The sequence below is a fragment of the Gelidibacter sp. genome (assembly GCF_053579655.1).
Genome location: NZ_JBMDWE010000009.1, coordinates 1 through 57,671, shown reverse-complemented (window position 1 = coordinate 57,671; position 57,671 = coordinate 1). Strand labels below are relative to the sequence as shown.

The window sequence follows — 57,671 nt, the reverse complement described above, 5'->3', positions numbered from 1 at the left end:
ATCAAAACGAATCATACTTATAACCAACAACAAATTGATTGGTATAATGAAGGTTCTGCTTTAAACTTGATTAAAAAACAAAACGCGTCCTAAGATTAGAATGTCTATATTTTAATAAAAACTCCTGATATCTATTGGGAGTTTTTTTTTAGTGAGACCCGCAATTCAATCTCCGCTATCGGCGGAGTTTGAAATGCTATGGTCGAACTAACCCCGCTTTTTCAGCGGGGTCTTTAATTCAACACCTCGACTTGCCTAGGCTTAGTCCGAGTGTTTTAATTATAAACCTATGAAAATCTCAAAAAGCCAGCGTAATAATATCATTTTTTTGGTGTTTATTTTGTTGTTGATCATTCCGCAAACGCGCCAACCTATTCAAGTTTTTCTGCAGAAAGGTTTGGCCATGATCAGTCCATCGGTCATTAATGAAGAAAAGCGAATTACTTTAACTGATTATGACTGGCAACTGGTAGATGAAAATGGAAGATCTTACAATTTTAATGAGGCCAAAGGAAAAGTCGTGTTGATTAATTTCTGGGCGACGTGGTGTCCACCTTGTATCGCTGAAATGCCAAGTATGGAAAAACTATATAAGGATTATAAAGACGAGGTCGTTTTCCTTTTTGTCTCCAATGAAAGCCAGGAGGTCATTTCACAGTTTAAACAAAAGAATGACTATGATTTTTTGGTCTATTCTGCAATTACGGCCAATCCAAAACTTTTGGAAGCCTCTTCCATTCCTAGGACTTTCGTTTTAGATAGAAAAGGTCATATCGTGATTGACAAAACAGGTGCCGCCGATTGGAATAGCGATAAAGTAAGGAAACTACTGGATGATTTGCTAAAACTTAAATAGCACTTTAAAAAAGGCCTTGATGAATGCCATGGAAAAGAGCGATTTCATGATGCTTACATCTTCTGAAAAACTGGTTTCTTCATCCAAAAATCGGAACATCGTCCGGATGGAATTCTTGGAATAGAAACTTTCAAAAATCCAAACCCCTTTTTCATTGTCGTCATACAGTACTTTCAGAAAAATCTTATCGTAAAACTTGAATTTCTTTTGAAATAGATCTTCAGATGGACTTTTCCCTGCTTTGATATTGGCAATCAATTTGGACACATTCTTTTCCGTATGTTTAAAGGAATAGCCTGTAGAACCTTTTACCCAACCTGCACCTGTGCCGATTTTCGTCACATTTTTACTGTGGAAATTCCAAAATGGAAAATCAGTCATCGGAATATTGCCAATTTCAGTTTCCATAATTTTATAATTCTCTATTTTGAGTTGCTTTTTGATATAGTTTTCAATGGCATCGTCATAAACCTTTGTTTCCACAGTAAACGGGGTGAAAAACGTATATTCAATGAGCGCTTTGTTTTCAGAGAACGGCAACACATAAATAAAGCTTGTAGAATTCTTGTATTGAAAACGATAATCCATCATCGTAAAGGAGTCCGGCTGAAAACAAGGCGTTTCAGTTTCAATGGTCCAGCCTTTAAAATGCTGATGGATAAGCGTGTAATGTGACTGCTGCGTATAAAACTCTTTAGGCACTCTGCTGTCGAATATGTGTTTTGCCGTGTAGTTATGATGCGCGCCAATAACTTTCAAACCATCTATTTCGTCAATCGATTGAACAGAATCTAAAATGAATTTGAAATTATCCTTTGAGGAAAGCTGATTTTTTGCCCAAGTATAAAAATCAATCGACCTAATGGTTTTATAATGGTATGCTTCAAGCGGAAGCTTTAAAGAAACTGCGGGAGATTCAAATTTTGCCGTATGCCAGACCTTTTCTACGATGGCGTCAAATTTCCCTTCGCCTTGTTCCCAAAAACTCCAGGTTTTGTCGTTTTCCGTTTTATCTGACGGATCAATAAGACCTATGGTGTATTCCTTAAAAAAGGGATCTTTTGATAACTCTAGAGCCAACTGTAAACCGGCAAGACCATTTCCAATAATGAGATAATCAAAATGGGTTACATATTGCATAATGACTGTCGACCTAAGCGATTATTTTTTGAAGTATTTAAAAGGAACGACGAGCATGCCAAAGCATTCGCCATCTTCTTTGCCTATATGCTTGTGGTGCATTTTATGGGCACGTCGAACTCCTTTGGCGTACCAATTGTTGGCGTTTCTAAAGATCTTAAAGCGTTGGTGGATAAATATGTCATGAACCGTAAAGTAAGCAATGCCATAGGCTAAAATACCGAGGGCAATGGGAAGGCAATACCAGACATTTTCATAACTCCACAAGTAAAAACAAGTCATGCTTACAATGGCATAAAAGATAAAAAAGGCATCATTGCGTTCAAACCAACTTTTATGGTCTTTATGATGATGGTCGGCGTGCAGTTTCCATAAAAAACCGTGCATCACATATTTGTGAGTGAACCATGCCATAAATTCCATGATGGAAAATATGCCTAAGAAAATAAGTATACCAAGAAAAATTTGCATGTTCAAAATTATAATAAATTGAGTTGATACTTCACGTAGCTTCGTGTTAAAAGTTCTATTTTCTTATAGTTAGGAACTCTTATTCGAGTGGATTTGATGTCTGGGGCAGGCGTGTTTTTTAATTTTTTCAGCAGTTGGTAGTAATAGCGATAGGCCATAAAAACACCGAATTTCGCTTCAATTGGCAATTCTTTTATGCCCTTAAGTCCCTGTGCGAAATCATTTTCAATATCATCAATTATGCTTTGTTTAGAGTTTTCATCCAATTGATTTAAATTGGTGTTGGGAAAATAAGTTCTGCTTAAATCCTCGTAATCTGCTTTTAAATCCCTTAAAAAGTTCACTTTTTGAAATGCAGAACCTAAGCTCATGGCACTTTTTTTCAGGCTTTCGTATTTTTCAGAATCCCCTTTAACAAAGACTTTCAGGCACATCAAGCCTACAACATCTGCTGATCCATAAATGTACATTTTATAATCCGTTTCCGTCAGATAGTCACTTTTATGCAAATCTAAGCGCATGCTTTTCATAAATGCGTCCACCAGATGCTTGTCAATATTGTATTTATGATAGGTTTCCTGAAATGCGTTCAGAATTGGATTCAAACTTATTTTATCCTGAAGTGCAAATTCCAGATCCGCTTCAAAACGATTGAAAAGTACTTCCTTATCGTAATCGTGAAACGAATCGACGATTTCATCTGCAAACCGAACAAATCCATAGATATTGTAAATATCCTGCCGGATGCTATTGGCCAACATTTTGGTAGCAAGAGAAAATGAAGTGCTGTAAGTGTTGGTTACGGCTTTACTGCATTGATGTGAGACGAGGTCAAATAGCGCTTTCATGAGCTTTAGCAGTATGATGTTTTTTTATAAGTTCTGCAACCAATTTTCCGGATATCAAAGAGGGCGGTACTCCTGGGCCTGGTACTGTCAATTGCCCAGTGAAATACAAGTTATTTACTTTTTTACTCTTTAATTTGGGTCTTAAAAAGGCAGTTTGCATAAGGGTGTTGGCCATTCCATAAGCATTTCCTTTATAAGAGTTATAATCTTCAATAAAATCATTGACACAAAAGGACTCCTTAAATATAATATTATTTTTGACGCTTTGCGAGGTTAAATTCTCAAAACGATCCATGATTTTGTTAAAATATAGGGTTCTTAATGCTTCCGTGTCCTCCAGACCAGGTGCTAAAGGAATTAAGAAAATGCCCGCTTCCTGACCTTCAGGTGCGACACTTTCGTCTGTTAGTGACGGAAAACTCGCGTAGAACAAAGGATTTTCGGGCCATTTAGGAGTGTCATAAATTTCTTTGGCATGCGCTTCAAAATCAACGTCAAAAAATAAAGTATGATGGTTGACGTTTTTTAACTTTTTATCGAATCCTACATAAAATAGGAGTGAAGAGGGTGCGAAAACTTTTTTCTCCCAATACGCTTCAGAGTACTGACGGTCTTTTTTATCCAATAGCGTTTCAGAATGGTGATAATCGCCACCGCTTAATACTATATCAGCAGGATACGTTTTTCCGTTGGCAATGATTCCGTTGGCTTGGCTATCTGTTACGGTGATTTTCTCTACGGAATTTTCAGTTTTGATCTTTACGCCTAAACTCTTAGCGAGTTGTTCCATCGCCAAAATAACTTCATACATGCCTTTTTTTGGATGAAAGGTGCCAATACCAAAATCGGCATAATTCATAAAACTATAAAAGGACGGCGTGTTATCAGGTTTTGCTCCTAGAAATAAAACTGGAAACTCCAAGATTTTGGCGAGACGATCGTTTTTAAATTCCTTGCGGACGTCTTTCTTGATCGTGCTGAAAAATTGGTCGATTTTTTTCATCGTAACCGGCGTCATCAACTCAAAAGGGGAAACTCCTGGCCGATATACAAGATCTTTAATGGCAACCTCATAATTGTGCTGCGCATTGGCGATGAATTTTTTGAGTTTTTGAGAGCTTCCTGGTTCTTCTTTTTCAAAGGTTTCGCAAATTTTCTCCAAAGTATCTTCAATCGTGATATAATCGTCTTTTGCAAAATAGACACTGTAGGCCGGATTCAGTTTTTCCAATTCATAGTAATCAGACGGCAGTTTCTCAAAGTCAGAGAAAAACCGTTCGAAAACATCGGGCATCCAATACCAAGTTGGTCCGATATCAAAAGTAAAACCGTCTTTTTTAAGCTGTCGTGCCCTCCCGCCGATGGTTTTATTTTTTTCAAAGATGGTCACGTCATGGCCATCTTTTGCAAGATAGCATGCTGCAGATAATGCAGAAAAACCTGATCCGATAATAACAATGCGTAAATTCATTATTTAAATTGTTTAACAAAAATAGGTAAGAGTTAAACAAAAAACAATTTTAAAGCGTTAAATTGTTGCAATTAAACTATCGATTGTTTTAAATGTTTTAATGTTATTTGGAAGTGCATTGATGTCAATGTATTGCGTCATTTGGCCGAGGATCCAGAAGTCGTGATTATTATCTTTTAAAAGCTGTGACTTAAAATCAACTAGATAATTGGAAAGGTCATCTTTTAAAGGCTTGACGGTAAAGTAGGAAATAAAAGTGACTTTTTCATAATAGGCCAGGACATCGGTTAGACTCTGAATTGGAACACTTGATCCTAGGAAAATTGAACGTTGTCCTTTGGCATTGAGTTCATAGTTAATAAACATGAGTCCAATTTCATGGATTTCATTTTCTGGTAAAAAAAGAACGAAGGCGTTATTGTGGTCTATTTTGTGCTGTGCCTGTACAAGTTCGGTGTGGACCAATATTTTTTGTCGGATAAGCAAGGTAATAAAATGCTCGTGCGCGGGAGTGATCGTATCCGTTTGCCATAACATGCCCACTTCAGAAAGAAATGGTAAAAACACCTCATAGAAAATGTCAGTAAACGATTTGGTTTTAATGAGGCCATTAAAAGTTTCGTAAAAAAGGTCCTGGTTAAAATCCAACATGGCCAATTTAAAGGCGTTGATCGCATGGTTTTTAACGTGGCTACTACTGGCTAGTTCCTTGACCTGCTGTTGAATTTCCTGCTTATTTAATGAAGCGATCTTTGATATTTTAATGCCGTTATTATTCAGGAAGCTAATGTTCAGGAGCTTTTGGAGATGGCTTAAATTGTAAAATCTAATATTGGTACCGGTACGTTCTGGCTCAAGCAGTTCATAGCGTTTTTCCCAAATTCGGATGGTATGTGCTTTTATGCCTGTAAGGTTTTCGAGGTCCTTAATGCTGAAAACGGATTTAATATTGTTCATTGTTTAGCGGAAAATCTAAAACAAAATTACGTTAATTTAGGATAGGTTTAAAAAGGAATATAATTTATAAGTGAAAATTTACAGGAATGGGAGCTAATGAATGAAATACCTCCTTAATAGGTCATTTTAGATGGAAAGTAATTATTCGTTACTAAAACGATAATGGAAATGATTTATCTAAAAAAATGTGCGCACGAGAAGACTCGAACTTCCACGACCTAATGGTCACCAGCCCCTCAAGCTGGCACGTCTACCAATTCCGCCACGTGCGCATTAAATTGTAATTTTTAGATATTAAAAATAAGCACTTGCTTAATTTTTTTGCTTTGGTTGGTATCCAAAACTTAGTCTAAAAAATCTTTTGCGGTGCAAATATAAAAAATCAATTATTTTAATTCGGGTATTTTCGATTTAGTTTTTAAAAGCATCCTGTTTTAATCTTATCTGAAGCAAATAATGGCGCAAAATGTACTTTTTTGCAACACTCTTCTATGCTATAAACTGAAAATTTATGCTGATGAAGGTTTAAGCATTTCCTAATATTTTTTTACGGTTACAAAAAATAGGGTTTGAAGCCATATTTCCTATGGTATTGTAGTAATTTTTGAAGACCTAAGTTTTTGCGTTAAAATTAGTAACTACTTCTCCAATGATGCAAAGAGGCTTCATTGGTCGTACTTTAAAAATATCTTATGAAATCAATTTGGAATGGCACCTTGAGTTTTGGGCTTGTATCGATTCCCATAAAAATGTACTCTGCATCTGAAGATCGAAATTTGGACTTGGATATGCTCGATAAGCATGATCAAGCGCGCATCCGCTATAAACGCGTCAATGAAAACACCGGCGAAGAGGTAGAATGGAAAGACATTGTAAAGGGCTTTAAAAAAGATGAGCGTTATATTATTCTGGAAAAGGAGGATTTTGAAAATGCCAACGTCAAAAAAAGCAAGACGATTGATATCGAGGAATTTGTTGAAGAAACTGAGGTGGCCGATATGCTTTTTAAAAGTCCTTATTATCTCGAGCCACAAAAAGAAGGCGGCAAGGCCTATAATCTATTGCGTGATGCCCTGAAAAAAACGGGTAAGTTAGGTGTGGCTACTTTCGTGATGCGTCAAAAAGAAAACCTTTCGCTTATCGGCGTATATCAAAATGTGATTGTACTGCATGTGATTCGCTTTGCGGAAGAAATCCGTGATGCCAAAGAATTGAAGATTCCCACCATCAAAACTTCAGAAAAGGAAATTGCAATGGCCGAAAATTTAATCGAAAATTACACTGAGAAATTCGATTTTAAAAAATACAAGGACGTTTATAATAAACAGTTATTGGCGATTATAGACTCTAAAGCATCTGGAAAAGAAATTAAGGTTGAAAAAACCAAGAGCGAACCGACCGCGGCCAAAGATTTAATGGCCAAATTAAAAGCAAGCTTAGAGCAACATAAAAAGAAAGCGTCTTAAAATGAGTCTGGAAGAGTACCGCAAAAAACGTAGTTTTAAGGATACGCCCGAACCTAAGGATCGCGTTGATGCTACTGATCAATTTCGTTTTGTCATCCAAAGGCATCGTGCTAGTCATTTGCATTACGACTTGCGTTTAGAAATGGACGGCGTTCTTAAAAGCTGGGCGATACCAAAAGGGCCGTCCATGAACACTCAGGACAAACGTTTGGCAGTACATACCGAAGACCATCCCGTAGCTTATCTTACTTTTGAAGGCGTAATTCCCAAAGGAAATTATGGTGCAGGAAAAATGACCATTTGGGATAAAGGCTATTATTCTAATTTATACCCACATCAAAACTTAGTGACTGATTATGCCGATGGCAAATTGAAATTGGTTTTTCACGGTGAAAAAATCAAAGGGATCTTTACCTTGGTTCGTTCATCTTCCATGAATAAAAAGGACCAATGGCTGTTCATAAAACACGACGATCAGTTTGCGACCCATCTCAATTATGACGCCGAGGATTTTAATCCGGAAGCTTTTTCCGATCACGAGTCTATAAGTGCTGTACAACTTAATTTGAAATCGTTTGTTAAACCCATGCTGGCCTCACCAGGCATAAAGATTTTTAATGATAAGAACTGGATTTATGAATTAAAATACGATGGTTATCGTGCTTTGGCCAATATAGATTCGGGAACGGTGGAGCTTTATTCCAGAAATGGAATTTCACTCAATGAGAAATTCAAGAGTATTCATGATGAACTGACGGAAATAGAACATTCAGCTATTTTAGACGGAGAAATCGTAGTGCTGGACCACAAAGGATTACCTCAATTTAATGCCTTGCAAAACTATAATCCCGACCTAACCAAAGGCGCCTTGATCTATTATATTTTTGATTTGTTGCACCTTAACGGTCATGATATTTTAGAGCTGCCTCTGTTGAGCAGGAAGGAATTACTGAAAGCCTTGATTCCAGACGCACCACATCTTCAGTATTGTGATCATGTAGAAGCCATGGGAATAACCGTGTATGACAAAGCCATTAGCATGGGAATGGAAGGTGTCATCGCTAAAAAAGCCAATTCCAAATATGAAACGAATGTGCGTTCTACCAATTGGTTGAAATTCAAGAAAATTGAAAACACCGAAACGCTTATCTGCGGGTATACGCTTTCCAAAACCAAATCCCGAAAATTCGCTTCCTTAATTTTAGGAATGGTCCAAGACGGCGCTTTGGTGTACGTGGGCACTTGTGGCTCGGGATTTTCAGAACAACAAATTATCGAGCTTTATCACAAGTTTGAAGTTTTGGAAACAGAACATGCTAATTTTGAAATCCGTCAACATCTCAAGGGAAGGGAAGCGGTTTGGCTTCTCCCAAAATTGGTTTGCGAAGTCAAGTTTTCCGAATGGACTGCTGCCAATGTAATGAGACATCCAGTTTTTTTGAGACTGCGAGAGGACAAAAATATGGAGTTTGATGAATCTTCAGAAAAGCAACATCTACCCAAAACTCACAAATCAATAGATTCGGAATTTTCTCTGGAAGTGGATCATATTAAAGTTCAAATCACAAATCCGGATAAAATGTATTGGCCAAATGCCAAATTGACCAAATATGATCTCTTGGATTATTACATAAAAATATCGGACTATATCCTGCCGTATTTAAAAGATCGTCCCGAAAGTTTACACCGACATCCCAATGGGATTACCGGCGAATCATTTTACCAAAAGGACAATGAAAATCTGCCGGAATGGATGGAGACCGTGGCTATAAAGTCAAAATCGTCCGAAAAGGAAATCAATTATCTGTTATGTCAAAATCAAGCCAGCTTGCTTTATATGAATAATTTAGGATGTATAGAACTGCATCCATGGCATTCCACCATCTATCAATTGGACAACCCAGATTATGGTATTATTGATTTGGATCCTTCGCCAGAAAATTCTTTTGAGGAAGTCATCGAAACTGCTCAAACAGTAAAAAAAGTGCTGGATAGGGCAAAAATAAATGGATTTTGTAAAACCTCTGGGGCCTCAGGAATTCATGTTTACATTCCCATGGGCGGTTTGTATGCTTATGAACAAGCAAGGGATTTCACTAAATTATTATGTGTTTATGTGAATGAACAGCTGCCTGATTTAACGACGTTAGAGCGCTCACTCAAAAAAAGAGGTCCAAAAATCTATCTGGATTATTTGCAAAATAGAAAAGGACAGACCATTGTTTCGGCGTATAGTGTAAGACCCGAAAAGCAAGCCACCGTTTCTACACCTTTGGATTGGTCTGAAGTGAATAGAGGTTTGCAAATGTCTAATTTCACTATTAAAACTGTGCCATCCCGCATTTTGGATAGCGGAGATGTTTTTAAGGGAGTTTTTGGAAAAGGTATCGATATTAACAATGCCATTGATCATTTAATGGGTTCATAAAACTTTTCGATATAATTAAATCTATTAATTGATTTTAAAATTTCAGGAATTAAATTCTTCAGGTCAAAATTTTAATTGAATGAGCATAATCTTTGATTATGAGAGTTTTAAATTTATAGAGGTAGTGGATTATTTTACCTTCAATTATAAACTAATTTAATTCTATAGTCATGGCACAGATTAACAATGAAAAGAAAAAACCGAATTGGGCGATGATATCGCTGATTTTGGTCGTTTTGTTTATAGTCGGTTATATTATTTATGTATACCAAGGAGACAATAAAGACATTAACGATACTAATGAGTTTGCAAATGAAAAGATCATTGAATCTACAAACAGCCAAACGAGTGCCAATGATAGTGGTAATGCACGTGATTCTTTTGGAGGCACCTATAACGCCTTCAAAGCCTTTGATGAATCCATAAGAGATTCCACTAGGATTGCAGTGGATTCCTCATATACGAAAAAAGCATTTTCAAACTTGACGAAATTGGTGGTTAAAAAAGCTGATGAAAGCAGTGTGGCAGATTCAAAGGCTTTAGATGATTTGAGAAACTATTCGGTTCTCATTACGACAATCGCCAAAACATCGAGCAATAAGGAGAACTTCAAAAACTTTAAAACCGCTTGTGACAAGATCGCTTCCGTGTTAGGGGATATTCAAGCTAAAAGTTATCCGTCGTTGGTGCAAGATGTTACGAGTCTTAAGCAAATTGCATCAAAAATCAGTGCGTCCATTCCGATGGACAAACAGCAAGCTTATATTACTGCTTTTTTGAAAAAGAGTAGGGACATCTTAAGATCCATGAATCCATAAAACAAGAAACATTGCGAAAGAGGTTGAACATCACTTAAATAGAGTTTTATAAGTACAAAAAAATGTGTTCTCGAGGGAGAACCCTTATCAGTGTCTTTAATAGTATAGCCTGAGGCGCATCATATTATTAATTTGATTGTCGCTGACGGGACACTCTCAGTAACTAATAATTTAAATGAAAAAATCTCGATTATTTCAAATCCAACTCAAGGCATTCTGAATTTAAGATTTCCCTCTCTTATTGTCGTATTGAAAGTTTAAATGTTCGATGTTTGGGTAAGAACATTAAGTTCTCATATCAGAATAAAACGTTGAACACGGCAAGTTTACCACAAGGAGTTTATATGTTAAAAGTGAAAACTTCTCAAGGCAATCTTACAAAAAAGATTGTGAAGCAGCAACACGGCTCTTTTTATTTTAAACCCATGCAAAGGCACGGGTTTTTTTATTGGACTCAATGCTTTCCGGTTTTGCACCTATATAAATTGCCAAAGGTTTTACGGGATTCTCGATCGCATTAAATATCCGTTTTTTTATTATAGAGGATTTAAGTAAGGGAGATTCTCAGCGTCAAAGTCGTGTTTTAAGCGATTGATTTACCTGAAATTTAAGACGATATAAACGTTGAATAATGATCAGATTCCCAATAAGGCCAGATGACGGATGGAATAAGACTATTGTTGATTGATCAACTTAAAAATACAAATAAGGTATGAAATGAATTGATTTTTTAAATACTGAGTAAAAATCACTTAGTATTTTTATAAAATCCGTATTCTTGTATAGCGAAAGCATTTTGTTGAAGCAGAGGTTGTTGAGGTGTTTTCGGAGGTCTTAATTAATACGTTTTAATTTTGAAAACTCGCCTACTGCTCATAGCAATTGTTTTTTTTACAACCATTGGTTGTAGTAATAAACATGAGCCCTCTTCTCAAAACAATTCTCCTGAACCTATAAAAAACCAAGGAGCTTCTCAAGAATTCCCGATTGACAAACTCTCCGCTGTTGGCACTAAGTATTCTACTGAACAATTAGATAATACCAATGGTCTTTCAAACAGTTCGGTCAATACCATTTTTCAGGATTCTGAAGATTTATTATGGATTGGCACTTGGGACGGCTTAAATAGATACGATGGCAATAATTTCAAGATTTTTAGACCAGAGTTAAATAACGACAATAGCTTAACCAATCAGGTCGTTCTTAAAATTGACGAAGATAGCGCGGGGCAAATATGGGTGTTGACCATGCACGGATTAAATCGGTACGACAAAAAATCAAACACGTTTAAAACCTATTATTTTTCGAGAAAAGATAAACCTCCTTTTTCAGAATCTGAATTTAATATGGCACTTGACGGTTCAAAAAATGTCTTTTGTGCAGTTAAAGACTGGGGCATTGGTTATTTTGATGGTAATGATTTTCAACCCTTGCAAATTAAAAAGCTACCAAGTAATGCCGTCAAAAAGATGGCGTTTATGCCAAATAACCAATTGCTATTACTACTGGATAATAATGAACTTTATTCCATGAAAATAGCATCACATTCGGCAGTCGAAAAAATGGCTTCTCACCCAGAGCTCATTTCAAATAATGTGGCGGATTTTGAAATCGTGTCGTCGCATCAAATATGTTTTATTAAAAATTCTGGCAGTGCCGTTTTATATTCTTTTCAAGATAGAACGGCACTGCAAATTGAAACGGATGCCGTCCATGCTATAATTCATAAAACTAAAGCGGGTGTCTTATTAAATACGGCTTCAGGGTATTTTATCATTGATAGTTTAGGGAAAAAGACTACTAATTCATGGGTTAAAAGTTTAAAGAATCAAAAAATAACAACCTTACTGGAAGGCACTGAAAATGTTATTTGGACAGGAACTGATGGCGATGGACTTTTTAAGATGTATCCGCTAAAAAAGACTTTTAATTTAGTCTCTAAAACACAGATTCCAGAAATTGATGGTAGTATTGTGAGGGCTTTTTTGGAAGTAGAAGAAAATTCCTTTTGGGTGGGAACCAAGGGGAGTGGCTTATTCAAACTTCCTTCTGATTTCTACAAGAATGTCAACAAACCTATAAAATACCAAAACTTTAATCAAACGAATAGCAGCATTAACAATGCCGTATTCTCGCTTTGTAAAGGAAACGACGACCTTATTTTTATAGGTACAGATGGCAATGGCATTAGTGTTTATGACTTAAAAAATTCAAAGCTTTTTGATTGGTCGGAAATTATTGGCCATGAATTATGCTCCTATTTTAAGTCCACTTATGCTATTTATCAAGATGACGACGGATTTATTTGGGTTGGAACTAACGGCTACGGCATGATTGCTTTTAAAATCTCACGATCGGGAGAAACCTTAAAAGTAACAGACTTTAAGCAATATTTGGCGGCAAATAAAGCATTGCGATCCTTGAGCAGCAACATCGTTTTTTCAATAATCCCCAGAAACCAACAAGAACTGTGGATTGGCACCCGATTGGGAGGATTAAATCTTTTTAATAAGAAAACCAATGCCTTTAAATCCTTCAAACACATCAAATACGATTCGCAAAGTTTATCAAATAATGATATTTTATCCCTGCATACAGATTCAGAAAAAAGACTTTGGGTAGGCACGAGTTTGGGACTTAATTTGTTAAAGGAGTTTCATGGGGATACCGTTCCCGTTTTTCAAAATTTCACGGTAAAAGAAGGACTGCCCAATAATACGATTCATGGTATTGTTTCTGATAAAAACGCTAATCTTTGGATCAGTACAAATCTCGGGCTATCCAATTACATCATTAATGATTCAAAGTTCATTAATTATACAAAAAACGAAGGATTACAGGGGAATGAGTTTTCAGATGGTGCTATTTATCAAAGTCCTGATTCCGATTATATTTTTGCAGGTGGTGTTAAAGGATTCAATTACTTTATTTCGTCACGGGTGGAAGAATCTGACATTATTCCGAATATTTTTATTGCTGAAATTAGCGGGCAGAATGCCGAAACCCCTTATTATCAAGGTCTTGTCATAGCGCCAAATTCGAACCGCAATCCGTCTATTGTTTTAAAGCACGATCAAAACTTTTTTGATATAGAATTGTCTGCTTTAACCTACATCAATAGTGAAAAGTGCCAATACGCTTATAAGCTGGATAATTTTGACCAAGATTGGAATGTCATAAATAATCGTAGAACTTTTTCTTTTACGAATGTTCCCAAAGGTGATTATGCCTTATGGCTCAAATGGACCAATAGTGATGGTGTTTGGGGGCCACCAGTTCGCGCTATTAACATTCAAATCAAACCCATCTTTTGGCAATCAAATGTGGCCATGGCCGTTTACCTTATCTTTTTGTTGCTATTGCTTCTTTTGGTGTGGAGCTATTTTAATAAGCAAGTTAAATTAAGGCAAAACATTCTTTTTCAGAGGAAAGAAGAGGAAATACATCAAAATCGGCTTAATTTTTTCACTAATGTTGCCCATGAATTTCAAACGCCTTTAACCTTAATTCTCGGACCAATTCATAAACTTTCAAAATCGACAAATATGATCGCTACCGATCAAAAGTTTGTCAGTATGATTGAAAGAAACTCATCGCGGTTACTTTTTTTAACGCAACAACTCTTAGAATTTAGAAAGGCAGAACATGGGCATTTGGGAGTGTTTCTGAAACAATTTGACCTTGTTAATTTGGTGGAGCAAATTGCCGAACTCTTTGATGAATGGGCATTACAAAATAATATTGATTATAAATTGGAAATCACTTCCGATTTATCGGGATGGTTTGATAAGGATAAAATTGAAATCATACTATTCAATCTGTTGTCCAATGCGTTTAAATATACACCTGACCATGGAAAAATAACCTTGACCTTAGGAATTCAACAGCATGATTTAAAATCTTTAGACATTGAGGTAACCAATTCAGGAAAGGGGATTCCTAAAGAAAAATTGGATTTGGTATTTGACCGCTTTTTCTTGAACGATAACAAAATGGATAATGAGAAGTTTAGAACCGGGATTGGGTTGGCCTATATCAAAAAAATGGCGACGCTCCTGGGAGGCGATGTTTTTGTTTCGAGCGAAGAAAATAAGGTCACCACTTTCAAGGTTTTACTGCCTTGTGGTAAGACTGATTTAAATGACCAAGAATTGGAGGATGAGGAAAGCCAGATTTTTATTTCCGATCATCTTCAAAATATTATGGACGATGTATTTGGGAAATCTCACAAAACTCCTAATAAAATAACCGCTCTTGAAAATCTTTTAAATAGAAAAAAATCGATTCTAATTGTTGAGGATGAAAAAGAAATTCATGGTTTTTTAAATGAATTACTCCACGAAAAATACAGGATACTTATAGCGTTTAACGGCGAAGAAGCGTTGGCAATTATTGAAAATGAGGAGCCAGACCTCATTATTAGTGATGTCATGATGCCTAAAATGGATGGTATTGAATTGTGCTATAAAATTAAAAGTACGATCAAAACCTGCCATATTCCTTTTGTTATGCTGACGGCCAAAAACACCGATATGTATCGCATCCAAGGTTTGGAAAGTGGTGCCAATGCCTATATTCCAAAGCCGTTTCATCCCGATCATTTGTTGGTTAGAATTGAAAAACTTCTTGAGGAAAAGGAATTGATCTTAAAACACTTTACGCAAGATTCCATCGTAGAAAATATCACCAAGCTGCCTGTAAATAATGATGACAAAGAGTTTTTAAGACAGGTTGTTGAAATTGTCCGCGATAATATCGAGAACGAAAATCTTCAAAGCTCATTTATTGAAGAAAAATTAGCCGTTAGCAGTTCGCAATTGTATAGAAAGATCAAACAAACATTTGGCTTTTCGCCAGGCGATTTAATTAGGACTATTCGCTTAAAACATGCGGCAGAACTTCTTATAAAAAGTAATCTTACCGTGTCTGAAGTGTGTTATCAATCTGGCTTTAACAACCGATCTTACTTCTACCGCGAGTTTAAAAAAATGTACCACAGTACACCCAAAGAATATCAACTTCGCAATAGTTACATCAGTGCAAAGTAGTCAGAGTGCAGTTTGATAGTTGTTTAGATACACTTTTGGTCAAATAGTGTACATTATTTGTTAAGTGCTCATATAACTTTATGCAGTGGTTTGTTCCGTTATTTCTTAATTGAAACTATTGACCAATCTCACTTCACTAAATAGCTGTTATCATGAAAACTTCTACTCAAATTATTAACCGATTTAATTCACTCTTATTATGAAAAAGCAAATTACGTATTGCATATCTATAGTAGTGGCCCTGTTTTTCGGAAGTGCTATATATGCACAAACTGTTAAAGGTGTTGTATTGGATGTTAACGGTACATTGCTTGGCGTAAATGTTGTTGAAAAAGGAACTACTAATGGTACCGCCACTGACTTTGATGGGAAATATACCATTACTGTCCTGGATCCAAAGGCGGTTTTGATCTTTAGCACCATAGGGTATGTGACCAAAGAGATCGCTGTTAATGGTCAAACCCAAATTAACGTTGTTTTATCTCAAGACTTGCAAACCTTGGATGAGGTGGTTCTGGTGGGCTATTCTTCTCGAAAAAAATCAACTTTAACAGGAGCGGTTTCTGTGGTGGACATGGTTGATCTTGAAAAGACAAGGGTGGTCAATGTTACACAGGCGTTACAGGGCCAAGTAGCCGGAGTTCAGGTAACGGCGAGTACGGGCGCTCCTGGAGATCCTATTCAAGTACGTATTAGAGGTGAAGGCACTATTGGCAATAATGATCCTTTATATGTCGTAGATGGTGTGCCTACACGGGATATTAGTTTTTTAAACCAGGCAGATATTAAAAGCATGTCCATTTTGAAAGATGCGTCGGCGGCGGCTATTTATGGATCGAGAGCTTCTGGCGGTGTGGTATTAATTACCACTAAAACCGGACAAGTTGGTAAAGTCACTTTTGATGTCAACTATTACGCGGGCATTCATTATGCTTCCAATCTTCCAAAAATGCTGAATGCCGAACAGTATATGAATACGGTTGAAAAGGCCTGGAATAACTCCAGTAGAACGGGCACAAACCCTTATACTGCGGATAAAGGCCGTGCTGATTTTTCAGATACCAATTGGCTTGATCAGTTATTTGAAACCGGACACTCACAAAATTTTCAGTTTACGGCAAGCGGCGGCAGTGATAAAATCCAATTTTTAATGTCCTTAGGCTATTATGATCAAGATGGTATTGTCGTATTTGATCATGATAAATACAAACGATTAAATTATAGGACTAATCTTAATGTGAATCTGACCGAACGTTTAAAAATTGGAACAAATCTGCAATTGACCTATGCTACACAAGATGCTTTGTCGTCTAGAGGCGATGAGCCAGGTATTATTAGGCATGCCTTATTAAGACCGCCAGTTCTTGGAGTTTATAAAAATCCTAATGACCCGACCTATTCTGTAAAGGATCCTTTTACTGATTTGCCTTTTTATAAAAACAGAAATACTGGTGGCTGGGAAAGCAATAAATACGAATGGTCTCAAAACCCAATTGCCTTGGCCTATTTTACAGATGATGTGCGGAAGAGTTATGGAACCTTCGGAAATATATATGCTGAATATGCATTTTTAAAAGATAAGTCACTCACTTTTAGAACCAGTCTCGGTCTTGATTTGACCTTTTTCCACAATAAAGTGTTCAATGAGAATTTTGGTGATGACGATGGTGGCGGCAATGAAAAAGATCAAGGATTGGGAAGACAGAACCGTCCGAATAATTTAAATGAAGATCGTGGCGAATCGCGCACCGTTACCTTTAATAATACGCTTAATTATGCAAAAACGATTCATGAGAAGCACGACATTAGCGCAGTGATCGGTACTGAATTTATTGATAATTATGATTCATCCATTGGGGTAAGCAGGATGCGTTTTGGTATCACTGATAAAACCTTTAGATATATCGATTATGGCAGCACTGAAGTCGATTTGTGGAATGGTGGTAGTGCCTCCGAATGGGCATTGTTCTCATTTTTTGGTTCAGCAACTTATGTGTATGATACCAAATATATGATCACTTCCAACTTTCGAGCGGATGCGTCTTCACGTTTTTCTGAAAAACACCGTTGGGGATATTTTCCTTCAGTATCCGCAGGTTGGAAAATTTCTGATGAAAACTTTTTAAAAGATGTGTCCTGGTTATCCAACTTAAAGTTGAGAGCGGGCTGGGGTAAATTAGGAAATCAAGAGATTGATAACTATGCCTATTTAACTTTAATAAGTCAAATAGATGGCAAGGTCGTGGTAACCCGTTATGGGAATTCAGATTTAAAATGGGAAACTTCTGAATCGGTCAACTATGGTATTGACTTTGGGTTTTTTGAGAACAAATTATCAATATCTACCGATTATTTCGTAAAAAGAACCACCGATATTTTATTGCCAGTAGGGTTGCCAAGTATTGTTGGAGACGTTTCACCTACCATCGTCAACGCCGGTGAAGTCGTCAACAAAGGATTGGAGGTGACTTTGAACTATAGAAACTCAAGCAGAGAATTTAAATATGGAATAAATGCCAACATCGCCACCTTGATTAATAGTGTGGAACGCTTACAAACCAAACAGGTGGGACAATCCTTAAATTCATTTTTTGGCTACAAAATGATTGGTATTTACCAAAATCAGGCGGAAATTAATAGCTATTTAAGTGGCACTTTTAACCCAACTGCAAAACCTGGTGATATTAAGTTTGCCGATTTAAATAAGGATGGCATTATCGATTCGAATGACCGAACCTTTACAGGAGACGCTATTCCTGATCTTACCTATGGCATTACTTTGTCGGCAAATTATAAACGCTTTGATTTTTCTTGTCTATTTCAGGGCGTAGAAGGCGTTGATAAATTCAACGATGCTAAAAAAATAATCGATTTTGATACGAGGCCATTTAATTATACAACTAATATTTTAGGCGCTTGGGATGGCGAAGGCACCAGTAATACCATTCCACGAGTAACCTTTGAAGATAACGGAAGTAGCAAGGAATCCAGTCTTTATGTTGAGGATGCTTCCTATTTTAGGCTCAAAAACGTGGAAATTGGCTACACCATAAATGCAATCCAAGGATTGCAAGATGTGCGAGTTTATCTGTCTGGTCTAAATTTATTTACCGCTACAAAGTATACAGGTTTGGATCCAGAATCTACAGATACCACCGATAAGGGGACGTATCCACTATCAGCATCGATTTTGTTGGGCATAAATGTTAAGTTTTAATATTTAAAAATACGAGATATGAAAACACTATATAAAAATTTAATTGCAATCGCCGTGCTTCTAACATTTACAGGCTGTAATAATGAGCTCACCAAGGATCCCATAGGTTTGTTGACCATGGATCAAGTGGATGCGACTCCTACTATAACCACGCTTGAATCATCGGTAAGCTCGTCTTATCAATTGCTGTCAAGTACTTTAAACCTTGTGGGTGATTGGCAGTGGGATGACGGAACCGTCACGAGAAACGATTTTATTTTAAAAGATATCGCATCAAGCGACATGAATAAAAAATGGAATCCAGATGGAGATCAAGCTTGGATGGATGAGCTCAGTGCGTTCAGTTTTACTTCGGAAAATGGAGCTTTTAATGGGATTTGGCTTTATGATTATGAGGGTATTAATAGGATCAATCTTGCCCTGAGTTATTTGACCAATACAGAAGTAACCCAATCCGTCGGTATCAGTGATGCACGTAAGGATCAATTGATGGGCGAATGCTATTTTTTAAGAGCGTTTTACTATTTCGATTTGGTGAATAATTTTGGCGATGTCCCTCTTTTAACTAAGCCACTAAAGTCATTTGCCGAAGCTTTTGAAGTTGCGGTGCGCATTCCTGAAGCTGAAATTTGGACACAAATAAATACAGATTTAGCACTGGCAAAAGAATTGTTGCCAAATTCTAAATATCCATCGCCTGGTGAACCTTGGCGCGTTTCAAAAGGCGCGGTTATAGCCTTGCAAGCTAAGTCGGCGTTATATAATAAAGATTGGCCCAACGTCATTGCTCTGGTGGACGAATTAAGTGGTCTTGGTTTTTATAGTTTAAATGCCAACTATTTTGACAGTTTTGCTGTGGATAGGGAGTTTGATGAAGATGAGGTGATTTTCGCCTATGATCATATTTCCGATCAGAATCCAAGAAAAGGAAACGGTTTATGCGCCTTATTAGGTTGGGGGTTTGTGGCTCCTACTGATGATTTTATAAATGCCTTTGAACCAAACGATCCACGATTATTATACACGGTGGATGTGCCTAATGAGAATGTTTCAAAGTTATTGGGCAATACTGTGGGTGATGACAAAGGTAATGATGACTCGCCAAGTAATAAAATTTATATCCGTTATGCCGATGTTTTACTTTGGAAAGCAGAAGCTTTGATTGAAACTGGCGCCTATAACGACGCCATTGCCATAATTAATCAAGTGAGAGAACGGGCCAGAACAACACCAACTGCAGATGGCTCTGCCATACCTTCCGGAACCTTAGCCGCAAGACCAAACTCAACCGATCCAGTTCAAGTGAAAAATTGGTTAATGCATGAACGACGTGTAGAATTAGGTTTTGAATCGCAAAGATTCAATGATTTAAAACGATGGGGCATTGCAAAATCGTTTCTAACAGGGCTTGGTAAAAATTTTCAGGATAAAAATTATTTATACCCAATTCCGCAAGGTGAAGTTGACAAATCTGCCGGTACGATTACTCAGAATCCAGGGTACTAAATTAATAAAGATTGAAAATCATTATTTGAGTTAGTCATTTTTAATCTTAGAGAAGTAGTTTTTCTCAGAGACTCTACTTCTCTTTTTTATTTTAAATAATCAAAAACCACTATGACAGATATAGCTAAAAGATATAAGCAAAATCCAATATTATCCCCTTCAGACTTAAGACCGAGCAATGCACAGATGATTATTGAATGCTTGCTGAATCCGGGAGCATTTACCTTTAATGGAAAAATTGGACTTTTGGTTAGGGTTGCTGAAAGAACGGTTCAAAAAGACGGATTTTTGTCAGTACCCATATATAACGCTGTGGGTAAAGTAGAAATTTTAGACATTAAACTTGACGATCCAAAATTGAATGCATCTGACGCGCGCGTCATTAAATATGATGTCACTGATTATTTAACCACCATTTCCCATTTGCGAATCCTGTTTAGCGACGATGGTATTAAGTTTTCTGAAGATGTTTACTATCCGCCACTCTTCGGAGAAGGCGCATACGAATCTTACGGCATTGAAGATTGTAGAGTTTCGGAAATTGAAGACACTTATTATTTAACCTATACAATGGTATCGCCCAATGGTGTCGGCGTGGGGCTTCGGACAACTAAAGACTGGAAAAATTTTGAAAAGAAAGGCATGATCTTAAGTCCGCACAATAAGGATTGCGCCATTTTCGAAGAAAAGATAAACGGCAAGTATTATGCATTGCATCGGCCTAGCAGTCCTGAATTAGGCGGGAATTATATTTGGTTGGCTGAATCGCCCGATGCTGTGCATTGGGGAAATCATAAATGCATTGCAAAAACACGTGAAGGCAAATTTGACAGCAAACGTCTTGGGGCAGGAGCAGCACCAATAAAAACAGATCAAGGTTGGTTGGAAATTTACCACGGCGCCACCGAAAAGAACCGCTATTGTTTAGGTGCCATTTTATTGGATTTAAAAGATCCTTCAAAAGTTATTGCCCGTTCGAGCTCACCACTTATGGAGCCAAAAGAAGAATTTGAACGCAAAGGTTTTTTTGGAGAGGTCATTTTTACAAATGGTCATATTGTGGAAGGCGATACTATTAAAATGTATTACGGCGCAGCAGATGAATTTGTCGCGATCGCAACATTTTCAATTCAAGAGATTTTAAAAACACTAGAACATTAATCATGGATTTAGCAAAAGTAGGATTAAAGGATTTTTCAAGAAGCGCCATCATATTAATCATCACCAATGCAATTTATGCTTTTGTAATGCCGGTCATCGACATTTTTGTGGCCTCGTATATTATGCGAAATTCTAACGATCCCTCTAAAGTGATTTTGTATCAATTGGCCATTTATGTCGGCATTCCGATTACATTTTTGTTAAATGGCTATTTGTTGAATAAAGTGAATATCAAAAGCCTGTTTTCCTTAGGAATGTTGCTTAGTGGCGTTTCCATGGTTTTTATGATGTCCTTGGATCAAATCGATTATTTCGGATTAATGGTGGCCGGCTTAATTATGGGCATGTCCTTTGGATTGTATTGGGCCAATCGGGATTATCTCGTTTTATCCACAACAAAAGACCGCGTCCGAAATTTTTATTACGGGCTGGAAACCTTTATTTATACCATTATCGCCTCAACAGTGCCCGTGATTATTGGTTGGTATTTAATGACAGGACACAGCAGCGGCGGTGTTGGCTCCAATGAAGCGGTCAATTCGAGTTATCGCGTCATCACCACGGTGGTTTTTATTATTACCATAATTGCCTCCATAGTGTTTCATTTTGGGAAATATGAAAAACCTAAAAGCGAGAAATTTCTCTACTTTAAATTTCACAAACTCTGGAGGAAGATGATTCAGCTCTCCATATTAAAAGGATTGGCGCAAGGTTTTATAGTCACAGCGCCGGCCATGCTCATGATGAAATTCTTTCATTCAGAAGGGGCATTAGGTTCTGCGATTTCTATAGGTGCTTTGATCGCGGCTGTAATTATGCTGCTTTTGGGTAAGTATTCGAAGCCTAAACACCGATTAATCATTTTCAGTTTTGGATTGACCTGTTTCTTTTTGGCTTCTTTTTTTAACGGATTATTGTTCAATGAATTTGGCGTCATTCTATTTATGTTTTTGTTATTGATCGCCCGACCGGTTTTGGATATTGCTTATTTCCCAATTCAGTTAAAAGTCATCGATGTGCTGTCATCACTCGAAAATAGAAATGAATTTTCCTATATTTTGAATCATGAATTTGGATTGTTTGTTGGGCGTTTTATCGGTGCCAGCACGTTTTTAGTTCTTGCATTTTTTGTGAATACAGATATCGCTTTACGATATGCCCTATTGATTATAGGGTCACTGCAATTGCTTTCTATTGTGATTGCAAAGCAACTTTTAAAACAACAGGCAACTTTAGAAAATGAACTGTTAGAAAAAGAACAGTTAGAAGAGGACACTTTAGCCACTAAAAATTTAAACTCATTTACAAATGCGTAAAACAAATTACATACTCCTTCTATATATAGGTTTGGTCTGTTATGGGTGTAAAACGCATCCGTCTAAATTTATTGTAGAAAACCCGATACACCAACTTCAATTGGGGCGTATTGACTCCATGCCTAATTTTCCAGAGCCATTTAAAATAATTGATTTTAAAAATTTAGCAAAAGGATTTGATTCCTTGGTTTATGATGCTTCTCAAACCGGAGAGTATTGGCCATTAATTTGGAAAGATGATACGCGTAAAAATTTTGATCAAGAAACCTTCGGCATTTATACGGCCATGGGCGATTTAAGACAAGGACCAAAACATAACGATGGTATTTTTCATGAATCCTTAGCTACGGTTGGTTCTGTATTGGGAGCGACTTTAGTGGGCATTAATAAATCCAACCAAAAAGGGAAAAATTATGTTTCCATGTTGAAAAATTATTTTAATTCAGATACGGGATGGGATATTGTCATGAATAATACCTGTCCTGAAGTGGCCTTACTCGGTGGCGGTTATGGTAGAGATTGGTGGTATGATGTGTATCCCAATGTGTTGTTTTATGGCGTTGCAAATTTTTATCCAGAAGAAAAGGATTATTCAGACATCATGCGTTCAGTGGCCGACAAGTTTCAAAAAGCTGATTCTGTTTTAGCAGGAAACTATGCACATTCTTTTTTTGACTACGCCACTTTAGAACCAAAAGATAACTGGATTTGCAAACAGGAAGATGCCGCTGCTGGTCATGCTTATGTATTGTACTCAGCGTATCAGAAATTTGAGGATCCGAAATATCTCAAAGGCGCAAAATCGTCGTTGGAAGCGCTATTGGCACAAAATGACAATCGATTTTATGAAGTTTTAATGCCTTTTGGAGCTTATGTCGCGGCGCGTTTAAATGCCGAAGAAGGCACCAATTACGACTATTCTAAAATTCTTGAATGGACATTTAACGGCACCTCGGTTTGTAGAGAAGGATGGGGCGTGTTGCTTGGTAATTGGAATGGTTATGATGTTTCGGGAATCATAGGAAGCACCGTGGATCATGGCGGCTTTGGCTTTTTGATGAATACGTATGACACCATGTTGCCGTTAGTCCCGATGGTGAGATACGATCAGCGCTATGCCAATGTGATTGGCAAATGGATGTTGAATGCCAGCAATGCGATGAAGTTTTTCTATCCTTATGAAATGCCAGATGCGCATCAATCCATTCCAGAACTCAAACAACATACTAAAGGCGTGATCGCTTATGAAGGACTGATTAAAAAAGCGCATTTTGATGACTATTTGCATATTAAGGCACCCATCGCCCTTGGTGATGGTCCACATTGGGTAAAGGGTAATCCGGAGGTCTCTCAGTTTAGTGTTTATGGCAGTGGCCATGTTGGTATTGCGGGTTCTATAATTTCAAAAACCAATGTTGAAAACATATTGCAACTCGATTTGCTGGCGACTGATTTTTTCAGAAAAGATGCTTTTCCATCCTTTTTATATTATAATCCCAATGACGTGGCAAAAGAAGTTTTTATCAATCTAGGCGAAAAACCGATGAAAATCTATGATGCGATACAAAGAGCATTTATAAATGAAAATGCAAAAGGGAATTTCAATTTCGTCATCCCTAAAGAGCATTCTGCATTATTAGTACTGGTTCCAAAAGACGCTGTTATATCCGAAAAGAATGGCAAATTGTATGCGAACGATGTTGTCATTGATTATAAATATACCGCTAATAATTAACCATTAAAAAATGACTCAATTATATCATAAAATGAGGATCCTGTTTTTGCTATTTTGCTTTGCAACAACTATTGCATATGGTCAAAATATCAATCTTAAAGTGGTTGGAAATGCGAAGGAAGGTTTTAATGTCGCTATTTATAATGGTGAGCAATTGTTGCTTCAAAATACCGAAGAATTTAAGCTTAAAGTGGCCAATTTGGATTTAAGTGAAACCACTGAACTTAATAATTGGAAAGGTTCAGAATGGACAGGTAACGATTCGCTTATAAAACTCACAAGAGCGACGTACTTATCCGATTTTGATTTGGATGTATTAATTATGGTGACTTATGAAATCATCAATTCAAATATTGTAAAAAAGAGCATTGATTTATTTCAGTCTGGCATGCCTTTGCTTTATTATATTTTGGAGGAAAATTTTAAACCTGCAGAAACACCTTCTCAATATGTCACTTTTGAGTATGATGATTTTCCTGGCGGATTTGCGCATGAAATGTTTCCTTCCGCGGGATTTGTTACGCCCGATAACCAATTGGTGGGGATTTTAATGGATGCTGGTTATAAAAATCACTATACACGGTCCACACGCCGACGGTTTAATGGCCATGGTGGTGGATTTGTTGGTATGCGAAAATTACCCGATACTGAATTGCTGTCTGTGGCAACCTTAGATGAACGCTCACATGGCAATCATTATATCCAACAGCGGTTTGGAGAAATGTGCAATTTGGATGCTGGCAAAGAAGTGAAATTAAAAATTGTTGGGAAACTCGATAAAGTTGGAAGCGCTGCGATTAAAACCAATAAAACCGATGTCATAACGCTCAAGGGTAAGTCGGCAGGACGGTCTGGTTTTGAAGTCATCGTGCCTTTTAAAGATCAAAAAATCTATACGGTTTCTTTCCTATCAAAAGGAAACTCCCCAATCGCACTAAAACTATTCAGAATAAAAAACGGAAAAAAAACGGTCGAATTAGAGCACGGCATTAAATATATTGACCAATTTCCGATCAAAGAAAATGAATACACACTATTTAAAGGAAGCATCTTAGTGCCTTATATCGAAAATGATAGTGTCTCGATGTTTATCGGTACCCAGTCCGAAAAAGAGGTTAACGTCCAAATTAAAGATTTACAAATAGTAGAAAAAATCCCGCAAAAAGAACCCTATAATAGGATGAAAATGGGCGAAATAAGTACCAAAACAAGTTATGTGTTTGTGGAGCCTTGGACCAATCATCATGATTTTGTGGTTTCGTCACAATCGCGACTTGCCGAAGGAAAAGGGTTTAAAGGCTCTTTAATTGAAAAAATGTTATATGCAAATTCCAATATGTTGACATGGATTACCTCTATTGATGATTTTAATCCGTCGAATGTTCCCAATATGAATTATGCGCCTGACATGTATAATCGGGATTCTTTTTTCTCAATAGTATCCAGTTATAATGAAGAATTAAACGTGAGTGTTTGGAATCAATGGGCGAACACTCAAAATTCTAAAGGCGCGGTGGCTACAATTATTACACCGTATATGGGAACTATCGAAGCAAAGGACAACGAAGCAACCATTCAATTTTTAATCTGGGCCATGCTCAACAAACGGCGTTTTGGTGTGACCTTGCCTAAAGAAAAGATAGATAAAGCCGTAAATTATGTTTTAAACGAATTTGACGAAAACAGAGATGGCATCGCTGAGTCACATTTCACTTTAAGTCAGATTGATATTAATAAATACGAACCCAAAACAGATAAATTGGCGGTCAATCAAGGCATTTTTGCCATTGCCCTAAAAACCATTAAGGAATTGGGATATGATATATCCGATGCCTATATCCAAAAAGCGGTGGCAGGTTATCTTGATTTTTATGATGTCAAAAGAAAACATTTATTATTTGATCGGGATTTCCCGGATGTGATAACCATGACCGATTTGGAACCTGAATTTTTCTCCTTATGGTTGTTTAAAGAGCCTATGTTAACGGACGAGATGGTCATCAATCATTTAGAGCAGATGCCGATATTAAATAAAGTGACAAATTCACCACATCCCGAGTATGGCACCACAGCGCCCGTTTGTGTGCGATTGGATGACAGTGAAAAGGGCTATTCCTATCTCACGGCAGATTACCAGCCATTTCGTGAGTTTGGAGAAGAAAACTATAAAGATCATGCCAGAGATGGTTATTATTATAACGGCGGCAGTTGGTTGCGGCCAGAATATTGTGCCTATGTCGTTGGGTTAAAGCACGGCTGGGCAAAAGCAAAACCACTCATGGAAAATAGGGTATGGGCCGAGATCAACCTCAATCCAAAATGGCCCTACAGCAAGGAGTTTATTCCAACCAAATGGACCTCAACCGATTCTTGGTGGCCATCAACTAGAGGCTTATGCTGGAATGTGTTTATACTTATGGCCAATGAGGTTGCGGGACTTCGGACACCTGATATGGATCCTGATTTTAAGAGATAATATCAAATAGTGCCGATTCATTGCCACCTTCTTGAATTTCTTAAATTGCCTTAAGATTCATAAACTTGTAATTCACGATTATGGTATTCAAAATGAACTGTTTTTCACTCTCCGACTAAAAATGCTCGTACAGTTTCTTATTCTTACTTAGTTAGCTTATTTCTGGAGTGAAATAACGGTTGGTGGTTAATGTTTATAATCATATAACGTGCAATTAACACATGTCTTAAAATGCATTTCACCATTATTTTTATGAAAATCTTCATTCCAAGTGATCAATTAACTCCTGAAAAAATGTTTAGCTGTTAAAATGTTGTCGAAGTTCATGTCATATATGACATCTATTTGTAGTCAAACAAGATTTAGTAAATAGAATCAATAAAAATAGCGATCTAAATACTGAGGAAGGGTGTAATGTGTTTTATTCAAATGACGCGCAGGATTTTTAAAATTACCTTAAGTAAAATAAGTAAAATCATTATTATTGATGGATTAGTGCCTATTTGTTTGAGAAAAAACTAGTTATGAAGATGTCGATTAATGAAAGGATAGTTGAAATGCCTAGAGTTCATTTTTTTAATTTGCAATGTTTACGTTAGATTCGTGCATTGTTGAACTTTTAAATTGAAATTTTAGTAGGATGCGCAAAGGTATTTTTAGTTTGTTTTTGATTTTTTCAGTTTTCACTTCTTGTATCAAAGAAGATATTAAAAACCACGAAAAAGAGTTATTAAGTTTCATTTTTGAAAGTGCAAACAATCCAGATTATCTACAAAACGATATAAATGGAGTTATTGAAGGATCTACCATACGGCTATTTCTTCCTGAACACGTAGAATTGACCAGCCTAGTGGCAAGCTTTGAGTTTCTTGGGGAAAGGGTTTATCTTAATGGAGTTGAGCAATTATCTGGAATTACCGAAAATGATTATAACCAAGAGCATTATTATGAAATAAAGGCTGAAGATGGAACCATTATTTCTTACCAACTCGTTGTAGAGTATTTGCAATTCACGACTTTTTCTTTCAAAATGGAAGAAAATGAAGGGTTAAGTAGCGATTATGAGGTGAGTCTATCAGGAGATACGCTTCATGTTAAAATGAGGACTGAAATTAGAAAACTTATAGCTTCCTTTGAAACCAATGCCAAAAATATTGAAGTTGATAATAAACTTCAAATAAGTTCAGTTACAGAGAATGACTTTTCCCAGCCCATCACTTATTCATTGAGCTATGATGAGGGAATTATAAAAGACTTTGTGGTTGTAGTGGAGTGGCAAGCTACCTTTCCACAGTTCATCATTGAAACTGAGGGCTCAATGCCTATAGTGTCTAAAGATAATTATTTGCAGGCAAAACTTACAATTGATGGTGCAGGAATTTATGAGGATTTTGAGGCCACTACAGAGATTAGAGGAAGAGGAAATAGTACATGGGGTCGTCCAAAAAAACCATACCGTATAAAATTAAATAAAAAGGCTTCTATCCTAGGATTGAAGGAAGCTAAAAACTGGGTGCTTTTGGCCAATCACTTTGACGAAACATTGATGCTTAATGCTGTAGGTATGAAGATTGGAAGACAGCTTGGAATGAAATATACAAATCATATCATTCCAGTAGAGTTAACAATTAATGGAGAGTTTCTTGGTAATTACATGCTCACGGAGCAGATTGAGGTAGATGGAAATAGGGTAAATGTTAAAAAAGATGGGCAGTTATTAGAAATGGATACTTATTTTGATGAGGACTGGAAATTTAAATCTGCTGCTTACAATTTGCCTGTGCAAATAAAATATCCCAAGCTTAAAGATTATAGTTCGGTGGACGCTGAGAACGAATTTTTTCAAATAAAGTCTGAATTTGAAGAGTTTGAAAACAGAGTGTTTTCATCGAGTTTTCCAAACACAGGCTACTTGGATGCGTTTGATCAAGAGGCTTTTGTAGATTACTTGATTGTTTATATGCTTACTGCCAATAGAGAAATTGGTCATCCAAAAAGCACATTTCTACATAAAGAAAAAGGAGGGAAATATACTTTAGGGCCGATTTGGGATTTTGATTGGGCTTTTTCATTTGATGGAAAAGAAAAACATTTTATGAGTCCAAACGGACCTTTGTTTGGGAATGATAATAGTGCTGGGACTATCTTTTTCAAAAGACTATTAACTGATCCTTCTACAAAGCAGTTATTAATGAAAAAGTGGGCAGATTTTAAATCAAGGCATCTCGCGGAACTGATAAGCTATATAGATGACTATGCCAGATTAATTAAAAACTCTCAAATCAGGGATCGTGAAAGATGGGACATTGGAAGTGTTAACTTTGAAGCAGATGTTATGGAACTTAAAAATTGGGTTAAAAACAGAGCCAATTTCATGGATGGATATATTGCAGGACTTTGATGAAATTTTAAAATTTAGTCTTTGTTGGTGTTACCACCAATTGGTATCTAATTAAGAAAACTCAAAATTCAGAATCATTGTTGTCCGATTAAAGTTGTATTGATCTTGTAAGAATCGTAATCAACAAAGGTCTTTCAACGTTTTTGATCCTCTACCTTCTTCATTTCTCGGTTTTTGAAAACTATTGGTAAAACATCATAATCCATTCTATTTATGAATTTCACCGCCCATGTTTTCAATTAATTACGTGTTTAGTCTTTGTTCTTGGTTCTATCAGCGGAGCGGCGGTTACTGAGCTTGTCGAAGTGTCTTAATTCTTTTCCGGACAATAGTGATTCAGAATATTAATTTTCTTTAAATTTAAATAAACCTTGATAGCCATTTGGTTTCAAGGTTTTTTGTTTTTCGGCCTTTTTTTACTGCGCATCTAGTGTAGGGTAATACATAACTTGCCTTCTTCACTGAAAGGAATGTTCAATCTAAATCCAACTCTTTTATGTGGAGATTCTATAAACTAATGAGTAGGAATTCATAAACTTTAGTAGTGCCACGCTAGAATTTCTTCAGTATTTTTTTTCAGAATAAGACTTGTCAATTTTATTTAGAAATTTTTTAATCTCTATTTTACACATTAGTAGGATGTTATGATTTTTTTTATATATTTACAAACCGACGGGTCGGTTTTTGAATATTGATCTAAATTATTCTGAATTTATTTACGGATATGGCATTGCAAAAAGAAGAGGGTGAACCTAAAATCCCTAATAAGGAACTGATTTTAAAAACAGCTTATAAACTCTTTCTGAAAAAGGGATATCAGTCCGTTTCCATTAAGGATATTATGGAAGCGAGCAACCTGTCAAAAGGAGGTATCTATCATCATTTTGAGAGTAAAGAGGGCATCTTGGTGGCCGTTTTGGATGAGTATTTTTTTAAAGAATTAAGTATAAAGGAATCCGACTTTGAAGGTCTTAATTTCAAACAACGTATCGAAAAAGCATATATGCTAGGGGTAGGTTTGTTTGCGATGGTGGAATCCATGGGAAAGAACGGGATAAAATATCCAATTCAAAGATTGTTTCAATTTCAATTGGAATGTGAAAATTTTCCTGAAATCAGGAAACAGTTCCGCGAAACTTCAATAGCCTATAAAAATTTCATACAAAATATAGTTTCTGAAGGCATTCAAAACAACGAAGTTAAAAAGGATCTAGATCCTGAAACCTTAAGTTATCAAATTGTTGGCATGATTGAGGGGGTCGCCGTCCATCATTCAACTGTTAAAAAAGATGTTGCGGCGATGCTGACTGAAAAATACGAAAAGGTATTTAGAAGCTATTTCAATTTTATCTGTCCAAATCCGTAGAAACTGAAATGAAAAACAGAAGCACATATATAACATTCAGTAGCATCGGTCTTTTATTATGTGGTCTTCTAGTGTTTTTATTTTTATCAAAAAAATCAGATGCTTATACCGATTTAGCACAATTAAATTGCCATTGTCCGCCCGGATTTAAATTGAACGAGGATAATAAATGTATTTCCCAGAATTTATATCTGCAATATGATTCTCCAAACAATGTTGGCGTCGGTGGACTACAAACGGGATTGCCAAAAGTACGTGACGGATTTACCCCACAGGAAATTGATTTGGGAAGGTACCTGTTTTTTGATCCGGTGTTGTCTTTGGATGGCAGTATGTCCTGCGCTACCTGTCATATTCCGGCTAAAGGTTTTAGTGATGGCCTACCTACGAGTATCGGTAATAACAATTTGAAATTAGACCGCGGTGCACCAAGCCTTTGGAATGTCGCTTATTTGAGCCGGCTGTTTTGGGATGGTCGTGCCAATAGTTTAGAGGAACAATTGGAAGGCTCCTTGTTTTCTGAAGAAGAAATGGCCAATAGCCCTGAAAATTTGCTCAAGACCTTAAATGATATTGAGAATTACAGACACTTATTTGCTGAGGCTTATCCAGAAAGAGGAAAGAAAGATGACATCAAGTTAACCGAGATTTCTAGGGCGTTATCCGCTTTTCAAACCTCATTAATTTCATTGAATAGCCGATACGACCATTATGTTCATGGCTACCATGAGGCTTTAAATCCTCAAGAAATTGAAGGCATGAATGTGTTTCGTTCATTTGTGGCCAGATGTGCCGAATGTCATACGCCGCCACTTTTTACGAACCAACAATTTGCCGTTATCGGCACGCCAGAACCCGATGGTTTGCCTTTAGATCCTGGTGCCGAAATAACTTTTAATGATAAGACTATGCGTGGTGCCTTTAAGGTGCCTAGCTTAAGAAATATAGAAAACACCGGACCCTACATGCATTCTGGGAAATTTGAAACCTTGCGCGAAACCGTTGAGTTCTACACCAAAGGCCGGGGGCATGCGGTGCCTGAAGGCGAAGACCTACGAATTCATTGGCATATTTGGGAACCTAACTTAAGCGATTATGAGCTGGATCGACTTGTATATTTTTTAAAAACTCTAACCGACGAATCATTCATGCCAAAAATACCTGACGCCTTGCCTTCAGGTTTAAAAAGTTCCATATAACAAATTTTTAAACCACTAAAACAATGAAATCAACCTTATTTAAAATTATTGGCGGAGCTCTATTAATCGCTCTCGGCGTGTTTTTTGGAAAAATGTTCTTCTCATCTAGTGGCGAAAGTACCGTGCCCATGCCTTCCACCATGCAATATCGAAATGTTGGTCTATCGAGTGATACAACTCAGGTTGCACAACGAAAGGAATTTGCAGGACAAGTGATTGAAGTCAGAAAAGGAGGTTCCATTCAGGAGGCGGTAAAATCGGCTAACCCTGGCGATTTAATTCGGGTTTTCCCAGGTGTTTATTCGGAAAACGTGTATATCGACAAAGATGACATCAGTTTACAAGGTGTGGTTATTAAGGGCGAATGGCCAACATTAGATGGGAAAAAGCAAATCAATGATGCTATTTTATATTCTGGAAATGGCATTCTCATCGAGAATTTTAAAATTATAAATTATAAAGGCAACGGCATTATGGGCCAAGCTGGAAACAATTTCATCATCCGAAATAACTGGATTATTGATACCGGAGTTTATGGCATCTTTCCGCAGTATGGGAAAAACGGATTAATAGAACATAACGTGCTCAGTAAAATTGCTGATGCCGCTATTTATGTGGGGATGTGCGATAATATTGATGTGCTTCATAATGAGGTGTTTGATAGTGTTGCAGGAATTGAAATTGAAAACTCCAGACATTGTTTGGTCGAAAATAACTATGCACATAATAATACAGGTGGGCTTTTAGCTTTCATTACGCCCGGACTTCCAATTAAAACGGCGTTTAATATCATCTTCAGAAACAATTTTGTGGTCAACAATAACCATCCCAACTTTGGAGCTCCAGGATCAACAGTGGCGAGTATTCCTCCAGGAACAGGGATCCTGATTATGGCGGCCGATGACGTGATCGTGGAAGGTAATATCATCACGGGCAATAATAATACCGGGATCACTATCGTCGATTTGGCAAATGGCGATCCGAAAGCTAATGATCCCAATTCAGAAGGCAATCCAGACCGCATCGTTCTTTTGGATAATATCATGTTTGATAATGGCAACGATCCTACAGGCGAAATTAAAGCCATGATGCTAAGCCAGCTTCAATCAAAAGGGCCAGATATTTTTGCTTTTGGCGGCGGCACAGGAAGTACGATCAGAGATAAAAATAGATACCGCACTTTTGGTTTGGGTAATTATGGACAAGCTCAAATTGCCGACACTAAAGAGGTGAAATCGATGATGTTGAACGCTCCAGTAACGCCACGATCTGTTTCAGAGCATGAGTTGGGCGAAATCACCTATTATGGCGTTTGCGCGGGATGTCATGCTTTTGGCACGACCTTGATTGGGGTGGACACTCAGATTATCAAAGAAATTTATGTGGATAACCCACAAGGGATTGTCAATTATATTACCAAACCCTTGAACTTAAGAAAAGATTTTCCTGATATGCCGCCACAAGATTATTTATCAGCAGAGGCTAAAATGGCAGTCGCCGAATACATCTTAAAAATGACTAATTAATAAAAATGAATTCTAACTAATCAAAACTAATTATATGAACAAATTTTTCTTAATCATAACGGTGATTGGATGTTCCGTCACTTCATGGGCCCAAAAAACCGTTTCTGGTCAGGTATTGGAAAAAGATACAAATATGCCGCTCATAGGCGTTACCATCATGGTGAAAAACTCGGATAAGGGTGTCACTACAAACTTTGAGGGGATTTATGAAATTAATGGTATTAACGATACCAATATTTTGGTGTTTTCTTATTTAGGATATAAAACACATGAAGTTTTAGTAGGCGGCCAAACGAGGATTAATGTGTCGCTCGAAACTGATGCACAATTGATGGATGAGGTGGTCATTACCGCTTTAAATATTCAGAGAGACAAAGAATCCCTTGGGTATTCTGTTTCTCAGCTTTCGGCAGCGGATGTCAATGTTGCTAAAGAGCATAATGTTATGAATTCACTTTCGGGTAAAGTTGCAGGACTTCAAATCACTCAGGCTAATACTGGCGTTGATGGTTCAAGCCGAATTTTACTAAGAGGTGTGACCACGATAAATGGCTCCAACCGACCATTGGTGGTTGTGGATGGTATTCCCATCAGTAATGATGCTGGTGGTGGGTCGCAATGGGGAGGCGTGGACCGCGGTGATGCGTTATCCGACATTAATCCCGATGATGTGGAATCGATCAGTGTCTTAAAAGGTGCCGGTGCAGCAGCTGCTTATGGCTCGTTGGGTATGCACGGTGTGATTTTGATTACTACCAAATCAGGGGTCAAAAAGAAAGGGATCGGGATCACGTTAAACTCAAATTACACATTCACAGAAGTGTCTTTAACACCAGATTTGCAAAATGAATACGGTTCCGGTGCGTTTGGTGATTTTGCACCCATCGGCGGAGATGGGCGTCCTATTTTGGATTACCCTTTTTCATGGAGCTGGGGACCTAAAATGCAAGGACAAGCCTATACCAATTGGTTAGGACAACCGGACGTTTTTGAATCTCATGGCAATCCCTACAAGCAATTTTATCAAAAGGGTTATTCAGCTTCTAATTCAGTAGCTTTTGAAGGACAGTCAGAAAAGGGATCTTTTAGAATGTCCATTACCGACGAGAAAAGTCGTGGGATTATTGCCAACAACACCTTGGCAAAACAGACGATTTCTATCCGAGGAAAATCAAATTTGACCGAAAAATTTAGTGTGGATGGTAAAATGACCTACCTAACCTCTAAAGTTAACAACCGTCCAGCATTAGCAGAAGATGGAGCGAACACCGCTTTGCAGTTATCTTTAATGCCGAGGGATATAAGATTAACTGATGTGAAAAATAACACAATCAATGCCAATGGCGAAGAGATTAAGTGGAATTTGGATAATACCTTCAATAACCCCTATTGGTCTCAAAATAATGTGAAAAATATTGATGAAAAAGACCGTTTTCAGGGGCTTGTTTCTGCAAACTGGGATTTGGCGCACAACTTCAAAATCACAGGAAAAACGGGCATGGACTATATCCTCTATGATTATACAAATTATGCCGCAAGAGGCTCACAGTTTCAAAGTAATGGTCTTGGCAATTACGGCCATGATAGCGGCAAAAGTCGCGTTTGGAATTCAGATGTCCTAGCCACCTATAATACCGGTATTTCTGATGTTAGAATGACCCTGAGTTTAGGATCGAGCTATCGAGATGAATACAGTAGCTATGTGAATATTTGGGGGAATGATGCCAAAGTCCCTAATTTTTATCGCATCAGTAATTATAAGAATTCTTATAGTTCAGAAGGCATTTCAGAAAAAGGCGTGTATTCGTTTTATGGTTTAGGACAATTTAGTTATAGAGGCTTTCTTTATTTTGATGCGACCTTGAGAAATGATAATTCATCCGCTTTACCGAAGGAAAATAATTCCTATTGGTACCACTCGGAAAACATGAGTTTATTGTTCTCAAAAATGCTAGGGATTGAATCGAGTGTTTTTAATAAAGGAAAATTAAGAGGTTCTTTTGCTGTGGTTGGTAACGACACAAGTCCTTACAGAACCCAAGCTGTTTACGACGTTGATCAAACCGTTACCTTGCCTTATACCGTAGGATCGATTCCGTCAAGTTTGCCATCTTTTGATCTCAGACCTGAAACCTCAGAGTCATGGGAAGTGGGTACCGAACTTGGATTCTTTAATAATCGCCTGCAATTTGATTTCACGTATTATGAAACCAAAACCAAGGATCAGATTATGGCAGTGCCGATTTCAGGAGCATCTGGTTATGCAACCAAAGTTGTTAATGCCGGTGTCATCGCCAGTAAAGGCTATGAGTTTCAGCTGAACGCGGTTCCTTTTGAATCGGATAATTTTGAATGGAATCTTGGGTTTAACTTTACTAAGAGCAACTCTAAAGTCGAATCCTTAAACGAAGGGTTGGAAAGCATCATGTTGAATTCGCTTTGGCATGTTTCGGTAGAAGCGAGACCAGGCCAAGAATTTGGAAGTATTTATGGCTACGATTATTTAAGAGATAATTTTGGTCGAAAATTAATAGATAATAACGGTTATGCACAAAAAGGCGAGCGCACCAAGTTGGGAACTATAACCCCCGATTGGTATGGCGGAATTGTCAATAAATTCAGATATAAAAACTTTTCAGTGAGTACTTTGATCAGTATTCAGCAAGGTGGGGAATTCTATTCTTATGGACGTGCTTACCGAATGTTTTTTGGAACTGACGCTCGTAGTTTAGAAGGAAGAGAAACGGGAATCATTGTGGATGGGATTAATGAAAACACTGGGTTTGTTAATGAAACACCTTCTGACGCCATGTTGAAACATTACTCGGATATCTTCACGAATGAAATTGCCACGGATCAAATTTTAGATGCGACCAATGTCAAGTTCAAGGAATTGATTTTAACTTATGATCTGCCAAGTTCCTTGTTGAGAAACACTTTTATTGAATCTGGAAGTATTTCGGCCATCGGACGGAACTTATTCTTTTTCTACAACGCTGCTGGCGATATCGATCCAGAAGCTGGTTATAGCAGTGGTCCAACAGGAGCGGCACTTGAGCATTCGTCGCTGCCATCAACCAGAAGTTATGGTCTTAACTTGAAAATCAACTTTTAATCCTGATGATTATGAAAAATATACACAATACAATAGGGAAAATAGTCGTCGTAATGATCTTGTTAGCGTTGCCTTTTTCGTGCCAGCAACGTTTGGACGATTTAAGAGATAACCCAAATGCAGTAACCGAAATTGATGATGCCGCCTTGTTTACTAAAGCCGCCAGAAGTCTGTTTCAGGGCACCACTGATGATTCCGCATCGCGTTTTGCTGGACATTATGGACATTATTTTGTAGCAGGAAGTACCGCGCGACTTCCAGATCAATATGGCGATGGATTTGATGTGCAATACAATCAAATGTTCACGGACATGTACGGCGGCGTGATCAGACATATCGAAGAAGTTTTGGAGATCACGTCTACTGGCGACACCAAAAATGAGGTGCGTCATGCCATGGCCAACGTGATTGCCGTATTGGGATATGCAAAATTGACGGATGCCTTTGGAGAAATACCTTATCTAGAAGGTGGTAAAGGGAAAACTCAAGGTATTATTCGTCCAAAATATGATCCACAGCAAACGATTTATGAAGACATGATCGAAAGTTTATTCACAAGCATTGCCATTTTGAAAACTGCTGATGCGTCAATGGGATATCCTAATTCTGATCCTGTTTTCAATAATGATTTAAAAAAATGGGTGCGTTTTGCCAATAGTGTACGTTTGCGATTGGCCATGCGATTACGAAATGCGGACAATGCCTTATCTAAACAAACAGTGGCGCAATGCTTGACCGAGCCTTTCATGGAAACGAATGATCATAATGCTTTTATGATTGAAACCGAAGGCAACGGTAACAAGTGGTTTACCATGCGTACGGGTTTCCCATCCATTAAAATGTCAACGCTATTGATTAATCAATTGCAAAGTTCTGCTGATCCAAGATTATCGGTATTTGTAAATAAAGATGGCAGTGGCGCGTATAGTGGCATGACCAACGGATTAGACGATACCGCCTTCGGAAATTCTAATTTCTCAACCAAATCAGATATCGGAACGGCGCTATCATCAAAAGAAAGTAAACTATTTGTGATGACGGCATCTGAGGTTTGGCTTTTAAGGGCAGAAGCTGCTTTGGCCTATAATAATGATGCGAGCCAAGCGAATATCTTATATAGAAAAGGGATTGAAACCTCATTACAGCAATGGGACCTCAATGCATCTTCTATCACGGCTTTTATGGCGAGCTCAGCCGCTTCATTGGCAGGCAGCAATGATGAGCTGCAAATCGGTACGCAAATGTGGATCGCCTTGGTGCCAAATTATTTTGAAGGATGGTCGCACATTCGACGAACTGGATTTCCGTTTATTGCCACCCGAACCGCTAGTAATTTGTCGCAAGGTGTAACCAATGGTGTTTTGCCAAAAAGGTTTTTGTATTCTAGTTTTGAATTGAGCTCAAATAAAGACAATGTATTGCAGGCCATTTCAAGACAGGGGGCGAATAAAATTGACACCCCAGTGTGGTGGGATAAAAACTAAATTTCAAAAAATAAAAATATAGATATATGAAATGCCCGATGATGATTTTCAAATAGATTGATAATTTGATTTCGGGTATTCTATCTGAACAATAAAAACAATAAAAAAGAACAGATGAAAACTATAAAAATATTTAGTCTATTAATACTGACCCTATTATTCTTAACTTGTAGCAAAGATGAAGATCATAGTCCTTTAGCTGATTTTCAGTTTTTAGTAGAAGGCACGCAAGTTACTTTTAACGGAACGGTGGCAAATGCGACCACCATTGCTTGGGATTTTGGAGATGGTTCAACAAGTTCTGAAGAAGACCCAGTGTATGCGTATGCAGCAGCTGGCGATTATACGGTGGTAATGACGGTTACAGGACCCAACGGTACATTTTCAGAAACAAAGGTTGTGACTATCCAAGAATCTATTGAAATTTTACTTACGGGAGGCCAGGCCAAACCACAGGGGAAATCATGGCGCCTTAAAAAAGCCTATACTTCGGGTAAAGAAGGAGCGGGTCCGGTAGATAATAGGCTAAACCTTTTTCTGCCTTCATTTGATAATCTTTTGGATGCCGTAGGTTTGGGGGCTTCTTACGAAGATACCTTTACATTTGTGCATGATGGCGCTTATAAAGTAGATAACAAAGATGGACAAAGCCTTATGGGATTAGTCTATGCGATGGTATTCCGAGGCGAGGATATTACCGCGGTTTCCTATGATCCAAATAATGTGCCTTTAGCAAATGTGCTTTATACACCATCTACCGATGCGACTTGGGAGCTAGTGGAAGGCGATTTTACCGTAGATGCCGCTGAAGGTCCAGTTAATTTTACCAACAAAACACAATTGGTTTTAGGCGAATATTTAGGCTTTAAGGACGTGAAGGTTTTAGTGATTTTAAAGGAAATTACTGCAAAAACCATGAACGTGGCTTTGGGGATCCATACGGAGCCTGCGGTATTAGAGCAACCAACGATATTGTTTCATTTGTCATTGGAAGCGTTATAGGTTAACGTCTTGGAAGAATGAATTTTTAAAGAAATAAGATTTTTGGTAATTATATCCCTAATTTTAAGTGGTTTTCGATGGCCCTGAGTATTCGGGACATCGGGAATCGTGTTTAGATTTAAAAATTGATTCCTAAGTTGATTTGATGGATGTTCATCCAGATAGCTCATTTTTTATGAGGGGCAATTCAATGGGATGCAGTGAATTGACAAGTTTTAGTCAATAGATAGAGTAGATGATTTAAATATGAATATTCATAAAGTCGAAGATAAACGCGCATAAAATGATAACCGAAATATTACAACGACAACACGATTTTTTTCAAACGCAACAAACGAAAGATGTTTCATTTAGAAAGAAATCCTTAAAACGCTTACAAGAGGAAATTGTGAAGCGCGAAGATGCTATTTGCGATGCCTTGTATGCAGATTTTAAAAAGCCAAAGTTTGAAACCTTGGCGGCCGAAACTCAATTTGTATTGGCCGAATTAAAATATACACTCAAAAAAATTGACCGTTGGGCGCGCCCAAAAAGAGTTTCTGCCAGTTGGATGAATTGGCCTTCATCCGATTATATTTATAAAGAACCTTATGGTGCCGTGTTGATTATCGCCCCTTGGAACTATCCTTTTCAGTTGGCCATTGCACCTTTAATTGGTGCGATCGCTGCAGGTAATACCGCCGTTGTAAAACCCTCAGAAGTGACGCCACACACCGCTGCTGTGATTTCTGAGATTATTAAAGCTGTTTTTGACCCTGCCCATGTTGCCGTTGTAGAAGGCGGTGTTGCCGTTTCCCAACAGTTATTAGCCGAAAAATGGGATTATATCTTTTTTACCGGAAGTACCCAAGTGGGGAAAATTGTTTATGAAAGTGCTGCAAAGCACTTAACGCCTGTAACTTTAGAGTTGGGAGGAAAAAATCCATGTATTGTTGATGCTACTGCCAATATCGATTTAGCGGCAAAACGTATCGTTTGGGGTAAATTTTTGAATGCTGGCCAAACCTGTATCGCCTCCGATTATATTCTCGTGCATGAAAGCGTAAAAGATAAACTGGTGGACGCCTTGAAAGAAAATATAACCAAATGCTACGGCGAAAACGTGGAAGCCTCGCCAGATTTTTCACGAACGGTCAGTCAAAAACATTATACCGGTTTAAGGGACATGTTGGAAGGGGAAGACATTCTTTTTGGAGGTCATAGCAATGATACAGACAATTACTTGTCGCCGACTTTAGTGAATGAACCGAAAATGAACAGTAAACTCATGGCTGGAGAAATTTTCGGACCAATTCTACCGATAATTTCTTATAAAACAGAAGACGATATCCACACATATATTTCGAATTATGGAAAACCACTGGCGGCTTATGTTTTTTCCAACAATAAAGAATTTCAGGAAAAAATAATCGATACTTATAGTTTTGGTGGTGGCGCGATCAACGATACCGTCATTCAAATTACCAACAAACTTTTGCCGTTTGGTGGCGTCGGGCAAAGTGGTATCGGCGCTTACCATGGCAAAATATCCTTCGATATATTTTCACATCATAAAGCGATTATCAAAAAAGCCAATTGGTTTGAAGCACCCGTGCGTTATCCGCCTTATAATGTGCCGATAAAGTTTGCCAAGAAAATTAAACACCTGTTTTAAAACGTGATATGTTTTTGAAACAAACTACTGAAGTTCATCACAATTATAACTTAAAAAATCTTGACACGAATTTCACGAATTTCCACAAATTCATTCGTGTCCTTAAAATATTGGCCGAAAATCATTTATTATAAATTTCACGAATTCAACAGACTTTCCGTCTGTTTAAATAGCCTTGGCATTTTAGTCCACATATGTTTATTTAAAACCAGATTAACTTTTTATAACCAAATCAACCAGTAAAATGAATAAATTTCAAAAATCAGTAATCTTGTTGTTAATTGGTATTGTATTTACAAGTTGTAAAGACAACAGCGGAACAACATCTAACGAAAATATTTTACCAAGTACAATTACCATCAAAGGTGATCAGTTTGTGGATAATTTCGGCAGACAGGTTATTTTGAATGGCGTTAATGTTGGCAGCAAAAATAAAGAGGAAGGTTATATTTTTAAAGGTGGACCAGAACTTTATGCAAAACTTAAAAAACAGGGCGTGAATACCATTCGTTTTCTCATTATTTGGGATGGATTAGAACCAGAACCAGGTGTTTATAATGAAGCCTATTTAAAAGAAATTGACCAACGCATCGAATGGGCAGCCGCCAATGACATGTTTGTGGTTTTAGATATGCATCAAGATCTTTTTAGTGTAAAATATGCCGATGGTGCACCAGAATGGGCAACGCTAGATGAAGGAAAGCCACATGCCACAGGTGCGGTTTGGAGCGATGCGTATGTGATGAGTGAAGCTGTACAAACATCGTTTGACAATTTTTGGCTCAATAAACCGGCATCGGATGGTATTGGACTTCAAGACCATTATGCAGCTTTATGGAAACATATTGCAAAACGTTATGCAGATAATAAAACGGTCATTGGCTACGATATTATGAACGAACCATTTCCGGGATCTTCAGGCGTTCAATCCACAATGATATTATTAGGTGCTTACGGGCAATTACATTATAAATTAACTGGCGAAATTCTTACAGAGGAACAATTAGGCGCCATGTGGATGGATGAAGCAAGCCGAATGGAAGCTCTTAACGTCATTTCTACAACAGAGAATTATGATTTTGTGATTAGTCAACTTTTCGATTTGATTCACGAATTTGAAACTAAACATCTACAACCGATGTATCAAAAAGTGAGTAATGCCATTCGTGAAGTGGATGCCAATCATATTTTGTTTTTAGAGCATAGTTATTACAGCAACACAGGCGTGGCCAGCAGTATAGAGCGTGTGAAGTTGGCCGATGGTAGCCCAGATCCTTTGGTGGCTTATGCGGCACATGGATACGACTTGGTGGTGGATACCGAAGCAGCAGCTTTGGCGGCTACCGCTAGAGTCGAGTACATATTTAACCAAATCGCAAAAAAGGGCGAACAATTAAAAATGCCAGTTTGGGTAGGGGAATGGGGCGCTTATTATGACAATTCTGAATCTGTAATCCCAACGGCCATTAGTTCGATGAATTTAATTGAGCAGCATTTATTTGGCAACGCCTATTGGTCATATACCAATGACCTTGATAAGATGGCATATTTCAAACAGGTATTACTCCGAACTTATCCGGCGTATACCAATGGGAAACTGAAAAGTTATCGCAATAATTTTGAAGCAGGGAGTTTTATGATGGAATGGAAGGAAGGTGCGACCGACAATGCCGCTACCGTGCTTTATATTCCGCATCTTTCTAAGTTGAAAAATGACGAAGTAAAAACATTTTCAACTGAAAAAATCAAGGACTCCGATGCAGGGTATTTGATTATTCCCGCTATAGGAAAGGGTGGAATTCGGAAACTGGACTTATCTTTTAATTAGTTCGTTGTTTAAGGACGAATTTAGAGGGAATCCAGTACCATTTAAATTGAAATATAGACTTAATAGCCTAGAGTATAGTGTTATATAAATCTTAGGTCATTAAGTTCTATGTCAATATTTCAAGACATTTTCAATTTTTTCTTCACAATATGAATTCATACCTAAATGCTTGCAACAAATTCTAAAAAGACTTTTTTATGAAGTTCCAAATCTAATGTAGGAGCAAGGGCAACACGAACAATATAATCTTTGTCGCCTTCTTTGGTTGTGCCTTGGGTAGAGGTCGCAGGAATTGTCCAATAGCAGCCTTTTAACTGTCCGTAGCTCACACAGAATTTACTTTCATGGGGAATCTTTGTAATCATCAAATGGATTAACTTCAGATTTAAGGCTCTTTTATAAGCTTCTCTTTCATCATCTGTATTCCCTTTGGTTGGAAGATCTAATGAAAACACCGATGGTGTAAAACTTTGATTTGCCAGTTCTTCTGAAACAAAATTTATTTTGGCTCCTGGTAAAACATCGTGAATAAAATTTACAAATTCGCGGGTATTCGTGTACGCCTCCTTAATCCGTTGATTCATTGAAGGCATTTGTTTGGCTAATATTTCATATTGAAGATCTGTAGCTTCGTTGTCGCAAAGGTTGAGGTGTACTTCTATTTTATCCATCAAAGCCTCAGTTTTTGTGTTTCCTACACAATAACCAGCCGTACATTTTCCGCCACTGGGAAACTTCGATCCACTAACATATGAAATGGTTCTGACCGCGGAAAGTATTTCGCCCTCACCTAAAAAGTGAACATTAGGACAAAAAGTTTGATCTAAAATAAAAACAGGATCGATAGCAATTTTACCAGATGCTGTTTTTCGTTCTTTACTTAAAACATTCTTTAGTTTTATAAGATCTGGAACTTCAACTCTAGGGTTGGTTGGAATTTCGGCAATGATGTAAGGAACTCCATCTTCCTGGGCGATTTGAGCTAAAACGGTATTAATACTTTGAACCATGTTGTTGTCTCCATCCACCAATAAATCTACCACTTCCACATTATCAAGACAAGCGGCAACGCGTCGTGCTTGATCATTCGTGCCTCCATAACAATTGGGCGGAACAATGAATTTGATGTTTTTTCCATTATGGTTTTGAAGGGCATCGTCAATAAGGCCCATCATAATCGCATATTGCATCGATAGTCCACTCGAAGCAACGAGTGCTTTTGTATTTGAACCGGTAATCGCTTTGATTGAATTTATGACACTTGTTTTGTTGGTGACTAAATCACTTTGTTTATTAACAAAAGATGACTCTCCAATAAGTAACTTTAGCGCCACCAAACAATTAGCTGGCGTCATGGCAATGGTTTCTCTTCTTCTTACATGTTGGATTTCTGAAATATAACTTTCATTTTTATTACTATTTACTATTATAATACTTCCAAGTTCGGCATGCAAACCGATGACAAAATCAATATTTTGTGTAAGATTTGGAGTTGCGAATGCGTCATCTTGTGAAATGAGAACAGTACTACCTTCAAATTTGGATATTTCTGCTGCATTCTCAACTTTTTTTAATTCAAATTGATAGCCGTAAACGCGTTGCACTACGTCAGCATCAAAAAACTTTGGTAATTCATCTGTATAAAGGATCTGCGTATTTTTATTGTCTAATAAGTTTTTTCTCAGAATGGCCAAAATAGGCGTGGTTTGCGATGAAAAACTGATGACGTTTTCGGAAGGTAGATCTTGCAATTTAGCAATTGTCCATTCCAGTACACAAGATAGGGGATGACCTAATCGAATATAATCGTAAGCCGTCGGTAAGTTATGGAGTGCTGAGGTTTCAGAATTATTGGTCTTGAATAAGTCTTCAAATTGTTCCAGGAACTGCGTTTTGGCTAATGCTTCATCATAAATATCTAGACGATGGGTGGTTAAATTCAACCAGTCTGCTGGCATCTTTTCTAAGACTTCTTGTATATAATCTAGTACTTTACTTACTTCCATAATTCTCAACTTTAAATAGATTGGCAAGATACGCTAATTCCATTTTTTTAAGAAGTGTTACACGACGGATTTATGAACTTGTGCTTGTAGGCTTCCCGATGTTAACTCCTAAACAGTAAAAATTGAATGAGCCTGTGGGAATGTTGAAGGAATTTCCAAGTATACGAGAACTAAGCAATTATTTTTAAACGGTTTGCCCAAGGTTTTTTATTCCATCTTCTCTAGTTTGGAATTTACTTTGCTCTTTTTCAATAATTAGCGAATTCCGTTCTGTCTAAAATTTGGGAGATTTAAGTTTAACTCTTATTCGACATTTTCTATGTTGGTGTATAATCCGACAATTATTAAACTATCCCAATCAAAATAGGTCACTTTAGCAAAATCTACATTTGTTTTTTCAGAGTTCAGTTCCGTTTTAATTTATCCAGCTTAGAATAAAATTTATTGTTATTACTGTCTTCTCTAGTGGCCGAATGTCCATCATTATTTATATAGGATATTCTAGACCGTTTTTATTAAAAATGGTATGATTTAGATTCTTTTAAAACCCATAATGAATTTAGGTTATGGTGTCATTTGTTACTTAACGACCTATAAAATTGTTCCATTCTAAATCTCCAATCTATTTTATTATAATTTTTTTATAAGTAGTATTTTTATTTGTTGTAATTTCAAGAATATATTGCCCTGAAGCCAAATTGTTTATGTCAGTTTTAAGATTATTACTTTCTTTAATGAGTACACCTGTTATACTGAAAATTCTTATGTTTTTAACTGTTTCATTATCTGGAATCTTAATATTTATAACTGTCTCTGCAGGTACTGGATAGGCTTTTATTGAGTTATCAATTTTGTTTTCTGAAGAAAGCATAACCCCTGTTTTATTAATTGTAAAATAATCTGCAATCGTCCCACTCATAGTTAAGAATTTTACATTTAAGTTCTGTCCAGTAGTCCCATCATTTTCAATTTCTAAAACACATGATCCAAGTTCATTTATTGAGGTATACATGGCTTTATGATTCAAACTTCCGCCTGAAATTTTCCCTGCTGATCCTGTAGTTATATAAACGGTTCCTTGAGTATCACTTGCGGTTTTGGTGTATGGTCCATCTGCTTGATCTTCTTTTCCTGATAAATCACCATTCGCACCAACAGTATGGGTTGATGAATTGAAAGTATTAGAAAGTCCATAGTGACCATTGAGAAAATAGGATCTTTCATAAGAATGGGAATGGCCACTGAGTACTAAATCAACACCATTATTTTCTAATATTGATAAAAAGTTGTTGCGCATAGCGATTAGTTCGGTCTCTGTGTCAGAATCATGTGAACCTTTTGTATATGGTGGATGATGAAATAATGCTACAATCCAATCTTGAGAAGTTGTTTTTATATCTGAAAGACACCATGCTATTTGAGTTGGGTTGTTGTACAATTGAGCGGAGTCTAAAACGATAAAATGAATATTAGCGTAATCAAAGGAGTAATAGGCTTCTGTACCTGAGGCTACCCCACCAGCATCTGCTGCAGTAGGAAATGAAAATATATCATAATAAGGTCCAGATTGAATATTTGATATTGAGGAATACCCATCATGGTTTCCGAATGTTGACCATGCCACTGATTTTTTTAACATATCAGAATAAATATTAAAAAAAGCATTTTGATACTCATTATCTGTTCCGGTAGTATAGGCATTATCTCCTAAAAACAACATCATATCTGTTTGATTTGGATTTGTTGAGGTTGTAGTTACATAATTATAATACTGATCTCTTACATCTCTTTGGTTTTGATTTAACGTACCAGCATCCCCTAGAATCCATGCTCTTACAAATTGTTTTTCTCCTACATTAGGAGGCGTTTTTACAAACATTTCACTACTTGCTGTTACATAAACACCAGCTAAATCTGCTATTTCATAGAAATATTTTGTGTTTGGTAAAAGCCCAGTTAATTTAACTTCATGATTAATTCTTGGAGTATTGTCTTGCTTTGTACTATTTAATGTACCTAATGACGTTCCGTAATTAATGACAGATTCTGTGAGAAAATTAGTCCTCCACTTTATAATTACACTTGTAGGTGTTCCAGATTGTAAATATGGTCCTCTCGTTATAGCAGCAGGTATAGTTTCATATCCTTTAAGTCTAAAATCAAAACTAATATCTGAACTTGTCCCTGATTGTTGATGAATTTCTACTGCTAATACATTGGTACCTGTTACTAAACTACTGCTTATTATTTTCGAGATCCATTTAGTTTCATCACTTCCACCTACACCTGAAGAAGCATATGTTTGATAATCAAAATAAGCAGGCATATTATCGCTCCAAACTTCAGCTCCGTTCAGGTAAACTATCATGCCATCGTCGCGAATAGCCTCCAATTCTAAGTAGTTATATAGAGTATTGTCTGATACGTTAAAAGATTTTCTAAAATAGGTAGTAGGATACTTATTGTTGGCATCCGCACCGTAGCCAACAGTTGTTGTTTGTGTGTCACCATATCCAAATGGAGCAGGGAAATTCAAATTCCATGATGCATCATTAAATCCTGTGCTGCACCATGTATTTCCTTGATTAGAGCCATCATCTAAATAGTTCCAATTAGCTCCGCTATTAACAATAACTGTTTGTGATAACAGATTCGTTGAAATCATTATCATCAAAACAAAAATAGTTTTCTTAATCATAACCCCAATTTTAACTTCAAATTATAAAATTCTTTTGTAGTTTTTTAACAAGCGACAGTATTTTGGTATTTTAACTTTAATCTGTTATCGCAAATTTTGCTTGTTGTTATGTATGCATTTTCTCCAATCTCAAATTGATTTTTTGCTTTTTCATAGGTTAGCTGCCACCAGCGAATATATATGTAATAAGCATACAAAAAACACAGGAAATAAAGTTGTGTTTTGATTTATAGTGTTTTGCAGCTGTATGGTTTAGGGTTTTGCCTTGGCATGTGCATTCAGGATCTTATGGTGGATGGGCAGTATAAAATCAAGTCAAGGGTCATTCTAAGCTGTTTTGAGTACCTATTGGCTCAAAATCATAACCATTTCATATGCAGATACACCATGGCATATACGTACCATATATTTAAGCTAAATTAAGATTATTTTTCGGAATTTATCTGATTTGTTGTCCCTAGTTTTAGCCATCTCTGGATGGCTTGATGCCGTGATTAAATCAGTAGCCAATACAATGGCTTCTTTTAAAACTAGGCTGTCTGCTGCACATCGACATGGCCATCCGCAATTCTATTAATTTAAATCTGTTCAAATGTCTTTTAGAAGTGAAAGGGCCAGGAAAAGGCAGTTATGGACTTGGGGAAGACAATATAAATAGTTAAGACATAGCAGTTCATGCCTATAAAAAGCTAAACGTGCGCTTTGTCGAATTAATTTTAGTGAAATCCAAAAACATTTATCTTTATAAAACCCTTATTCATTTTATCACATGGGTTATAGATTTTGGGCTGATCGCTGATTCTTAAAATACTTTGTGATCATGTAGTTTATTGAGGTATGGTCTGTAAGCTTTTTAATGATCCAAATAAGTATGGTAAAAAAGTACGTAACCCTTCTGTTAAGCATATTTGCTGCCATACACGCCTATGGTCAGTGTGCTCCTGATGTTACGCCACCAACAATTACCTGCAAAGATGTAGTGGCCGATTGCCAGGGCGGTTTGAAAGGTGTGGGTTCGCTGATGCCTACTACCTCAGATGGTTGCGGCCCTATTGTGTTACAGACTTATACCTTATCAGGGGCTACAGCGGGGTCAAGTGCCAATACTGGCATTAATGATGCCACTACTGTCAACTTTTTAGCAGGTACAACCACCGTTACTTACACTATTAAAGATGGCGCAGGCAATTCAGCCAGTTGTAGTTTTAAGGTAACCATTAATGATTATGATGCGCCTGTAGTTGAATGCCCAAACGATGTAGTAGTTAACAATGATCCAGGGCAATGTACCGCTTATGTAGATTTGTATGATTTAGGGTGGTTTCCAACGGCATTCGAGAAATGTAAATCGATTATAACAACACCTTTTGGGATTCCACCAGGAAACCTTTTTCCTGTGGGGACCACTACGGTCATTTGGGTGGTTTCAGATTCAGCAGGAAACTCTGTGACCTGTACACAAAAGGTTACCGTTACTGATGTTGAGCCGCCTACCATCATCTGTCCGTCAACCATTACCGTTAACGCTACTGCGGGCCAATGTACTGCCAATGTGAATGTGCCGCTGCCCATTGTTACAGATAATTGTACGATAACTTCCATAACCAACAATTTTAATGGCGGTGGTGCTGATGCTAGTGGGGTGTATCCGTTAGGCACCACTAGGGTAACCTTTCAGGCTACGGGTTCTGATGGCATCATGGTGAGCTGTTTTGTTGATGTGATTGTGACCAACACTCAAGACCCTATAATTACTTTGTTAGGCGCCAACCCCATGAACATTGAAGCCTGTGGCACTTATTCAGAATGGGGTGCTACTGCCTTTGATGCTTGTGCTGGTGATATTACGGGAAGTATTGTAGTAGATGCTTCGGCAATTAACATGAATGTGGTAGGAAACTATGCGGTGGTTTATACCATTACCAATGCTGCAGGTCAAAGCGCGACGCAAATTCGTACGGTAAATATTGTGGATACCCAAGCGCCGCACTTAAGTCTCAATGGTCCTAATCCGCAAACTGTTGGCGATTGTTCGCCCTATATAGAATTGGGAGCTAAAGCTATTGATCCGTGCTTTGGTGATATCTCATCAATGGTGGTGATCGATAATTCAAATGTGGACACCAGTACTTTAGGTTTTTATGTGGTGACCTATACGGTTACCGATGTCTCTGGAAATACCGCAGCCCAAATAACACGAACCGTTGAGGTGATTGATACTAGTGGACCGGACATTGTGTTGGAGGGCGCCAATCCGCAAATTATTGAATTGTGTGCGCCTTACACCGAATTAGGAGCCACGGCTTATGACTCCTGCTTTAACGAGGATTATACTGGTGCTATTGTCATAGATTTATCTGCGGTAAACTTTAATCTTGTAGGTAGCTATCCGGTAACCTATAACGTGATGGATAGCAATGGTAATTCTGGCCTTGAGGTGATTAGAACGGTTGAGATTGTAGACACCATAATGCCAACAATTACCTGCCCTGAGGATATGGTATTGGAGGCCGATGTGGGCAGTTGCTCCACAATTGTGAATTATAATCTTGTGGTTGTAGACAATTGTACAGGGGAGACTATTGTGCAAAAATCCGGATTGCCGTCAGGAGCTTCTTTTCCGATTGGGATAACCACCAATACTTTTGAGCTTACAGACGCCCAAGGCAATGTGGCCACCTGTTCGTTTGAGGTTACTGTAAATGATACGGAACTTCCGGTAGCACGCTGTCAGAATATCACAAGGGCCTTAGATCCTATAACAGGTTTGGTAACGATAACTGGTGCCGATTTGGACAATGGGTCTAGTGATAATTGTAATTTCACCCTAAGTGTATCACCTTCGGTATTTGACTGTAATAGTATTGGTGACAATGTGGTGACCTTCACCATCACCGATGCTTCTGGCAATTCTAGTACATGCACCAGTACCATATCCATAACGGATGTGAGTGTCAGTGCTTCGGTAAGTATTAGCAGTACAGCAAGGACTATTTGTCAGAGCGAACAAGTTATATTCACAGCCACTCCAGTAGATGGTGGTGCAACACCAACCTATCAATGGCAAATAAACGGCAGTGATGTATTTGGAGAAACGGCGGAGACCTTTACAACAACCCTCTTATCAGATGCCGATGTGGTTACTGTGGTCATGACCTCCAGTTTATCTATTTGTGCCACAGGGCAAATAAGTAATGGGGTCATTATATCTGTTAATGATTATAATGCTCCGGCCAATGCGGGTCTAGATATCACCAATGCCATCTGCACCGAAACTACCATTACCTTGGCAGGTAGTTCAGTTACAGGAAGCGGCGCAACAGGTTTATGGACGGTGACTTCGGGTCAGATTTCTGGCTTTTCATTTTCGGATGCTACAAGTCCCACGTCAACATTTAGTGGCGATATAGGCGAAGTTTACACCCTCACTTGGACCATTGATAACCCCGCACCTTGTTTGGATACCAGCGCCAGTACTACCATTACCTTTATTGGTTGTAATGCTTTAGATTTTGACGGGGTGGATGATAATATCAGTTTTAGGGATCATTATAATTTTGATGGCGATTTTACCATTGAAATATGGATGAAATCGGATGTCTCTACGGGCAATATCCAAACTATTTTGTCCAAACGTGACGCGAATAACCTGGTAAATGGCTATGATTTGAGATTGGTAAATAACATCCTTTCTTTTAATTGGAATGATGGAGCAGCGCTGACATCACCCTTTCCAATAACAACAAACCGATGGTACCATGTGGCACTGACCTTTGGAAGTGGCACTTACACCTTGTATGTGGATGGTGTGGTTGTTAATAGCAACACAGGTACTCTGCCATTGGCTAATACGGTAGATTTTATTGTGGGTGCCATGGATCAGACTTTGGTATCGCCATTTAGGCCTTTACACTATTTTGATGGTGGAACAGATGAACTGCGTATTTGGAGCCGTGCCTTGTCCACGGAACATATCCGTAGGATGATGAATCAAGAAATAGCGGATAACTTGGGCAACGTAAGGGGCACCGTGATGCAAATTGATATTGCTGGCTTGGCATGGACTGATTTGGATGGGTATTACCAGATGAACCAAATTACTGATATCATATCAGGCAGTTTAACCTCAAGTAATGGGTCTGGAATTAACGGTGTGCTGAGGTATATGACCACCTTTCAGCCAGATACGGCACCCATTCCGTATCAAACAACTGCCGACGGATTCTGGGCGGATACCAACGTTTGGCTGCATGGCGCCTTTCAGGCCATTCCGAACAGCCTAGGTATTGATGGTAGCACAGCTATAGACTGGAATATTGTGAGAACCTCACATTATATTGCATCAGGTGATATTAATATTACGGTTGCAGGTTTAGATGTCGCGAGCAATACACTAACCATTGCCAATGGTGATGCCAATGATGGACAGAGCCTTCGGGTGATGGACTATCTGATTCTCAATGGTGACTTACGTTTGGTGGGGGAGTCACAGTTGTTGCAAGATACTGGAAGTATTGTGGATTATGCTGGAGCAGGTGTGTTGAGACGCGATCAGCAAGGCAGCTCTAATTTATACAATTACAATTATTGGGGGTCTCCAGTAAGTTTTGATGGCGCTACTTACACGATACAAAGTGTACTTCATGATGGTGGGGTGCCTGTACAATGGACGCCAGGCCATAATGCTATTCCAAATACCTCACCCATAACGTTAAGTAGCCGATGGTTGTATTTGTATGAAAACTATCCTGAAAACACCTATGCCGCATGGAATCGGATCAATGTCACTTATCCTATTACTGTAGGCTTAGGCTATATCATGAAAGGAAGTGGTGCCGCTGCTGCTTCGCAGAACTACACCTTTGTGGGCAAACCAAACAATGGGGTCATAAGTACGCCAATTACCGTGGGCAATCAGTCGTTGGTGGGCAATCCGTATCCTTCGGCAATTGATGCAGATGCGTTTATAAATGATAATTTTCGCAGCATTCAAGGTGCGCTTTACTTTTGGGAACATTACACCTCAAATGCCACGCACGTATTGGCCGATTATCAAGGGGGGTATTCAACCTATAATTTAACGGGAGGTAACCCTTCAGCCTCGCCACCGGAGATCAGTGGATTGGGCACCCCATCCAAACTTCCGGAAAGGTATGTTCCGGTTGGGCAGGGATTTATGGTAGTGGCCAATGCGTCCGGTGGGACTGTTATTTTTGAAAATAAACAACGTGTTTTTGTAAAGGAAGGCGCTACGGGAACATTAAACAATGGCTCGGTATTTATGAGAACTACCACAGCTGCAACGCCCGCGGCTAAAAATAGGGCTGCTGTTATAAAAAGAATACGGTTGGTATTTAAAACCCCTCATGGCGCTACCCGACCATTGCTTTTAGGATTTGTGCCTGACCAATTGGCAACTGACGGATTTGATTATGGCTATGATGCAATAAATACTGAGGCCTTACCAAATGACATGTCTTGGATGATTGGTGAGAATAGGTACGTGATTCAGGGCATTGGTGATTTTGATATGACTAAAAAAATACCCTTGGGGATCTTCTTAAAGAATTCAGGTAACATTGGAATTAAACTCAGTGCACTTGAGAATTTTGACTCTGATATTGATGTTTTTATTTATGATGCCCTCATGGATACGTATATGAAAATCAATAATGCAGACTATCATATCAATTTGAAGCCAGATAGTTATGTTAATAGATTCTATTTGGCATTTCAACCTTCACAAACCTTATCAACCATAGACGTGCTTTTCAAAAGCTTGAACGTCCAGTATTTAAATAAAACACAAGAGATTTATATCGAAAACCCAAGCACCCTGGCTATTGAGGGTGTTGATCTGATCTCTATCTTAGGGCAAAAAGTAAGGACTTGGAAGCGTGAAAGTTTACAAGATCCACGGGTTATTAGAATTCCTGTTAAGGGGGTCTCATCGGGGAATTATGTTCTTAAGATCAGAACCTCTACAGGAGTGTTTAGTAAAAAAATAATTGTTGATCTTAATTAGTTCTAAAAGAGTATAATGGGGTGTTTGAGTCATTTTAGCTATGATTTCATGCTAAAGGACGAATATTGTTAAATAATTGTTATTTTTTTAACAGTTTGTGTTACTTTAGAACACAGAAGGTTAATAGCGAAGTTTTTAAGGACCTTATTTCTGATTTTAGAATACGCTTTATATTTAATTTCTACATACATTTTGCTATTATGATCATACATCTTGCTTTTTAAGACCATCATTTCTATATAAATTTTGCGTACCCTTTTCTAAGAGTTGACCTACAACTAGATTGAAAACCCCACTACAACACAGTTGTGCTGTAGTTTTAATTTAACTAAAACCAACCTTATGAAAAAAGCATTACTTTTTGCCGTTTTGGCATTCTCGTTTCACACTTTTTTTGCTCAAACTACCATTTGGTCTGAGAATTTTAATTCTTATTCCAACGGAACTATTGTAGGTTCTGGTACTCCACCTAAATGGACGAGAGAAACAGTTAGTCAATCCGAATATTTTCAAGTACAATCTGGCCAAATGGAAGGTAAAAACTTGAAAAGAGAAAATGTATGGGCATCACAGAATATAAATATCACTCAATTTTCAAATGTCAAACTGACTTTAAATTTTTCAGGTGTAAGTTCGCTAGATGATTATATTAAAGTTTACTATAAACTTAATAATGGAGCAGAAATATTATTTAGTATTAACGGCGAGACTATAGGGTCTGCTGGGACGTTTTCGAATAGAATTGCTTCACAGGAGGGTTTAAATGGTAATAGCGTACAAATAATTATTAGATTAAAAAACGATAAAAATAAAAATGTTGATGCATACTACAGATTTGATAATGTTCTTGTTCAAGGCGTATCCACACCTTGCGCCAAGGTGTCCTCTTTCCCATATCATCAGAACTTTGATAGTTGGACTTTAAGTGAGCCCAAAACTACATGTACAGGTGATGGTACTGTGATTCTTGAACAATGTTGGACAAATGCTTTAGGGGACAACATAGATTGGGATGTCTATAGTGGTACAACAGCTACTCCAGGCACTGGACCAAGTAGTGACCATACCACTGGAGGGGGCAAATACTTATATACAGAATCTACCAGTTGTTTAAATAGTGTAGGATATGTGGTCACGCCTATATTCGATTTTTCGGGGGTCAACAATCCGAAATTAGGGTTTTGGTATCATATGAATGGGAGTAGTATGGGGACACTTTCTGTTCAGGTGTCAACCAATAATGGTATTACTTGGTCTGGAAACATTTGGAGTCGTAATGGCCATCAGTCAAGTAACTGGCAGGAAGCTTCGGCAATTTCCTTGCTTCCCTATGCTGGGAACTCCAATGTGCAATTAAGGTTTAGTGGAGTTACTGGAAGTGGAGGCCAATATGCGTCAGATATGGCTATAGATGATTTTTCAATTGTAAACGAAGCATTTCCATCTATATTAACGGTGAGTGCCTTAAATAGTTTTGGAGAACATTGCACAAATACAACTGCGGGGCCAGAGAGTTTTACAATAACAGGTGGAAACCTCACCACGCAGAACGTAAGTGTGGCTGCACTTACAGGATTTAGCTATAGCACGACGGCAGGAGGTCCTTATACAACTTCATTAAGTCTCCCACAATCTGGTGGTACATATAGTCGCGTTATTTACGTTAAGTTTAATCCTGTGGTCGCAGGGTCTCATAATGGTAACATCAGCGTTGGGGGCGGCGGTGCTCCTTCCGTTAATGTCCCGGCAACAGCTGGTGCTAATGCGGCGCCGCGTGCCGCAAGCTCTGCGTTTCCGTTAAATGGTGCCACCGGGGTTTGTTATGACGGCGGGGGAGCGGTTTCTTCTGTTGCCTGGGATGCGGTGCCTGGCGCCACCTCTTATGATGTCTATTTTAGCCCTGGCTCCATGCCTGCTTCTGTCATTCAAAATGTAACAGGTACATCCTACCAAACCATTCCGCTTGCTGCCAATACAACTTATTATTGGAAAGTAGTCCCTAAAAACAATTGTGGGAATGCCATAGGTGTTGCAAACTGGAGCTTTACAACAGCCAATACCTCTTGTACTAATAATTATTGTGAAATCACGTTTGCTGAGGTGCGTTCCATTACCCATGTGAATTTTGGAACCATTGATAATTATAGCTCACCCTTAACGGGTAGTCCATCTTATGAGAACTATACTTCAATAAGTACAGACTTATCAGCTGGTGGAGCTCAAACTATTACTTTGGAAGGCTTTACCAATGGCAATAATCAGTTTTATTATACGGTATTTTTTGATTGGAATCAAGATGGCGATTTTAGCGATGCTGGTGAATCTTATAATATAGGGACCATCACCAATTCAACGGGAGTTGATGGTAAGGTAATAACGGCTGTCATCAATGTGCCAATAACTGCTGCTGCAGGTACAACTATCATGCGCGTTGTTGGGAGCTATAACAGTTACAATTCTGATCCCTGCGTTACTTATAGCGGTGAGGGGCAGATTGAGGATTATTCGGTTAATGTGATTCCGTGTGTGGCGGGCGATCCCTCTGTATTTGGTGACAACCAGTGGACTGTCTATGCCTATAATGGTAATAATCTTAATCTTTCTGGAATAATTTATGCAGGCTATTATACGGAACCCAACCTGACCTTCGATTCTAAAGATCGCTGGGGGGAGATGCTTTCGCCTTCAAGTGCCTCTGGGTACCAAGGTTGTCTCGTGGCTAATGATGACCATACGGTTGTGTACAAGCGCAGTAATTTTACTTGTGGTATTTATCAAATAGATGTGACATCGCATGACGATGCAGCAAGATTATATATTGATGGGGTTCAGGTTTTTGAGCATATTGGAGGGGGTGATTTCCATGATAATATTTGGACGGGAAGATTGGATGCTTCTTCTACGGTAGAATTCCGTGTTGTAGAACAAGGTGGTGCTTCCCATGCGGCCTTGACCTTTACTTTAATTCCTGCAATAGCTGACTTTTCTTCAAACACCCAAGTGGTACAAAACGGAGGTGTGGTCAATTTTACCAATACTTCTTATGGACAAACTGCTCCCTACCTATGGACTTTTACGCCATCAACCGTGACATTTCTTAATGGGACCAATGCAAGTTCATCAAATCCGCAGGTTCAGTTTAATGGTTTAGGCTCATATAATGTGGCGCTTCTCATTACAGACACTTGTGGTGCAACGTTCACTAAAAGTAGTCCCAATTATATATTGGTAAGCAATGAAACGGTGTTTGATGCTGATGGGACTTTTATTGTGCCTTGCGGTATTACCAGTATCAATGTGAAGGCATGGGGAGGTGGTGGTGCCGGTGGCGGCTCTAGAAGTACCGGGAATAGTTCGAACATAAATTCCGGTGCTGGTGGTAGTGGAGGTGCATATGCAAGCAACTCAATAGCAGTGACACCAGGAGCGGTACTAACTATTGATGTTGCGGGTTCAGTTAGCGGCGTTAGTAATGGCACTGGCACTGATGGTAACCATTCAACAATCTTGGGTTTTGAATCGCAAATATGGGCTGCAGGTGGCTCGGGTGGCCAGGCTAATGCCACTACAACAAGTCCATCTGGTGCGGGCTTTGCAGGTGCCAATGGAGGAGGCTCAGGGGGTACAGGCGTTATGCCGATTAGTGATGGGAATAATGGTACCATCCCCGGAGGTGGAGGAAGTGGGTCTAGTACCCGGGGAGGTTCCGGTGCTCAACCTACAAGAACTGGTGGCCGTGGTGCAGGAGGACGGGTAATTCTCTCTTGGGATTTAGAAACCATACCACCAACAGTTGTTACTAAAGATATTAGCGTCCAATTGGATGCATCTGGAAACGCTACTATATCAACTAGCAGTATCGATAATGGGTCTTTTGACTCCTGTAGTGAGATCACTTTAGCACTTGACATTACAAGTTTTAATTGTTCGAATGTCGGTGCCAACACAGTCACTTTAACGGCTACAGATGCTGTGGGTAATGTGGCTTCGGCAACAGCACAGGTAACAGTAAATGAGGTGATTCCTGCACAAGTTATTACTCAAGACATAAGTATCAACTTAGATGCGAATGGTAATGCAAGCGTTCTTCCTGCAGCTGTGGACAATGGCTCCAATGATAACTGTGGTATCGCAAGCATGTCTGTATCCCCGAACACTTTTATTTGCTCGGATATTGGTCCAAACACGGTCACTTTAACAGTCGTTGATGTCAATGGGAATAGCAGTTCAGCAACGGCAACGGTCACGGTAAATGATGTAACTCCTGCACAGGTCATTACTCAAAATATCAGTGTGGATCTCGATGCCAATGGGAACGTCAGTATCGTTCCTGCAGATGTGGACAACGGTTCCAATGACGCCTGCGGTATTGCAAGCATGACGGTAGTTCCAAACACTTTTGATTGTTCGAATATCGGTGCCAACACGGTTACCTTAACGGTGGTGGATGTCA

General features: G+C 38.1%; 31 protein-coding genes and 1 tRNA gene (1 of these 32 running past the window's edge). 24 read left to right on the top strand and 8 right to left on the bottom strand.

Features of this window, described 5'->3' with window-relative positions:
- Positions 1–93 carry the final stretch of an aconitate hydratase gene (locus ACOH2D_RS06575; RefSeq protein ID WP_449534754.1) on the top strand. It extends 2,172 nt beyond the left edge of the window, so 93 of the gene's 2,265 nt are visible here — the last part of the coding sequence; its start codon lies beyond the left edge, outside the window; the stop codon is at positions 91–93.
- A gap of 196 nt (positions 94–289) precedes the next feature.
- Positions 290–856: a TlpA family protein disulfide reductase gene (locus ACOH2D_RS06570; RefSeq protein WP_449534753.1), complete on the top strand. Its 567-nt coding sequence runs from the start codon at positions 290–292 to the stop codon at positions 854–856.
- Here the strand turns inward: ACOH2D_RS06570 and ACOH2D_RS06565 are convergent.
- The 6 genes from ACOH2D_RS06565 to ACOH2D_RS06540 all read right to left on the bottom strand — a co-directional run bounded on the left by ACOH2D_RS06565 (position 842) and on the right by ACOH2D_RS06540 (position 6,015).
- Entirely contained in the window at positions 842–1,996 is a 1,155-nt protein-coding gene (locus ACOH2D_RS06565; protein WP_449534752.1) for a lycopene cyclase family protein, read from the bottom strand. The two genes, ACOH2D_RS06570 and ACOH2D_RS06565, sit on opposite strands and share 15 nt — an antisense overlap.
- Positions 1,997–2,017: 21 nt before the next feature.
- Entirely contained in the window at positions 2,018–2,467 is a 450-nt protein-coding gene (locus tag ACOH2D_RS06560) for a sterol desaturase family protein (RefSeq protein WP_348035014.1), read from the bottom strand.
- Between the two features lie 8 nt (positions 2,468–2,475).
- Complete coding sequence (locus ACOH2D_RS06555; protein ID WP_449534751.1) at positions 2,476–3,315, bottom strand: phytoene/squalene synthase family protein; 840 nt, start codon at positions 3,313–3,315, stop codon at positions 2,476–2,478.
- Positions 3,299–4,786 carry a bifunctional phytoene desaturase/3,4-desaturase gene (gene crtID / locus ACOH2D_RS06550; RefSeq protein ID WP_348035012.1) on the bottom strand — a complete coding sequence of 496 codons (1,488 nt, stop codon included), beginning with the start codon at positions 4,784–4,786 and terminating at the stop codon, positions 3,299–3,301. The genes ACOH2D_RS06555 and crtID overlap by 17 nt, the downstream gene beginning before the upstream one ends.
- 57 nt (positions 4,787–4,843) lie before the next feature.
- Positions 4,844–5,743 (bottom strand): MerR family transcriptional regulator, encoded by a 900-nt coding sequence (locus ACOH2D_RS06545; RefSeq protein ID WP_449534750.1) that lies wholly within the window; start codon positions 5,741–5,743, stop codon positions 4,844–4,846.
- 188 nt (positions 5,744–5,931) lie between these two features.
- Positions 5,932–6,015, bottom strand: a tRNA-Leu gene (locus ACOH2D_RS06540).
- 420 nt (positions 6,016–6,435) lie between these two features.
- Between ACOH2D_RS06540 and ku the strand changes: the two genes are divergently transcribed.
- From ku to ACOH2D_RS06440, 20 genes are all read left to right on the top strand, one after another.
- Entirely contained in the window at positions 6,436–7,209 is a 774-nt protein-coding gene (ku, locus tag ACOH2D_RS06535) for a non-homologous end joining protein Ku (protein ID WP_348035010.1), read from the top strand.
- A gap of 1 nt (position 7,210) precedes the next feature.
- On the top strand, positions 7,211–9,637 hold the full coding sequence (gene ligD / locus ACOH2D_RS06530) for a DNA ligase D (RefSeq protein WP_449534749.1): 2,427 nt from the start codon (positions 7,211–7,213) through the stop codon (positions 9,635–9,637).
- 170 nt (positions 9,638–9,807) lie between these two features.
- Positions 9,808–10,455: a hypothetical protein gene (locus ACOH2D_RS06525; RefSeq protein WP_449534748.1), complete on the top strand. Its 648-nt coding sequence runs from the start codon at positions 9,808–9,810 to the stop codon at positions 10,453–10,455.
- A gap of 272 nt (positions 10,456–10,727) precedes the next feature.
- Positions 10,728–10,976, top strand: coding sequence for a T9SS type A sorting domain-containing protein (locus ACOH2D_RS06520; protein WP_449534747.1), 249 nt, complete (start codon positions 10,728–10,730; stop codon positions 10,974–10,976).
- Positions 10,977–11,309: 333 nt separating this feature from the next.
- Entirely contained in the window at positions 11,310–15,503 is a 4,194-nt protein-coding gene (locus ACOH2D_RS06515; RefSeq protein WP_449534746.1) for a hybrid sensor histidine kinase/response regulator transcription factor, read from the top strand.
- A gap of 199 nt (positions 15,504–15,702) precedes the next feature.
- Entirely contained in the window at positions 15,703–18,720 is a 3,018-nt protein-coding gene (locus ACOH2D_RS06510) for a SusC/RagA family TonB-linked outer membrane protein (protein ID WP_449534745.1), read from the top strand.
- Between the two features lie 18 nt (positions 18,721–18,738).
- The gene (locus tag ACOH2D_RS06505; RefSeq protein ID WP_449534744.1) at positions 18,739–20,226 is read left to right on the top strand and encodes a RagB/SusD family nutrient uptake outer membrane protein; all 1,488 of its coding nucleotides are present in this window, start codon (positions 18,739–18,741) and stop codon (positions 20,224–20,226) included.
- A gap of 111 nt (positions 20,227–20,337) precedes the next feature.
- Positions 20,338–21,387 (top strand): glycoside hydrolase family 130 protein, encoded by a 1,050-nt coding sequence (locus ACOH2D_RS06500; protein ID WP_449534743.1) that lies wholly within the window; start codon positions 20,338–20,340, stop codon positions 21,385–21,387.
- A gap of 2 nt (positions 21,388–21,389) precedes the next feature.
- A complete protein-coding gene (locus ACOH2D_RS06495; RefSeq protein WP_449534742.1) occupies positions 21,390–22,703 on the top strand; it encodes an MFS transporter in 1,314 nt (437 codons plus the stop codon).
- Entirely contained in the window at positions 22,696–24,438 is a 1,743-nt protein-coding gene (locus tag ACOH2D_RS06490; protein ID WP_449534741.1) for a hypothetical protein, read from the top strand. The genes ACOH2D_RS06495 and ACOH2D_RS06490 overlap by 8 nt, the downstream gene beginning before the upstream one ends.
- Positions 24,439–24,448: 10 nt before the next feature.
- Positions 24,449–26,914 carry a hypothetical protein gene (locus tag ACOH2D_RS06485; RefSeq protein ID WP_449534740.1) on the top strand — a complete coding sequence of 822 codons (2,466 nt, stop codon included), beginning with the start codon at positions 24,449–24,451 and terminating at the stop codon, positions 26,912–26,914.
- 640 nt (positions 26,915–27,554) lie between these two features.
- Positions 27,555–29,315 carry a CotH kinase family protein gene (locus ACOH2D_RS06480; protein WP_449534739.1) on the top strand — a complete coding sequence of 587 codons (1,761 nt, stop codon included), beginning with the start codon at positions 27,555–27,557 and terminating at the stop codon, positions 29,313–29,315.
- Positions 29,316–30,039: 724 nt separating this feature from the next.
- Positions 30,040–30,681 carry a TetR/AcrR family transcriptional regulator gene (locus ACOH2D_RS06475; RefSeq protein ID WP_449534738.1) on the top strand — a complete coding sequence of 214 codons (642 nt, stop codon included), beginning with the start codon at positions 30,040–30,042 and terminating at the stop codon, positions 30,679–30,681.
- Between the two features lie 8 nt (positions 30,682–30,689).
- Positions 30,690–31,880: a cytochrome c peroxidase gene (locus tag ACOH2D_RS06470; RefSeq protein ID WP_449534737.1), complete on the top strand. Its 1,191-nt coding sequence runs from the start codon at positions 30,690–30,692 to the stop codon at positions 31,878–31,880.
- Positions 31,881–31,903: 23 nt separating this feature from the next.
- The gene (locus ACOH2D_RS06465) at positions 31,904–33,406 is read left to right on the top strand and encodes a parallel beta-helix domain-containing protein (RefSeq protein WP_449534736.1); all 1,503 of its coding nucleotides are present in this window, start codon (positions 31,904–31,906) and stop codon (positions 33,404–33,406) included.
- A gap of 34 nt (positions 33,407–33,440) precedes the next feature.
- Complete coding sequence (locus ACOH2D_RS06460) at positions 33,441–36,521, top strand: SusC/RagA family TonB-linked outer membrane protein (RefSeq protein WP_449534735.1); 3,081 nt, start codon at positions 33,441–33,443, stop codon at positions 36,519–36,521.
- An 11-nt stretch (positions 36,522–36,532) separates the two neighbouring features.
- The gene (locus ACOH2D_RS06455; protein ID WP_449534734.1) at positions 36,533–38,005 is read left to right on the top strand and encodes a SusD/RagB family nutrient-binding outer membrane lipoprotein; all 1,473 of its coding nucleotides are present in this window, start codon (positions 36,533–36,535) and stop codon (positions 38,003–38,005) included.
- Positions 38,006–38,119: 114 nt separating this feature from the next.
- Complete coding sequence (locus tag ACOH2D_RS06450) at positions 38,120–39,007, top strand: PKD domain-containing protein (RefSeq protein WP_348035978.1); 888 nt, start codon at positions 38,120–38,122, stop codon at positions 39,005–39,007.
- 283 nt (positions 39,008–39,290) lie between these two features.
- The gene (locus ACOH2D_RS06445) at positions 39,291–40,661 is read left to right on the top strand and encodes an aldehyde dehydrogenase (protein ID WP_449534733.1); all 1,371 of its coding nucleotides are present in this window, start codon (positions 39,291–39,293) and stop codon (positions 40,659–40,661) included.
- Between the two features lie 244 nt (positions 40,662–40,905).
- Complete coding sequence (locus tag ACOH2D_RS06440) at positions 40,906–42,489, top strand: cellulase family glycosylhydrolase (RefSeq protein ID WP_449534732.1); 1,584 nt, start codon at positions 40,906–40,908, stop codon at positions 42,487–42,489.
- A gap of 161 nt (positions 42,490–42,650) precedes the next feature.
- Here the strand turns inward: ACOH2D_RS06440 and ACOH2D_RS06435 are convergent, their stop codons facing one another.
- Both ACOH2D_RS06435 and ACOH2D_RS06430 read right to left on the bottom strand, forming a co-directional pair.
- Complete coding sequence (locus ACOH2D_RS06435; protein ID WP_449534731.1) at positions 42,651–44,495, bottom strand: PLP-dependent aminotransferase family protein; 1,845 nt, start codon at positions 44,493–44,495, stop codon at positions 42,651–42,653.
- Between the two features lie 622 nt (positions 44,496–45,117).
- Positions 45,118–47,193, bottom strand: coding sequence for a metallophosphoesterase (locus ACOH2D_RS06430; protein ID WP_449534730.1), 2,076 nt, complete (start codon positions 47,191–47,193; stop codon positions 45,118–45,120).
- Between the two features lie 871 nt (positions 47,194–48,064).
- Between ACOH2D_RS06430 and ACOH2D_RS06425 the strand changes: the two genes are divergently transcribed.
- Both ACOH2D_RS06425 and ACOH2D_RS06420 read left to right on the top strand, forming a co-directional pair.
- Complete coding sequence (locus ACOH2D_RS06425; protein WP_449534729.1) at positions 48,065–53,218, top strand: DUF8693 domain-containing protein; 5,154 nt, start codon at positions 48,065–48,067, stop codon at positions 53,216–53,218.
- Positions 53,219–53,560: 342 nt separating this feature from the next.
- A partial coding sequence (locus ACOH2D_RS06420) for a GEVED domain-containing protein (RefSeq protein ID WP_449534728.1) occupies positions 53,561–57,671 on the top strand: 4,111 nt, incomplete at its 3' end.

Excerpts from the sequence above, each read along its gene's own strand:
- ACOH2D_RS06570 (WP_449534753.1), top strand. The coding sequence starts at position 290 with ATGAAAATCTCAAAAAGCCAGCGTAATAATATCATTTTTTTGGTGTTT.
- ACOH2D_RS06565 (WP_449534752.1), bottom strand. The coding sequence starts at position 1,996 with ATGCAATATGTAACCCATTTTGATTATCTCATTATTGGAAATGGTCTT.
- ACOH2D_RS06560 (WP_348035014.1), bottom strand. The coding sequence starts at position 2,467 with ATGCAAATTTTTCTTGGTATACTTATTTTCTTAGGCATATTTTCCATC.
- ACOH2D_RS06555 (WP_449534751.1), bottom strand. The coding sequence starts at position 3,315 with ATGAAAGCGCTATTTGACCTCGTCTCACATCAATGCAGTAAAGCCGTA.
- crtID (WP_348035012.1), bottom strand. The coding sequence starts at position 4,786 with ATGAATTTACGCATTGTTATTATCGGATCAGGTTTTTCTGCATTATCT.
- ACOH2D_RS06545 (WP_449534750.1), bottom strand. The coding sequence starts at position 5,743 with ATGAACAATATTAAATCCGTTTTCAGCATTAAGGACCTCGAAAACCTT.
- ku (WP_348035010.1), top strand. The coding sequence starts at position 6,436 with ATGAAATCAATTTGGAATGGCACCTTGAGTTTTGGGCTTGTATCGATT.
- ligD (WP_449534749.1), top strand. The coding sequence starts at position 7,211 with ATGAGTCTGGAAGAGTACCGCAAAAAACGTAGTTTTAAGGATACGCCC.
- ACOH2D_RS06525 (WP_449534748.1), top strand. The coding sequence starts at position 9,808 with ATGGCACAGATTAACAATGAAAAGAAAAAACCGAATTGGGCGATGATA.
- ACOH2D_RS06510 (WP_449534745.1), top strand. The coding sequence starts at position 15,703 with ATGAAAAAGCAAATTACGTATTGCATATCTATAGTAGTGGCCCTGTTT.
- ACOH2D_RS06505 (WP_449534744.1), top strand. The coding sequence starts at position 18,739 with ATGAAAACACTATATAAAAATTTAATTGCAATCGCCGTGCTTCTAACA.
- ACOH2D_RS06500 (WP_449534743.1), top strand. The coding sequence starts at position 20,338 with ATGACAGATATAGCTAAAAGATATAAGCAAAATCCAATATTATCCCCT.
- ACOH2D_RS06495 (WP_449534742.1), top strand. The coding sequence starts at position 21,390 with ATGGATTTAGCAAAAGTAGGATTAAAGGATTTTTCAAGAAGCGCCATC.
- ACOH2D_RS06490 (WP_449534741.1), top strand. The coding sequence starts at position 22,696 with ATGCGTAAAACAAATTACATACTCCTTCTATATATAGGTTTGGTCTGT.
- ACOH2D_RS06485 (WP_449534740.1), top strand. The coding sequence starts at position 24,449 with ATGACTCAATTATATCATAAAATGAGGATCCTGTTTTTGCTATTTTGC.
- ACOH2D_RS06480 (WP_449534739.1), top strand. The coding sequence starts at position 27,555 with ATGCGCAAAGGTATTTTTAGTTTGTTTTTGATTTTTTCAGTTTTCACT.
- ACOH2D_RS06475 (WP_449534738.1), top strand. The coding sequence starts at position 30,040 with ATGGCATTGCAAAAAGAAGAGGGTGAACCTAAAATCCCTAATAAGGAA.
- ACOH2D_RS06470 (WP_449534737.1), top strand. The coding sequence starts at position 30,690 with ATGAAAAACAGAAGCACATATATAACATTCAGTAGCATCGGTCTTTTA.
- ACOH2D_RS06465 (WP_449534736.1), top strand. The coding sequence starts at position 31,904 with ATGAAATCAACCTTATTTAAAATTATTGGCGGAGCTCTATTAATCGCT.
- ACOH2D_RS06460 (WP_449534735.1), top strand. The coding sequence starts at position 33,441 with ATGAACAAATTTTTCTTAATCATAACGGTGATTGGATGTTCCGTCACT.
- ACOH2D_RS06455 (WP_449534734.1), top strand. The coding sequence starts at position 36,533 with ATGAAAAATATACACAATACAATAGGGAAAATAGTCGTCGTAATGATC.
- ACOH2D_RS06450 (WP_348035978.1), top strand. The coding sequence starts at position 38,120 with ATGAAAACTATAAAAATATTTAGTCTATTAATACTGACCCTATTATTC.
- ACOH2D_RS06445 (WP_449534733.1), top strand. The coding sequence starts at position 39,291 with ATGATAACCGAAATATTACAACGACAACACGATTTTTTTCAAACGCAA.
- ACOH2D_RS06440 (WP_449534732.1), top strand. The coding sequence starts at position 40,906 with ATGAATAAATTTCAAAAATCAGTAATCTTGTTGTTAATTGGTATTGTA.
- ACOH2D_RS06435 (WP_449534731.1), bottom strand. The coding sequence starts at position 44,495 with ATGGAAGTAAGTAAAGTACTAGATTATATACAAGAAGTCTTAGAAAAG.
- ACOH2D_RS06430 (WP_449534730.1), bottom strand. The coding sequence starts at position 47,193 with ATGATTAAGAAAACTATTTTTGTTTTGATGATAATGATTTCAACGAAT.
- ACOH2D_RS06425 (WP_449534729.1), top strand. The coding sequence starts at position 48,065 with ATGGTAAAAAAGTACGTAACCCTTCTGTTAAGCATATTTGCTGCCATA.